At 40.5% G+C, this 57,671-nt stretch carries 56 protein-coding genes and 2 pseudogenes (1 of these 58 running past the window's edge); 46 read left to right on the forward strand and 12 right to left on the reverse strand.

From position 1 onward, the window contains the following. The 6 genes and pseudogenes from H5200_RS24455 to H5200_RS12585 all read left to right on the forward strand — a co-directional run. Positions 1-628 (forward strand): annotated as a pseudogene (locus H5200_RS24455) (transposase); the annotation flags it as partial. A gap of 343 nt (positions 629-971) precedes the next feature. Beyond that, positions 972-1,235, forward strand: coding sequence for a hypothetical protein (locus tag H5200_RS12565; protein ID WP_182719763.1), 264 nt, complete (start codon positions 972-974; stop codon positions 1,233-1,235). 109 nt (positions 1,236-1,344) lie between these two features. Next, the gene (locus H5200_RS12570; RefSeq protein WP_145241528.1) at positions 1,345-1,761 is read left to right on the forward strand and encodes a hypothetical protein; all 417 of its coding nucleotides are present in this window, start codon (positions 1,345-1,347) and stop codon (positions 1,759-1,761) included. A gap of 133 nt (positions 1,762-1,894) precedes the next feature. After that, the gene (locus H5200_RS12575; RefSeq protein ID WP_149982881.1) at positions 1,895-2,275 is read left to right on the forward strand and encodes a hypothetical protein; all 381 of its coding nucleotides are present in this window, start codon (positions 1,895-1,897) and stop codon (positions 2,273-2,275) included. Then, positions 2,235-2,795, forward strand: a complete 561-nt coding sequence (locus H5200_RS12580; RefSeq protein ID WP_246175612.1) for a hypothetical protein — start codon at positions 2,235-2,237, stop codon at positions 2,793-2,795. Before H5200_RS12575 ends, H5200_RS12580 begins: the two co-directional genes overlap by 41 nt. Before the next feature lie 365 nt (positions 2,796-3,160). Next, entirely contained in the window at positions 3,161-5,689 is a 2,529-nt protein-coding gene (locus H5200_RS12585; protein ID WP_182761627.1) for an excinuclease ABC subunit UvrA, read from the forward strand. A 34-nt stretch (positions 5,690-5,723) separates the two neighbouring features. Here the strand turns inward: H5200_RS12585 and H5200_RS12590 are convergent, their stop codons facing one another. The 3 genes from H5200_RS12590 to H5200_RS12600 all read right to left on the reverse strand — a co-directional run bounded on the left by H5200_RS12590 (position 5,724) and on the right by H5200_RS12600 (position 7,026). Beyond that, positions 5,724-5,993: a transglutaminase family protein gene (locus H5200_RS12590; protein WP_182761615.1), complete on the reverse strand. Its 270-nt coding sequence runs from the start codon at positions 5,991-5,993 to the stop codon at positions 5,724-5,726. Positions 5,994-6,247: 254 nt separating this feature from the next. Next, the gene (locus H5200_RS12595; protein ID WP_182761616.1) at positions 6,248-6,652 is read right to left on the reverse strand and encodes a hypothetical protein; all 405 of its coding nucleotides are present in this window, start codon (positions 6,650-6,652) and stop codon (positions 6,248-6,250) included. Then, entirely contained in the window at positions 6,649-7,026 is a 378-nt protein-coding gene (locus H5200_RS12600) for a hypothetical protein (RefSeq protein ID WP_182761617.1), read from the reverse strand. Before H5200_RS12600 ends, H5200_RS12595 begins: the two co-directional genes overlap by 4 nt. A gap of 2 nt (positions 7,027-7,028) precedes the next feature. Here H5200_RS12600 and H5200_RS24045 point away from each other — a divergent pair. After that, positions 7,029-7,431: pseudogene (locus tag H5200_RS24045) on the forward strand (transposase); the annotation flags it as partial. Between the two features lie 38 nt (positions 7,432-7,469). On the opposite strand, the gene H5200_RS12605 reads toward H5200_RS24045, so the two are convergent. Further along, entirely contained in the window at positions 7,470-8,363 is an 894-nt protein-coding gene (locus H5200_RS12605; protein WP_145241538.1) for a LysR family transcriptional regulator, read from the reverse strand. 117 nt (positions 8,364-8,480) lie between these two features. Between H5200_RS12605 and H5200_RS12610 the strand changes: the two genes are divergently transcribed. The 3 genes from H5200_RS12610 to H5200_RS12620 all read left to right on the forward strand — a co-directional run bounded on the left by H5200_RS12610 (position 8,481) and on the right by H5200_RS12620 (position 10,672). Continuing rightward, a complete protein-coding gene (locus tag H5200_RS12610) occupies positions 8,481-9,128 on the forward strand; it encodes a DsbA family protein (RefSeq protein WP_182740021.1) in 648 nt (215 codons plus the stop codon). 67 nt (positions 9,129-9,195) lie between these two features. Next, positions 9,196-10,077: an MBL fold metallo-hydrolase gene (locus tag H5200_RS12615; RefSeq protein WP_182761618.1), complete on the forward strand. Its 882-nt coding sequence runs from the start codon at positions 9,196-9,198 to the stop codon at positions 10,075-10,077. Beyond that, a complete protein-coding gene (locus tag H5200_RS12620; protein WP_310736243.1) occupies positions 10,040-10,672 on the forward strand; it encodes a nuclear transport factor 2 family protein in 633 nt (210 codons plus the stop codon). Before H5200_RS12615 ends, H5200_RS12620 begins: the two co-directional genes overlap by 38 nt. Before the next feature lie 126 nt (positions 10,673-10,798). Here the strand turns inward: H5200_RS12620 and bcp are convergent, their stop codons facing one another. Next, a complete protein-coding gene (bcp, locus tag H5200_RS12625; RefSeq protein WP_145241547.1) occupies positions 10,799-11,275 on the reverse strand; it encodes a thioredoxin-dependent thiol peroxidase in 477 nt (158 codons plus the stop codon). Positions 11,276-11,285: 10 nt separating this feature from the next. Continuing rightward, complete coding sequence (locus H5200_RS12630; protein WP_145241549.1) at positions 11,286-11,819, reverse strand: glycine cleavage system protein R; 534 nt, start codon at positions 11,817-11,819, stop codon at positions 11,286-11,288. Positions 11,820-12,171: 352 nt separating this feature from the next. Between H5200_RS12630 and bamC the strand changes: the two genes are divergently transcribed. Together bamC and H5200_RS12640 are read left to right on the forward strand one after the other, a co-directional pair. Then, on the forward strand, positions 12,172-13,233 hold the full coding sequence (bamC, locus tag H5200_RS12635; protein WP_182717927.1) for an outer membrane protein assembly factor BamC: 1,062 nt from the start codon (positions 12,172-12,174) through the stop codon (positions 13,231-13,233). Between the two features lie 67 nt (positions 13,234-13,300). After that, positions 13,301-14,719, forward strand: a complete 1,419-nt coding sequence (locus tag H5200_RS12640) for a YjiH family protein (protein ID WP_149982889.1) — start codon at positions 13,301-13,303, stop codon at positions 14,717-14,719. A gap of 58 nt (positions 14,720-14,777) precedes the next feature. On the opposite strand, the gene H5200_RS12645 is transcribed toward H5200_RS12640, so the two are convergent. Beyond that, on the reverse strand, positions 14,778-17,147 hold the full coding sequence (locus H5200_RS12645; protein WP_182761619.1) for an EAL domain-containing protein: 2,370 nt from the start codon (positions 17,145-17,147) through the stop codon (positions 14,778-14,780). Positions 17,148-17,396: 249 nt separating this feature from the next. Between H5200_RS12645 and pyrC the strand changes: the two genes are divergently transcribed. From pyrC to H5200_RS12690, 9 genes are all read left to right on the forward strand, one after another. Continuing rightward, positions 17,397-18,449 (forward strand): dihydroorotase, encoded by a 1,053-nt coding sequence (gene pyrC, locus H5200_RS12650; protein WP_182740019.1) that lies wholly within the window; start codon positions 17,397-17,399, stop codon positions 18,447-18,449. 322 nt (positions 18,450-18,771) lie between these two features. Next, positions 18,772-18,981 carry a cold-shock protein gene (locus H5200_RS12655; RefSeq protein ID WP_145241558.1) on the forward strand — a complete coding sequence of 70 codons (210 nt, stop codon included), beginning with the start codon at positions 18,772-18,774 and terminating at the stop codon, positions 18,979-18,981. A 912-nt stretch (positions 18,982-19,893) separates the two neighbouring features. Continuing rightward, on the forward strand, positions 19,894-20,664 hold the full coding sequence (locus H5200_RS12660) for a DUF3450 domain-containing protein (RefSeq protein ID WP_149982892.1): 771 nt from the start codon (positions 19,894-19,896) through the stop codon (positions 20,662-20,664). 6 nt (positions 20,665-20,670) lie between these two features. Next, positions 20,671-22,035: a MotA/TolQ/ExbB proton channel family protein gene (locus tag H5200_RS12665; RefSeq protein ID WP_182761620.1), complete on the forward strand. Its 1,365-nt coding sequence runs from the start codon at positions 20,671-20,673 to the stop codon at positions 22,033-22,035. Next, complete coding sequence (locus tag H5200_RS12670; protein WP_145241564.1) at positions 22,035-22,559, forward strand: MotA/TolQ/ExbB proton channel family protein; 525 nt, start codon at positions 22,035-22,037, stop codon at positions 22,557-22,559. The genes H5200_RS12665 and H5200_RS12670 overlap by 1 nt, the downstream gene beginning before the upstream one ends. 14 nt (positions 22,560-22,573) lie before the next feature. Further along, the gene (locus H5200_RS12675) at positions 22,574-22,978 is read left to right on the forward strand and encodes a biopolymer transporter ExbD (protein ID WP_054205753.1); all 405 of its coding nucleotides are present in this window, start codon (positions 22,574-22,576) and stop codon (positions 22,976-22,978) included. Next, the gene (locus tag H5200_RS12680; protein ID WP_149982894.1) at positions 22,978-23,595 is read left to right on the forward strand and encodes an energy transducer TonB; all 618 of its coding nucleotides are present in this window, start codon (positions 22,978-22,980) and stop codon (positions 23,593-23,595) included. The genes H5200_RS12675 and H5200_RS12680 overlap by 1 nt, the downstream gene beginning before the upstream one ends. An 11-nt stretch (positions 23,596-23,606) precedes the next feature. Further along, on the forward strand, positions 23,607-24,866 hold the full coding sequence (locus H5200_RS12685; protein WP_182717928.1) for a hypothetical protein: 1,260 nt from the start codon (positions 23,607-23,609) through the stop codon (positions 24,864-24,866). A gap of 66 nt (positions 24,867-24,932) precedes the next feature. Further along, positions 24,933-25,982 (forward strand): hypothetical protein, encoded by a 1,050-nt coding sequence (locus H5200_RS12690; protein ID WP_182717929.1) that lies wholly within the window; start codon positions 24,933-24,935, stop codon positions 25,980-25,982. 16 nt (positions 25,983-25,998) lie between these two features. Here H5200_RS12690 and H5200_RS12695 read toward each other — a convergent pair whose 3' ends face one another. Both H5200_RS12695 and H5200_RS12700 read right to left on the reverse strand, forming a co-directional pair. Further along, positions 25,999-26,343, reverse strand: coding sequence for a TraR/DksA C4-type zinc finger protein (locus H5200_RS12695; RefSeq protein ID WP_149982897.1), 345 nt, complete (start codon positions 26,341-26,343; stop codon positions 25,999-26,001). A 71-nt stretch (positions 26,344-26,414) separates the two neighbouring features. Continuing rightward, positions 26,415-27,371: a tRNA-dihydrouridine synthase gene (locus tag H5200_RS12700; RefSeq protein WP_149982898.1), complete on the reverse strand. Its 957-nt coding sequence runs from the start codon at positions 27,369-27,371 to the stop codon at positions 26,415-26,417. A 214-nt stretch (positions 27,372-27,585) separates the two neighbouring features. Between H5200_RS12700 and H5200_RS12705 the strand changes: the two genes are divergently transcribed. The 9 genes from H5200_RS12705 (at position 27,586) to H5200_RS12740 (ending at position 36,114) form a co-directional block, all read left to right on the forward strand. After that, complete coding sequence (locus tag H5200_RS12705; protein ID WP_182717930.1) at positions 27,586-28,101, forward strand: hypothetical protein; 516 nt, start codon at positions 27,586-27,588, stop codon at positions 28,099-28,101. Between the two features lie 117 nt (positions 28,102-28,218). Continuing rightward, positions 28,219-29,043 (forward strand): DUF692 domain-containing protein, encoded by an 825-nt coding sequence (locus H5200_RS12710; RefSeq protein WP_182717981.1) that lies wholly within the window; start codon positions 28,219-28,221, stop codon positions 29,041-29,043. 1 nt (position 29,044) lies between these two features. Next, complete coding sequence (locus H5200_RS12715) at positions 29,045-29,794, forward strand: DUF2063 domain-containing protein (protein ID WP_149982900.1); 750 nt, start codon at positions 29,045-29,047, stop codon at positions 29,792-29,794. A gap of 73 nt (positions 29,795-29,867) precedes the next feature. Next, positions 29,868-29,990 carry a hypothetical protein gene (locus H5200_RS24050; protein ID WP_257325665.1) on the forward strand — a complete coding sequence of 41 codons (123 nt, stop codon included), beginning with the start codon at positions 29,868-29,870 and terminating at the stop codon, positions 29,988-29,990. Positions 29,991-30,127: 137 nt separating this feature from the next. Beyond that, entirely contained in the window at positions 30,128-30,673 is a 546-nt protein-coding gene (gene apt / locus H5200_RS12720) for an adenine phosphoribosyltransferase (RefSeq protein WP_149982901.1), read from the forward strand. A 3-nt stretch (positions 30,674-30,676) separates the two neighbouring features. Continuing rightward, positions 30,677-33,043 carry a DNA polymerase III subunit gamma/tau gene (gene dnaX / locus H5200_RS12725; protein ID WP_182761621.1) on the forward strand — a complete coding sequence of 789 codons (2,367 nt, stop codon included), beginning with the start codon at positions 30,677-30,679 and terminating at the stop codon, positions 33,041-33,043. Positions 33,044-33,098: 55 nt separating this feature from the next. Beyond that, on the forward strand, positions 33,099-33,425 hold the full coding sequence (locus H5200_RS12730) for a YbaB/EbfC family nucleoid-associated protein (protein WP_149982903.1): 327 nt from the start codon (positions 33,099-33,101) through the stop codon (positions 33,423-33,425). Between the two features lie 8 nt (positions 33,426-33,433). Next, positions 33,434-34,042: a recombination mediator RecR gene (gene recR, locus H5200_RS12735; protein ID WP_149982904.1), complete on the forward strand. Its 609-nt coding sequence runs from the start codon at positions 33,434-33,436 to the stop codon at positions 34,040-34,042. Positions 34,043-34,212: 170 nt separating this feature from the next. Then, the gene (locus H5200_RS12740; RefSeq protein WP_182761622.1) at positions 34,213-36,114 is read left to right on the forward strand and encodes an MFS transporter; all 1,902 of its coding nucleotides are present in this window, start codon (positions 34,213-34,215) and stop codon (positions 36,112-36,114) included. Between the two features lie 92 nt (positions 36,115-36,206). On the opposite strand, the gene H5200_RS12745 is transcribed toward H5200_RS12740, so the two are convergent. After that, on the reverse strand, positions 36,207-36,824 hold the full coding sequence (locus H5200_RS12745) for a LysE family translocator (protein WP_182740013.1): 618 nt from the start codon (positions 36,822-36,824) through the stop codon (positions 36,207-36,209). A gap of 294 nt (positions 36,825-37,118) precedes the next feature. On the opposite strand from H5200_RS12745, the gene H5200_RS12750 reads away from it, so the two are divergent. The 5 genes from H5200_RS12750 (at position 37,119) to ihfA (ending at position 42,715) form a co-directional block, all read left to right on the forward strand. Next, entirely contained in the window at positions 37,119-38,174 is a 1,056-nt protein-coding gene (locus H5200_RS12750) for a DUF2066 domain-containing protein (RefSeq protein ID WP_182717933.1), read from the forward strand. Then, positions 38,174-38,884, forward strand: a complete 711-nt coding sequence (gene hda / locus H5200_RS12755) for a DnaA inactivator Hda (protein WP_179959227.1) — start codon at positions 38,174-38,176, stop codon at positions 38,882-38,884. The genes H5200_RS12750 and hda overlap by 1 nt, the downstream gene beginning before the upstream one ends. A gap of 151 nt (positions 38,885-39,035) precedes the next feature. Further along, complete coding sequence (gene pheS, locus H5200_RS12760; RefSeq protein ID WP_145241591.1) at positions 39,036-40,016, forward strand: phenylalanine--tRNA ligase subunit alpha; 981 nt, start codon at positions 39,036-39,038, stop codon at positions 40,014-40,016. Between the two features lie 15 nt (positions 40,017-40,031). Further along, positions 40,032-42,419, forward strand: coding sequence for a phenylalanine--tRNA ligase subunit beta (pheT, locus tag H5200_RS12765; RefSeq protein ID WP_182717934.1), 2,388 nt, complete (start codon positions 40,032-40,034; stop codon positions 42,417-42,419). A 2-nt stretch (positions 42,420-42,421) separates the two neighbouring features. Beyond that, complete coding sequence (ihfA, locus tag H5200_RS12770) at positions 42,422-42,715, forward strand: integration host factor subunit alpha (protein ID WP_016707763.1); 294 nt, start codon at positions 42,422-42,424, stop codon at positions 42,713-42,715. A 58-nt stretch (positions 42,716-42,773) separates the two neighbouring features. Here the strand turns inward: ihfA and H5200_RS12775 are convergent, their stop codons facing one another. Beyond that, on the reverse strand, positions 42,774-43,574 hold the full coding sequence (locus H5200_RS12775; RefSeq protein ID WP_149982909.1) for a DUF2989 domain-containing protein: 801 nt from the start codon (positions 43,572-43,574) through the stop codon (positions 42,774-42,776). Between the two features lie 176 nt (positions 43,575-43,750). Between H5200_RS12775 and H5200_RS12780 the strand changes: the two genes are divergently transcribed. From H5200_RS12780 to H5200_RS12825, 10 genes are all read left to right on the forward strand, one after another. Continuing rightward, on the forward strand, positions 43,751-45,193 hold the full coding sequence (locus H5200_RS12780) for a glyceraldehyde-3-phosphate dehydrogenase (protein ID WP_145241596.1): 1,443 nt from the start codon (positions 43,751-43,753) through the stop codon (positions 45,191-45,193). Between the two features lie 209 nt (positions 45,194-45,402). Beyond that, positions 45,403-46,533 (forward strand): carboxypeptidase family protein, encoded by a 1,131-nt coding sequence (locus H5200_RS12785; RefSeq protein WP_149982910.1) that lies wholly within the window; start codon positions 45,403-45,405, stop codon positions 46,531-46,533. Between the two features lie 369 nt (positions 46,534-46,902). After that, complete coding sequence (locus H5200_RS12790; RefSeq protein WP_182761623.1) at positions 46,903-48,408, forward strand: sodium:alanine symporter family protein; 1,506 nt, start codon at positions 46,903-46,905, stop codon at positions 48,406-48,408. Between the two features lie 181 nt (positions 48,409-48,589). Continuing rightward, entirely contained in the window at positions 48,590-48,916 is a 327-nt protein-coding gene (locus H5200_RS12795; RefSeq protein WP_149982912.1) for a hypothetical protein, read from the forward strand. Between the two features lies 1 nt (position 48,917). Next, positions 48,918-49,199 carry a YeaC family protein gene (locus tag H5200_RS12800; protein WP_016707757.1) on the forward strand — a complete coding sequence of 94 codons (282 nt, stop codon included), beginning with the start codon at positions 48,918-48,920 and terminating at the stop codon, positions 49,197-49,199. Beyond that, entirely contained in the window at positions 49,189-51,873 is a 2,685-nt protein-coding gene (locus H5200_RS12805) for a DUF349 domain-containing protein (protein ID WP_182740009.1), read from the forward strand. Before H5200_RS12800 ends, H5200_RS12805 begins: the two co-directional genes overlap by 11 nt. A gap of 95 nt (positions 51,874-51,968) precedes the next feature. Next, positions 51,969-52,523 (forward strand): DUF1439 domain-containing protein, encoded by a 555-nt coding sequence (locus H5200_RS12810; protein WP_182717938.1) that lies wholly within the window; start codon positions 51,969-51,971, stop codon positions 52,521-52,523. A gap of 253 nt (positions 52,524-52,776) precedes the next feature. After that, positions 52,777-53,547 carry a hypothetical protein gene (locus tag H5200_RS12815; RefSeq protein WP_182740008.1) on the forward strand — a complete coding sequence of 257 codons (771 nt, stop codon included), beginning with the start codon at positions 52,777-52,779 and terminating at the stop codon, positions 53,545-53,547. Positions 53,548-53,854: 307 nt separating this feature from the next. Then, positions 53,855-54,157, forward strand: coding sequence for an H-NS family nucleoid-associated regulatory protein (locus H5200_RS12820; protein WP_149982916.1), 303 nt, complete (start codon positions 53,855-53,857; stop codon positions 54,155-54,157). 82 nt (positions 54,158-54,239) lie between these two features. Beyond that, a complete protein-coding gene (locus H5200_RS12825) occupies positions 54,240-55,997 on the forward strand; it encodes a DEAD/DEAH box helicase (RefSeq protein WP_182740007.1) in 1,758 nt (585 codons plus the stop codon). 21 nt (positions 55,998-56,018) lie between these two features. Here H5200_RS12825 and H5200_RS12830 read toward each other — a convergent pair whose 3' ends face one another. After that, positions 56,019-56,354 carry a ribonuclease E inhibitor RraB gene (locus H5200_RS12830; RefSeq protein ID WP_182717941.1) on the reverse strand — a complete coding sequence of 112 codons (336 nt, stop codon included), beginning with the start codon at positions 56,352-56,354 and terminating at the stop codon, positions 56,019-56,021. Between the two features lie 174 nt (positions 56,355-56,528). On the opposite strand from H5200_RS12830, the gene H5200_RS12835 reads away from it, so the two are divergent. Next, positions 56,529-57,671, forward strand: the 5' portion of a protein-coding gene (locus tag H5200_RS12835; RefSeq protein WP_404936145.1) for an autotransporter assembly complex family protein. Its footprint extends 573 nt past the window's final position; the window shows 1,143 of its 1,716 coding nt (coding positions 1-1,143); the start codon lies at positions 56,529-56,531; its stop codon lies beyond the right edge, outside the window.

Genomic DNA, 57,671 nt, shown 5'->3' on the forward strand with positions numbered 1-57,671 from the left:
ACTAGAACGCGCGAGTAAACGTATTATCGAACGTCACCAATCACAAGATAGCCTGAGCGAAGAGTTGATAACACAGGATTTAAAGCAAAAAGAAAAGCTGGATAAAAGTGCAGATAAAATCACGGCGTTCTTAGCGACCCACGAGGAAAAAACGGGCAGCAAAGGCAAGCCCATTAAAAGTAATATTACCGACCCTGAAAAATTCATCGGGAATGAATTTTAACAGCGAAGCTGGCCTGAAGCCACAACCAAAAATACACTCGATTCTGCGGTTACTTAAAAGATTGCAAGGTATGCCCACTGCAACAGCAATGTATGCGAAAGCCACCTATAAAAACAGGACGGCAAGTTCAGTTTAAAAATAATGAATCGCGTAAAAAGCTAAGCTATATCGACAAAATGAAGGTCAAAATAGACTGCCCAATCGGGCGACGGCAGCTTTTTATTGACGGAATGGCAAACGACTTGGCTGTATAGAGCCTGCTTTCCTTTAAATAAACAGCGGAATATTACAGTTAACAAAGGCATGAATAAATTGACCTTACGCGGTCAAACGAAAGTGAATGCCCAATGGCAACTGTATTGCTTAGTTCATAATATAGAAAAGCTGCAAAACACGATGCATTAATAAAGGTAAGCTGCTACCTCTCCAAATAAGCCACTTAAACACCTGTCATACCTTCCAAAACGCCCATTAAAGAAACAGTAAATCCTCTTTTTATATTTCACGTAAAATCGAAGTAACCGATTGAATCAAAATAGGAACTCAGCTATGGTTAATGCATCAATAAAAATAAATTAAAAACGAGTTATTCTACAGCCTCGTTAGGTACCTAATCGTGGTCGAAGATTTCAAATCTATGCCTCTAATATTGAAATTCATAACAGCACACGGATTATTTTGCTTTTTGTTTTTCCTGTCGGCTGTAATACCTGGCTTTGATGTGAATTTTTCCTACAAAGGTCAGTCAATGGGTTTTGATGAAATTTGGCAAAATGATTTGGGTATTCACTTAATTTTAATAGGTTTGTTTTTTCCTACTAGCGCTATTTTACTTATTAAAAAATGGCAATATTGCCGCCAGTTTTATGCTTTTGTTATTTTAGCAACTTTTGTCATTCCAAACGCTAATGGCGATAGTTTTATCTATTTACCTTTTGCTTTAATAGTTCCATGCTTGCTTATTGCTTATCTATTCAAGTACGATAAAGCTAAGGTGTACTTCGGTACCTAACAAGAGAATAAATAGTGATTCTCTTTAGTTTGTCATTTTTAGTTGCAAACAGCGCAATAAAACTGCCAAACTAGCTCACACATTATTCAGGCGTTTAGTCTAAAAAAATATGAGTGCTATCGAATATACAAATGATGGATTCAGGCTGTCTCTTGAGCCACTAGAGATTGAGGGGCGAACTAGTTCTATTGCATTTTCTATTGAAATAGAACTTAAAACCAAACCGGATGACAACCCTCTTTCCCAAAGCATGAAATTTAACTATCCTCATGTCTGGATTGAAACGGATGAACTTGATCGGTTTGAGAAAGAATTAAGTCAGATTCAAGAAGCAACACTTAGAGATATGAGTGATTATGTCTTATTTGCAGTACGTGGGTCGGATGCATCCACAGAATTAGAAATAAATCCTAGAGATGAGCGCATGTCGTCAAGCGCAGCAAATATCAACTCCATATTGTTGTTGGCTCCACGGGTCAAGAAGGGGCTGGCTAATACATTTAAAGAGTATCCCAAATGGTGGTGAAAGCACTTATCAAAAGGCTGCACCTGACATTTTTTGCTACGCTCAATTGTGTATGTCGCGTAGCTCAATTTTACACAATTGCTCAACGCTAAAACTGCAGGTGAGCTTGGCGTTAGCACTCAAGGATAGAACTGTGAATTTTTTAAGCTTGGATTCCATTATTGATACCTCACTCAACGATGATTTGTATCTACGAGATGGTTCCTGGAAAATTGTTAAAGGCTTAAATTCAGAAACTGAACAATGGTTAGATTTAGCTGCATTTACAAAAGTATTTACTGACACTCCTGAATTTAAAAATGCTGAATCAGTTTGGGCTTTCGAGATTTTCGAGCGGATTTATCATAAGTTAGGAGAACCCAAGCGTTTGAGTGATTCTTTCCAATTCACTATTGAGTCATTTTTTGAATTTCAGAAATCTACAGAAATACTAGAGTTGTATCTTGTCCCTCAAAATTTAACTTGGGTTTTTTATGCCAATAGAGATAATTGGAAATATGCAATTAAGTGCTAACAAAAATATCATGGTGGGAATTTTACTCGCTGAAAAAGCGCTCCTAAAATCCCCATATGTTAAACGTTATGTGCCTAGGTTGAGTATGAGAGTATTTATAGTTGTTTTTGCTGCGATGATATCCAGTTTTGCTCACTCAAACTCTGAGTTAGATGCCGAAAATGAGGGAGAGGCAGTTGGAATAATATATGGCTACTTTAAAAAAGTAGATGTTATAAAGTTCATGTGCGAACGGAAAGCACCTGAAAAAGGAGCGCTACTTTCAGAAGCTATTGATAAATGGAAGACTCGAAATAGTTCTGTGGTTGCTAATTTAACTGACGGGCTAGATAGAACTCCAATAGATATGCGTGAACAGCTATTTGAAATGGCAAAGCAAGTTTCAAGAAATAAGATCATTCTATTTAATAAAATGAGTCAGTCCGAAAAAGAAAATACTTGTGCCTCATTAGCTGAACATTTGAATTCTGATTCTTACAAAAATGAGTACCCAATTGCCTATAAGCTCATGAGTGAATAGGTACATAACAAGCTCCTTAAACATCGCGGCCTGCGGCCGCTGGACTCGCAATAAGTTGCTCGCCGTTTAGGCGTGCGTTCAGGCTGTAGAATTACTCATTTAGGAACTGGTTCTACACAATTAACTTGATTGTTTTTTAACCTTTAATTGAGTTGGTTACTGTGATCTGATAGATATTATTCACCCACGGTAAATTGTTATGGCTCTTTCGTTGGGTAAGGAGTCAAGCCTGACTTATCCTGCCAAAATAAATTCATTCCAATCAATTATGCTGAATAATTTTAGCCTTGCTAATTTATCATCAACCTCCATATCTATAAAATCGTAAGGTGGTTTTTTTATGCCAACACGCTACAAAAAAGGAGATAACAATCGTTCGACAAAAAAACAAACCTAGTCGTATTGAGCCTGATGAATGTATCCAAGTTAGAGGTGCACGGGTTCACAACTTAAAAAACATCGATGTTGATTTGCCCCGTAATGCCTTGGTGGTTTTTACTGGTATTTCTGGCTCAGGAAAGTCGTCATTGGCCTTTGGCACTTTGTTTGCTGAATCTCAGCGTCGTTACCTAGATTCTGTTTCGCCTTATGCCCGTCGCTTGATTGATCAAGTAGAGGAGCCAGATGTTGATTCAATCGAAGGGTTACCGCCAGCAGTAGCACTGCAACAGCAGCGAGGAACTCCATCGGTGCGTTCATCTGTTGGTAGTGTTACCACGATTTCTAATGGCTTGCGCATGCTTTATTCCCGTGCAGGGCAATATCCAACAGGTCAAAATATACTTTACGCTGACGGCTTCTCGCCAAATACCCCAGAGGGCGCTTGTGAGCGATGCCATGGCATAGGTCGTGTATTTGAAGTGACAGAGAAGTCGTTGGTACCAGATGACAGCAAGACTATTAGGGAACGCGCTATCGCGGCATGGCCGCCAGCATGGCAAGGGCAAAATTTATTGCGTATTTTGATTGCATTGGGCTATGAAGTTGATACTCCTTGGAAAAAATTGCCACAAAAAACGCGGGATTGGATCTTGTTTACCGATGAAACCCCTGAAGTGCCGGTTTATCGAGACTACAATATTAGCCAAATACGAGAAGCAATTGATAAAGGGGAAAAGCCCAATTACATGGGGACCTATACAAGCGCCAAGCGTTTTATTTTGCAGTCATTTGCTACTACGCAAAGCCCGCGCACCAAAAAGCGGGTATCGCAGTTTATGCAGATTTCTCAATGCCCCGAATGTCAGGGTAAAAAACTCAAACAAGCGTCACTGTCGGTTAAATTTGCTGGACTTGATATTGGTGAATTGTCGCAATTGACGCTGACTGAGTTGGCGTTGCGGTTAAAGGATACAGCTAATAACAAACCCGCTGATAACACCGCTAATCGAGAAAAAGCCATCGTCGCACAGCGTATTGCCAGCGATATTCTTACTCGTGTTGAAGCGCTTACTCGACTTGGTTTGGGTTATTTGTCGCTTGAACGTGGTACGCCCACGTTATCTCCGGGCGAACTACAGCGCCTGCGCCTTGCAACGCAGATCCGCTCTCAATTATTTGGTGTCGTTTACGTATTAGACGAACCCTCAGCCGGTCTGCATCCCGCTGATACTCAAGCATTGCTAGGTGCCTTAGATGAATTAATCGCAGCGGGTAATTCAGTATTTGTGGTAGAGCATGATGTTAGCGTTATTCGCCATGCAGATTGGATTGTTGATGTAGGTCCCAATGCTGGAACCCATGGCGGAGAAATTATTTACAGTGGTCCGCTTGAGGGCTTGCGCGAGGTAACCGAGTCTCACACTGGTCGATTTGTGTTTAATAAAGATGACAGTGCAGCACATAGGCCAAGACAGCCGAATGCTTGGCTCAAATTAGTTCAGGTTAAGCGAAACAACCTGAAGAATATCGACATTGAGTTTCCGCTAGGGCTTATGACTAGCGTTACCGGTGTATCGGGTTCAGGAAAATCGAGTTTAGTCAGTCAGGCGCTGGTGGAGCTTGTGTCTGATGCCCTTGGTCAGCAAAATACCGTCGAGGCACCCAATGATGAGACTGATTTACTTGAGGAAGAATTAGAAATCGCCACCAGCGGTAAAATTGTTGATGGCATACAGCACATCCGACGTTTAGTGACCGTGGATCAGAAAGCTATTGGCCGCACACCACGCTCAAACCTTGCCACTTACACCGGTTTGTTTGACCACGTACGTAAGCTATTCGCCGCCACACCCAAAGCAAAAGCGAGGCGCTACGACGCAGGGCGCTTTTCGTTTAATGTAGCTAAGGGGCGTTGTTCGAATTGTGAAGGCGTAGGATTTGTGAGTGTCGAATTGTTGTTTTTGCCTAGTGTTTATTCGCCTTGTCAGGTATGTCAAGGGCAGCGTTACAATGACGAAACGCTCGATATTACTTATCGAGATAAAAATATCGCTGAAGTGCTTGATTTAACCGTCGAAACAGCTCGTGAATTTTTTATGGATGAGCCTTTAATAGCACGCGCTTTGGATGCCTTGTTGCAAGTGGGGCTCGGCTACTTAAGGCTTGGTCAGCCTGCTACCGAATTATCGGGCGGTGAAGCGCAACGGATAAAATTAGCTACTGAGTTGCAACGAACGCAACGCGGTGACACCTTGTATATTCTCGATGAACCAACTAATGGCCTTCATCCCGCAGATGTCGCTATGTTGATGTTGCAATTAAATGGTCTGGTAGACGCAGGTAACACCGTAATCATGGTTGAACACGATATGCAGGTCGCGAGCCATAGCGACTGGGTCATTGATATTGGTCCTGGTGCGGGCGATGAAGGTGGGAATATTGTTGCTCAAGGACCACCGGCCAATGTCGCTAAGTCAAAGGCCAGCCAAACAGCACCCTTTTTGTCGCCTTAGCATTAGTCTGACTTTAGGTTATCGACGTTTTTTTTTACTTAAGTTGGTGATTAATTGCGATGTTGCGCTGCCCCGTATACCACCATAAATAGGCATGGTGTTTTCGGGCGGCGCTGGACGCGACATCAAAGTGGGTATTATCAGTCAAAATACCATGGTTGGGGTTAAAACCTAACCAACCTGTACCAGGTAAAAAACCTCTGCCAAGCGTGCAGTTCATCGAAGGGGTTTCCATATCAAAATAGAAATAGCCGCTGACAAAACGCACGGCAATGCCAAAATGGCGCAGCAGATTAATTTGCATCTAAGACAATTCACTACAAGATCCTTTGTTAATTTTAAAGGTTTCATTAGCGGGTAATGGTGGGCTATCTTCGCGATATTCAATACTAAAATCTTGGTGTATCTAGGTGATATAGAGCTTGAACGTCTCACTAAAAATCAGTGATATCTACTCAAAAAAGCTTCTGTACTAGTACAAAAGCTTTTCTGATTAAGATAAATTGAATCGACCTAAGCTGAAAATTCGATAAAGGTTTATCAAGCAAGATTTAATCATTATGGGGTGAGTTGGTCACAGATTTCAAATGTGTGCTCAACAACATCATTTGAGTTAGCACGTAAATCTAATTGCCATTCTTCCTTATGATCATAATCTCCTTTTTCGGTGTTTTTTATCCAAATAACAGGATAATCATCTGGTTCTACACGATATAAAAAAGGTGCAAGTATTGAAAAATCTTTGGTTTTGCCAATAGTGATTGTTTGATTGTCAGAAACGGACTGATCTAATTCTCCCCCTTCTAACGTGAAATCTAATGAGTTAAATTTAAGCTTAAGCTCAGTAGGGCCGCTATAACCTTCACAAGCTGTCAAACCAATACGGACATTTTGCTTAATAAGTGCTGTTTTTGTACCTAAATCAATGGTGAAGTGGTTGGTAGTTACCTGCTGCTCTCTCACAACGGTAGCAGATGTAAATGGAGAGCTAAACCCATAATGTTAAATTTCTTCTCTGCTCCTACGCCTATTACTGCTTGATAATAGCCATTATCATCCGTAGAGAAATATAAACTGTCTATTATTGCTTCACTTGAAAACAGATCGACATTAGCAAGGCCGCGCCCTAAAGCATCAACCAGACGACCGCTAACACTACCAAGCCAGCTAACATCATGCATAGAAACAGCAATTAAAATCTGTTTTACAACCGTATTACCTGCATAGTCCGTTACACTAACCGAAGCAGTATAAGTACCAAAGGTTAGTGGCGTAAATGAGGTTATCGCTTCAGTGGTATTCGCTAGAGTTGAATTACTAAGTCTTGGTTTACTCAACAATAAGCAAGACAATAAGCAAGACACTCAGCCTAAAATTTGGTCATTGTATTTCCCTGTGTGTACGCCGTACTGTTTTATGCGGTGAAGACCGTTTTACAGGTCAGTCCTACGAGCACCGCAGAGGCTGGGTAGAAGATAAACTACTCAAATTGGCTAAGTAAGGTAGTTGCATTGATGTGTGTGCGTATGCAGTGATGAGTAATCACACGCATTTAGCACTTAAGTTGATGATAAAAAGCAAATAGACTTAATGACAAAGCTATAATTCTACGCTGGCATAAGCTGTGTAAAGCTACGTTATTGACGAAAAAGTATTTGCAAGATGTAAAATTGAGTAAAACAGAGCTCACCTTTTTGAATCAAACGATTGAGCAATACCACGAGCGTTTAAGTAGCATTAGCTGATTTATGCGCTTATTAATTTTAAGTTATTTATATTTTTAAGTGTCTGTTTTTTCAAAATGCGCAATTAGGCGCTCGAGTAACTTTCTAATCGCGATAGATTGATGTTTGCGAGAACGGTATATGGCGTAAATACCTAAGGACGCTGGCTCATAGTTGGGGAGCACATGAACCAGCTTTTTATCATTGATCAACTGTTGTACGGCATGTTTAGGTTGTAAAGATATACCGCGTCCTTTGAGTGCTGATTGAAGTAAGAGCATTGATTCATTCGCACTGAAGTTGCCAGCGACTGAAGTAACAACCGCGAGTTCTTCTTTGCTGAAATGCCACAAACTTTTTCCAAAATTAGAATAAATTAAGCAATTATGTTTGGCCAAATCATCAGGGTAAACAGGGTAACCAAAACGATTTAGGTAATCTTCGGTGGCGCATAACACTGAGCGGCAACGACCCAGCGGGCGTGCAATGATATTGGGGTCTAAGTCGTTGGTAATACGTATTGCTAGATCGATTCTATCTTCAACTAAATTAGTTACTTGGTTACTGATATGAATATCTATATGTACTTTGGGATACTCATCTAAAAACTGATCAATTACTGCTGGCAATAAATTAGCGGCGACAAATTGAGAGCAAGAAATACGGATCGACCCTTCAGGTTGTGCGACATGATCTTGCTCTAAAGGGATAGACACTTGTTTGGCTAAATCTAATAACGACAGACAATTTACAAAAGCTTTTTCACCTGCGGCGGTGAGCGTGAGTTTACGCGTAGAGCGATGTAATAACTGACTATTCGCCCAACTTTCCATTTCGCTTAAGTACCTAGTTACCATCGAGCGCGACATATCTAACGAATGCGCTGCGCTGACCATACTACCTTGCTCGACAATTCTAACAAAGACTTGAGCTGCGGTGATCCTGTCCATTTTATTTCCTATATGTTCGATATATGCAATTAACTATTGCCTGTTGTGATGTTTATTGCAACATATTTGCAATTTATACTTGTTTCATAAATTTAATACTGCTGACAGGAAAATAAAATGAAGACCTTGCATTTCATTATGGACCCGCAGTGTGGTTGGTGTTATGCCGTCGCACCGCTGATTGATGAACTCACTCAATTAACAACAATAGATATTAAGCTGTATGGCGGCGGCTTATTTTCAGGGGCTAATAAACGTCAGTTATCAGCTGATTTTCATCAGCAAATAATCGCCATGGATAACAGGATCACGAGTTTAACGGGGCAAGTATTTAGTCCAACTTATTATGAAACGCTATTAGATGATAAGCAGCGAATTTTAGATTCAGATACGCCGATCACGGCGCTACTAGCTGGTGGATCTTTAGGTCTTAATACTGTTGCCATGCTGCATAGAATGCAAGTTGATCAATTTGTACTTGGCCGTTCTCAGTCTGATATAGCTAATTTAGCTAACATAGCCACTCAACTTGGTGCTAGCTCTAGGGCTTTTTTAAATGCGTTTGACCTTTTTAGTGGCGAAAAAACGCAGCAGCAAATAATTAAAGCGCGGCAGATGTTGAATTTAGTTGGCGGTAGTGGGTTTCCAACACTTGCGTTTGAGCACGGCGATGGCGCATTTACTAAATTAGACCACTCGCGTTATTACGGTCAGCCACAGCAGTGGTTAGCTTATGTAAAACAATTAATTAGTACGATTGATTAACCAATAATTTTACACGTTTAAAAACACCCAATTTACTCGCTAAATGAGCGACATTTTAGAGGCTACTATGACATTTTTATCTAAATTAATTCAGGCAAGCACGCTTGCTACAATGATGGCAGTATCTGCCAATGCAGTTAGTGCAACACTTGAAACCAGTGTGTTTAATCCACAACAAAAAAGCACGTTCCCAGTTAGTTCGGTGTTGATCAGCGGTCCAACCGAAGCGATTTTAGTTGATGCGCAATTTCAGCGCAATGATGCACAATCAGTGGTTGAGTTGATTAAAAAATCAGGTAAAAAATTAACCACTATTTATATTAGTCATGGTGATCCTGACTATTATTTTGGCTTAGACGTGATCACCGAGACCTATCCTGATGCTAAGGTATTATCAACTGCTAAAACCCGAGATTATATTAAAGCGTCAATGGCGCCTAAAAAGGCTTATTGGGGGCCAATTCTTAAAGAAAACGCACCGCAAAAACTAGTTTTGCCAGAAGTATTGCAAGGCGACACCTTATTGGTTGATGGTGAAAAAGTGAATATTGTTGGTCTTGACGGTCATGATCCAAAACATACTTTTGTATGGATCCCTTCGACTAAAACTATGTTGGGTGGTGTTGTGGTATTTAACAACATGCATGTTTTTTTAGCAGATACGCAAACACCTGAATCACGTCAAAGTTGGTATAAAACCCTTGATGTTATTGAGCAGCTGCATCCTAAAACTGTGATCTCTGGTCATATGTTAGGTGATAAGCCATTGACTATTGAAGCGGTGCACTTTACTCGCAAATACATTCAAGACTTTGAAGCTGCAGCCAAGTCTTCAGCTAATTCAAGTGAATTGATGAGTAAAATGAAAGCAAGCTATCCAAATATTGGCGGCGATAGCGTATTGGCGTTAAGTGCCAAAGTTATTATGGGCGAGATGCCTTGGGGCTAATTACTACAGCTTAAATTTATTTATGGCTTTTCAAGCTGCTTGCAGTTTGAAAGGTCTGTTCAACTCTTTGTACAGGCTTCATTTCATGGGGGGAATTCAGCGAGTAATCACGATAGTAATGGCTTTGGCTATGCTTCAAGCATGCAGTACCACTGCCAAAATATCGTCATTAGAACATTACAATAGTTTTAATCTGGAGACTAAATCGATGACCAATCTTGATATTGTAAAAAGTACTTATGAAGGTAAGACCTCAGAAGAAAACGGTAAAAACCTCAAGCGTTATATAACAAACGAAACACAATGGACGGAAGCCGCTGGTTTTCCATATGCCGGAACCTACCAAGGCTTTGATGAAATTGAAAAAAATGTATTTGTACGGTTAGGCAGTGAATGGAATGGTTATAATTTTGCGGTAGAAGACTATGTTGCTGCTGGCGACAAGGTGTTTGCTTATGGTAGCTATAGCGGAACCAATAAAGCCACAGGCAAATTTTTTAAGGCCAGAGTCGCCCATTTATGGATACTCAAAGAGGGTAAGATCATCAGTTTTGAACAATTTGTTGATAGTAAAACCGTTAGCGATGTCATGTAAAAAAGTAGTTTTTTAATAACAACTACAAGTATGTTGTAGGTGCGCTTTTATTTCGTACTCTCGTGCATAAAAAAAGCGTTGCCAATCGGCAACGCTTAAGTTCAACTCTGTAGCACCTAGCACCGATTATTTAGTCAAATAATCCAGCACCACTTGATGATGGTCTTTGGTTTTAAATTTATCGAAAAAGTGCTTTATTGTTCCGTCTTGGCCGATCAAGAAGCTTAAACGGTGAATGCCGTCGTACTCTTTACCCATAAACTTTTTGTAGCCCCATACGCCGAATGCTTCTGCAATCGCGTGATCTTCGTCTGAAAGTAGGTCAAAGTTTAATTCTTTTTTGGTTTCAAAGTTCTTTAATTTTTTTACCGGATCAGGGCTGATACCAACCACGCGGGTATTTAGCTGTGCTAACACAGCTTTTTCATCACGTAAGTTTTCAGCTTGCACGGTGCAACCAGGTGTTGATGCTTTTGGATAAAAGTACACTAATACTTGCTGCTCTTTTAATAGCTCTGCAAGGACGATTGTTTCATCATCTTGGTTTTGTAAGCTAAAAGCGGGGGCTTTGTCGCCGGCTTGTAATGGATTAATTGTGTTCATGCTTTGCTCCTTAGCGAATGCGTCGAAATATGTAATCTACGTTTAGAGTACGCGACAGATCTTCAAATTGGACTTTAAACGTATCAATGTCAACCTCAACAGGAATGTTAAACTCCAGTTCACAGCGCATTTTTGTATCTTTTTCTTCGTCATAGGTATCTGACTTTAAAGAACAAATACTAATGTGGTTGTCGGCAAAAAAGCGGGTAACTTTACTTAACGTGCCAGGTGTATCGATACCTGTATATTCGAGGGTGTAGCCAGCACAAAATTCACTTTGAGTATGACTGGCTGTCCGCTTCATCATAGTGAGTAAGCCCAGCTCCATGCCTTTGAGGGGCAGGGTGTGTTCAATGCGGCTGATTGCCGACATATCACCTGATAACAGCATAATAAATGTAAATTCATTGCCTAAGATGGCAATGCGACTATCAATAATATTACAGTGACAGTCACTGACTAATTGGGTTAATTCACTGACAATACCAGGGCGATCATCGCCAATGGCAGTTAAAACGATCTGATGATTTGAAAAAGCAGTCATGAATTCAAGTACCTAGGTTATATTATTAATAACAATCAGAGTAAGCTAAGCCGGCAATTACCACCACACGGCGGCGAAGTTTAACACAAAACAATCGCTAAACTACAGGCCGAGATAATTAAGCTGTTATTAAAGCACAGTGTTTCTTGTTTTTAGTGGCATGGGAAAGTACCATAGTTAAAATTTTGCATATTGACAGGCTGACACTTACGTTTAGCCGTACCCCAAAGTAACGGGTTTTGCATAAAAACAAGATACGTAAAGTTAATATTGACTTTACACTGAACCAAATCGGCATAACCCACTCATATATTTGTTAAAACAATTAAGGGTATGCTAAGGAGAATTATCTGTGCAGTATTGGATCCCAAAAGCGCTTGCTGTAAGCGTATTGGTTAGCTTGTCAGGATGTGGTGTGTTCACTGACGAAGCGCATCAAAAACGTAATTACCGTGCCAGTGAGCCGGTACAAGTGCCAGGACAATTGGCTCAGCCAGCTTTAGACCCCATTTATAAAATGGATGTGGCGGAATATGACAATAATCCGGATTCAACAAACTATCGTCCCCCAGCACAAGTATTAACTGTGGCAAAAGGCAGTTGGGTTGAAGAAGGTGATAAACAAGCACGCGTTTATTTTGATAAAAACGATGGTATTGTCGATTTAGATGAGTTTATTTGGGATTCTGTGCACGCTGTGTTAGCGGAACACCAAACAAAGGCAATCAAACAAGATAAGTTATTAGGTTCAATAGAAACTGACTGGTATGCCATAATTAAACCTGAAGAAGGTTGGTTATGGGATAGCGATACTGCGGTATCTGAGCAACGTTTTATTTTTACTATTGAAGAAAAGTCACATCAACGCACAGCTTCATTAAGCGCTAAGTTAGCTGAGTATAAAAGTAAAGATGTGCCATTGACACCAGTTTTACAACAGCAGCTAGAAGTGCGTGCACTGAACCAAGTAGTGGCTGAGTTTGATTATCGCTATCGTCAACTTGAAGTTGAAATACGTAAACAACAAGGCATTATTTCGCTGGAAATGGGTTTTGATAATAAAGGCAATGCGGCACTGGTAACTGAACAGGATTACTTTGTAATATTTGATCGTTTCTCAGGATTTCTTGAGCGCCTATCGTTTACGATAGTTGAAATTGATCAAGAACGTGGTTTGATCACGGCTGATTACAACAAACCTGAATCAAGTGTTTGGGATTCAATTTGGGGTGAAGAACTTGCTGAATTGCCGATTGAAAACGGCCAATATCAAATCTTAGTCAGTCGCACCAAAGAAGGTGGTACTAGCTTAACGTGGATGGACGATGAAGGCACAACGTTAGAGCCTGGTACGATGAATGACTTACAACAAGCGTTAGAAAGTGCTCTGCGCCAACGCGGTATTAAAATTTAATAATAAATAATAATAACACCACAAAAAGAGCTTTTGCTCTTTTTGTGGTTTCTACAGGTTGAAAATAATGTCTAATCTAGCTTCCTCTCACCCGCAGTTTGACTTTAAGGTATGGTTTAATTTTTTAGTTCCTTCATTGATTGGCGTCCTCTTATTCATGACTCCAGTGCCAATGGACGGGGCAATGACTATTCCTATCGCTGTTATGGCAAAAGCGGTGCAAGCACATATTACATCGTATGCCGATACGTTGATCACTCTAATTATTTGTACTACAGGTGTTTTATCATTGATTTTCAAGGCTTTTAAGCCTGCGGTATTAATGAAATCTACTATTTTAAAGCATCTTTTTGATGTGCATTGGCTTTGGCTAGTGATCCGCTTATTTGGTATGGCGTTTATTATCTTAACGGTTTTAAGTATTAATAATCCGGATTTTAAATCGACGTTACCAGAGTTTTTAATTCCACTTTTCGATGGTATTACATCAGGAAATACCGGTGGCTTAGTGCTAAAAGATTTATTGCCGGTGTTATTTTCGGTATTTATTTTAGCGGGTTTATTACTGCCTTTATTGTTGAATTTTGGCTTGCTTGAGTTAGTAGGCACGTTATTAACTAGAGTAATGCGCCCGTTATTTGGCGTTCCAGGGCGAAGTGCTGTTGATTGTGCAACTTCGTGGCTAGGTGATGGCAGTGTGGGTATTTTAATGACCGCGCGCCAATATGAAGAAAAGCATTATACTCAGCGTGAAGCGGCGATTATCGGTACTACGTTCTCCGCGGTATCAATTACTTTTTGTTTGGTGGTATTAGGCCAAGTAGGGCTGGAAAAATTATTTGCCCCGTTTTATTTAACCGTTTGTTTAGCTGGGGTTGTTGCTGCGCTGATCGTGCCACGTATACCGCCATTGAGCTTTAAAAAAGATATATATATTGATGGAAGTCAGCCCGATAAGCATAAAGAACGCGTGCCACATGGCAAAAATGTGTTCAAACATGCGCTACATGTAGCGCTGCACAAAGCTAAAAACTCACCGGGCTTTGCTGGTACCATAAAAGAAGGTATTCACAACGCATTAGATATGGTGTTTGCAGTATTACCTGTGGTTATGGCTGTGGGCACGTTCGCATTAGTTATTGCTGAATATACGCCGATATTTGCTTATTTAGGCAAACCGTTCATCCCATTTTTAGAGTTATTACAAATCCCAGAAGCAGAAACTGCTGCGCAAACGATCATGGTTGGCTTTGCGGATATGTTTATTCCGTCAATATTAGCTGCTGGCACTATCGAAAGTGATGTTACTCGTTTTATTATTGCGGCAATGAGTGTAACCCAGTTGATTTACATGTCAGAAGTGGGCGCGCTTTTATTGGGTAGTAAAATCCCAGTCAATATATTTGAATTATTTGTAATATTTATTCTCAGAACCTTGATCACGTTACCCGTTATTGCCCTGATGGCACATTGGTTGGTTGGCTGATCCTGCCAGTTGTTAATTTATAAAAAGCCTTGATTAATCAAGGCTTTTTTTATGGTTGTTAAAGTGGTTTATCAATCAATAAAATTGCTTGATCGGCGGGCAGGGGTTTAGCTTTTAAGAAGCCTTGGCCAAAATCACATTGAGTTTTTTGTAATATGGCGAGTTGCTCTTGAGTTTCAATTCCTTCGGCTACAACATCTAACTTAAGTGATGATGCCAATGACAAAATGGCGTCAACCAATGGCGTGGCGGTGTCTTTAAGGCGGTCAATAAAGCTCTTATCAATTTTTAGCACATGAATTGGCAGTTGGTGTAAGTAACCCAAAGAAGAGTACCCCGTGCCAAAATCATCTAAACATAACTTTACTTTTAATGGCGCTAACCCTTCAATTATCTTAGTTGCTAATTCTAAGTTTTCGATCAAACCTGATTCGGTGATCTCTAAACATAAGGAGCCTAATGCTAGCTCATATTTATTATAAATAGCATGAATTTGTGAGATAAAGTCTATGCTTGCAAAATGTCGTGAGGAAACATTCACTGTCACACGTAAGAAACGTTTACCTTGTTGTTGCCACGCAGCTATTTGTTTTCCTGCCAGATCTAATAAATGCAGGTCGAGATTAATTATTTGCCCGGTGTGTTCTGCTATTGAAATAAAATCATTAGGTGAGACAAAGCCTTTGCGTGGGTGATGCCAACGTACGAGTGCTTCAAAACCGACCACGTTACATTGTTGTATAGCAAAGATCGGCTGATAATATAACTCAAACTCATTATGCTCAATGCCATGCTGTAAATCATTTTCTATATCAGCGTGGCTTTTGAGCTTTTTACGCATGGTGTTATTAAAAAATCTTACTTGGCCACGGCCTGTTGATTTAGCTTCGTACATTGCAGCATCGGCATGCTGTAATAACTGATAGGCTTTGTCGTTTTCGTTTTCACAAAATGCAACGCCAATACTGGTCGAAGCTTGCAGTAAATGGCCATCAATATTAAGTGGCTCCGCGAGGACTTTTTTAATCCGTTTTAGTGCGTCGTTAACTTGGTTTTTGCGACTGATATTTTCCATAAAAATAGCAAACTCATCACCACCTAGTCGTGCGAATGTATCGGTATTTCGTATTGTGCCTTTAATTAACTTACAAATGGCGATTAAAAAGTGATCGCCCACTTCATGTCCTAATGAATCATTGATGCTTTTGAAGCGGTCGAAATCTAGATACAGCAACGCATGATATCGCCCTTTGGGTGTTCGAGTAAGCCGTAAAATGCCGTGCTTAATGCGGTCAATTAGTAAAGAGCGATTAGCAAGCCCAGTTAATTCATCATGCAAAGCGCGATGTTCCAGTGCTTGGCGAGATAGTTGTCTGTCGATGGCCATACTAATTTGGCGGCTGACATACGTCAGTAGGGTGCGGTCATGATCATTATAATGGTGAGTTTTATCGTAACTTTGTACCACGATCACACCGCTTATATGATCGCTTACTTTAAATGGTACACCAAGCCAAGATTCTGACTGGCGACCCACCATTTTAAAGTGGCCATCATTTATATGTTGTTGATATTCTTTTTTATTTAATAGTAAAGGCTGTTCGGAATTTAAAAGATAATAGGATGCAGTATGTTTTAGTTGCTCTTTTGATATCTTTTTATGGGCATTTGAACGTACTCCTTCCTCGACAATGTAAACAATATCGAGAATATCGATATTTTTGTTGTATAGCCCTACCAAAAAGTTATCAGCGCGCAGCAAGTTGGTCATAATGCCATGCAATGCTTCTAAAAAAGTATCCAAATCATTGGCTTGATAGGTTAAATTTGCTATTTGTAAAAGCGTTCCTTCTAGCTTTTGTGCTGCATTTAATTTGCTTACCGTTTGTTGCAAGTTTTCAACGGTGTTGACCTGATTTATTTTAGCACTGAGCAAATGCGCTACGGTGGTTAAAATTTCAAGATGGGCATCACTAAAATAGTTACGTACCGGATGCTCGCAGTCTATAACTCCTAAAACCTGCTGCTTATAAACTAATGGTACGCATAGTTCAGACATTGCAGGGCGTACATCTGCGATATAACGGCTATCAGTACTGACATCACCAATAATGACTGCGCTGCCTGTTGAAGCAACATAACCAGTAATGCCTTGATTAAATGCGATGGTTTTTCGTTCTATGGCATAGTTACTATTAGTAGGAGACACTCCCATTGATGCGACTTCATGCAAGGTTGTAGCACTTTCATCGGCAATATAAATAACACAATCAACAAAACCTAGCCGTTTAACTACTTCAGTGGTGACATAGTTGAATAGCTCATCGAGTTTATCTAACTGTAATAAGCTTGATGAAAACTGATTAATAATACTCAGTTGCTCGGTTTTAGCATCAAGCGCTGAAGATAACTCTACTTTATTCTGCATATGCCACGCGTGAATATACCGTCTTGTGTCATTAATGAATCTATAGATTAACGGAATGTTAACGTTTAGACAAAGAATAAATAAAACTAGCAAGATATGTACGTAAAGGAAAACGCACGCCAAACTATTGATGATTCAGTGCTTTCATTCTATCCGTTGATAAAAAGCATCAGTAAAAACCGCAATAAAATCTTTACTCAGATAGGGCATATGCATATGATCAACTAAATTCAGCCGAGGAAACAAGTAATGACAAAGCAAGCCTTCGACACTCAGTCAATGTTAACTATCACTCGCCCAGATGATTGGCATGTTCATTTACGTGATGGGGATCAATTAAAAGATACAGTGCGTGATATTAGCCGTTATATGGGACGCGCTATTATTATGCCAAACTTAGTTCCTCCGGCAACCTGTACTGAAACGGCTTTAGCGTATCGCGACCGTATTATGGCGGCTGGACCACAAGGAAATTTTGAGCCTCTGATGGTGCTTTATCTAACTGATAACACGAGCGCGGATGAAATCAAAAAAGCGCATGCCACTGGTAAAATCGTTGCCGGTAAAGTGTATCCAGCAGGTGCGACAACAAATTCTGATTCTGGTGTAACATCAATTAAAAAGATTTACCCAGCATTAAAAGCCATGCAAGAAGTTGGTATGTTATTGCTGATCCATGGTGAAGTGACAGATTCATCGATTGATATATTCGATCGTGAAAAAGTATTTCTAGAGACAATTTTAATTGATGTGGTACAAGACTTCCCAGATTTAAAAATTGTGCTTGAACATATCACCACGAAAGATGCCGTTGATTTTGTAAATAATGCCTCTGATAATGTGGCTGCAACCATTACGGCACATCATTTATTGTATAACCGCAATCATATGCTAGCGGGGGGGATCCGCCCACATTATTACTGTTTACCAATATTAAAACGTAATACACACCAACAAGCACTTATTAGTGCTGCGACCAGTGGCAGTGCTAAGTTCTTTTTAGGTACTGATTCCGCGCCGCATTATAAAGATAAAAAAGAAGCCGCATGTGGGTGTGCCGGAGCATACACCGCTCATGCTGCACTTGAGTTATACGCGGAAGCATTTGAAGAAGCCGGTGCGCTTGATAAGCTAGAAGGCTTTGCAAGTCATTTTGGTCCAGACTTTTATGGTTTAGCACGTAATACAGATACAGTTACACTTCTAAAGCAACCATGGACAGTGCCAGCAAGTTACCCATTAGGAAATGATCACGTGGTGCCAATTAAAGCCGAAAGCACAATTGATTGGCTGATTAAATAACCATAAAGTCAGTAAAGCACAGCTAAGAAAGGTGTGCTTTTTGTATTAAAATTAATCACTTGAACAGTTTTATTGAGTTGATGTTAAAAGCATTAAAATAATTCTCAATTAATAGAGCTAAAACAATTATATTGTGTTAACCTTAACTTGCTTTGAGTTTTTGCGTATTGAATTTTTTGGTTAATGTGCGGCGTGTAAGGTTTCCGGTTAATGGTTATTACTTCTTCCTGTACTTTATCCCAGCGATTTATTGGGCATTCACTCAGGGAGGATATAGCCAATCTGGCTGAATTTTAATTATTGACTTACAGGAAAATTTGGTATGTCAAACACGGTTACTGGTAAAGTTAAGTTCTTCAACGAAGCTAAAGGCTTCGGTTTTATTGAACAAGAAAATGGTCCTGACGTATTCGTACATTTCAGCGCTATTACAGGCTCAGGTTTTCGCACTCTAAGCGAAGGCCAACAAGTGTCTTTCGGCATCAAGCAAGGCCAAAAAGGCCCTGAAGCTGAGAACGTAGAACTAGCATAATTTTTATTATGTGAACCTAGGTTCAACTTGGTGAAACAGGACTCTGTTTCACCATAATTCCTCTCATCAAATTCTTTTTTAAAATAAACCTTTTACCGCTACTTTTTTAAATTCAATAAATATACACTAAATTCTGAATGCTATTTCACTAGACCAAATGCTGCTCAATACAAGCGGTGTACATATTTGCGTCCCTCAATAAACTTTTTATACCAACTGTATATAGTTAGTCAGCTACTCAACACCAATAAAGATGATGTTTTTAATTAAATTAGTATTTAATTAGATAGTGCTATTTTGCCTCTGATTGCTCATACATAAGTTCGGCACGTTAGTAATCGGTATAAATAGGAACAGGGGATATCGCCTCAACATGTTTAATGTGATTATTTCTAATATCTTGATAACACTGGCAGTGACTCTTTGAGTCTTACAGAGAAAACGGGTATTACTTTAGGCCTTAATCATACGCCACGCTTTCCTTTAAAAGGTCCAGTTGCTAATTTTTATATGCGATATATCCTAGGTTTGGCTGCATAAAAAGGCTTTTTTACTGAATGATTACGCTTATTCGAAATAATTATGAACTTTTTTTAACCCTCTTAGATTACACATAAAATGTTACATTTATGTTTTGTATTTCATGGCTGACGGTAGAACTGTTGTTAGGTAGCGGCTTTCATCCCAGCTGAAAACTCAGTGGTGTTGCATTTATGTTAATCCTTTGTTTTTTGTGTTTTAGTTTGCAATGATTGAATTAATTTATTTCGATCTAATTCCAAACATCAAGTTGACAGCATGCATTGCATTTAGCATTATTGGAGGGTTGATATCTATTAAAAGATATCAGGGTTGTCTCCTTCGGGAGGTAATTAAATTATAAAAGTAACATTACTTAATTGGTTGGGAACTATGTCTGTTAAAATCAGAAAGAGTCTTGTAGCAACTGCGTTGGTTGGCGCTTTTGCATTCGCAAGCAGCAATGTGATTGCAGATCCTTTGAATGACGTGCAAAAAGCAGGTCTACAAATTCAAACGGCTGCGGTTAAGTCTCAAACTAAAATTGACAATGTATATGGTCAAACTCAAGAGCTATTAGCTGAGTACCGTAGCGTTGTTGATGAATCTGAGCTATTGAAAGTATACAACGATCACGTTGCACGTTTGGTCGCTGACCAAAATGCACAAATTGAATCGTTTGACCGTCAAATTGCTACGATCGACAACACAAAACAAAACGTTGTGCCTTTGATGTATCGCATGATCGATACGCTCGAGCAATTCATCAAAGCGGACGTTCCGTTTAACAGTGACAATCGTTTGGCGCGTGTTGAAAGATTACGTGAAACAATGGTTTCTTCTTCTGTAACGACTTCAGAGAAGTTCCGTCAAGTATTAGAAGCATACACAATTGAAGCTGCATACAGCTCTTTAGTTGCTGCTTCACAAGGTACTTTAGAAGTTGATGGCAAGAGCATTAACGTTGATTTCGGCCAACTTGGTCGTATCACATACGTTGCTCAATCGTTTGACTTAAAACACGCATGGGTATGGGATAACAACACTAAACAGTGGAAAGAATTAGGTGATGAATACCTAAAACCTGTTAAAGAAGTTATTCGTATGGCGCGTAAGCAAGCGACATTAGAACTTGTTAAACTACCAATCTTTGGCGCGGAGTAATCAATAATGAAGAAACTATTTAAAGGTTTTGCTGTTGCAGCAGTACTATCTGTTTCTGCAGGTACCGCGCTTAATGCACATGCAAATACTTCTGCTTTAGATAAAATTCTTGAGCAAGTAAAGCAAGAGCGTATCTCTGAAGGCAAAATCAATAAGCAACGTGAACAAGAGTTCTTATCAGATCGTGCTGATAAGCAAGCGTTACTTAATAAAGCAAAAAGCCAATTAGCGGCTGAAAAGTCACGTGGTGATAGCTTAACAAAGCAATATGCACAAAACGAAACTACCTTAGCTGAGAAAGAGGCTGCTCTTCAAAGTGCACAAGGTACGTTAGGTGAAATGTTTGGTGTTGTACGTCGTGCTGCGCAAGATGCAATCGGTTCAATCGAAGCATCTCTTGTTTCTGCTGAAAAGCCAGGCCGTGCTGAAATCTTACGTTCATTAGCTGCTGCTAAAGAGTTACCAACAGTTCGTGAACTTGAAGAGCTTTGGATAGCGCTACAAACTGAAATGACTGAGTCAGCTAAAGTTTCTACTTTTGAAACTGAAGTTGCAGGTCTTGACGGTAACGCAACAGTTAAGAAAGTAACCCGTATCGGTAACTTCAACTTAGTAACAGACGATGGCTACTTAATCTATTCGCCTGAAACTAAATCGATTCAGCCTTTAGGTAAACAACCTGATGGTTATATCCTTGCTGGTATTAAAGACTTAGAAAATACGTCTGCTGATAACTATGCTGGTGTATATGTGGATCCGACTCGTGGTGCTATCTTACGTATCAATACACAAAAAGCGACACTTGATGAATACTTCCACCAAGGTGGCGTAGTTGGTTACATCATCACTGCGTTATTAGGTTTAGGTATCTTAATCACACTAGTACGCTTTATTGACCTTACTCTTACTCGTAGTAAGATTAATAGTCAGCTTAAAAACGTGTCTACACCGAATACAAATAACCCATTGGGTCGTATTCTTAAAGTGTACCATGACAACAAAACGCAAGATGTTGAAAACCTTGAGCTTAAACTTGATGAAGCGATTCTTCGTGAAACGCCACGCATTGAAGCTGGTATCAATATCATTAAAATCCTTGCTGCAATCGCGCCGTTACTTGGTCTACTAGGTACGGTAATCGGTATGATCTTAACGTTCCAAACAATCACATTGTTCGGTACAGGTGATCCGAAGATCATGGCAGGTAACATCTCTCTAGCACTTGTAACTACTGCGCTAGGTCTAATAGCTGCATTACCACTTATTCTTCTTCACGCTGTTGTTGCGGGTCGTAGTAAGTCGGTATTACACATCCTCGATGAGCAAAGCGCAGGTATTATTGCTACTCACGCGGAGAAGGAGAAAGCCTAATGCTAGTCCTGATGGAGATCTGGGAATCTATCAGGGATTTTGTTGGCACAGGCGGCCAGGTTTTATACGTGGTCGCGATAGCACTCTTTCTTATGTGGGTTTTAATGATTGAGCGCTATTGGTTCCTACTTGCAGAATTTCCTCGTTTATCGTCGGAAATTGTAGCAAAGTGGGATGCCCGCCAAGACACTACGTCTTGGTACGCACACAGAATCCGTGAAGCATGGATTTCTGAAGCGTCTGAAAAATTAGATCAGCGTATGTTGTTGATTAAAACATTAGTAGCTGTTTGTCCTTTAATTGGCTTACTTGGTACAGTAACAGGCATGATCGCGGTTTTTGAAACCATGGCAAGCCAAGGTACAGGTAATGCACGTTTAATGGCATCAGGTATTTCAATGGCAACAATCCCAACAATGGCTGGAATGGTTGCGGCATTATCTGGAGTATTCTTTAGCTCACGCCTTGAGGCAAGAGCGAGAATGGTGAAAGCCAAGCTTGTTGATAGTATGCCTCATCACTAGAGAGAGAATTAAATATGGCACGTAAACAACGTTTTCGTGAAGAAGAAGATGCAACGGTAGATATGACACCGATGCTTGACATCGTATTTATCATGCTTATTTTCTTTATCGTAACTACATCGTTCGTTAAAGAGGCTGGTATCGAGGTCAATAAACCAAAAGCGGCCCAAGCTACGAAGCAAAAAAATGCTAACATTTTTATTGCAATTCGTGACAACGGCGAAATCTGGATTGATAAACAGCAAGTTGATGTTGAACGTGTTTCAGCAAAAATCGAAAGTTTATTAGCAGAACAACCTACTGAAGTTGTAATTTTGCAAGCTGATAAAGATGCAAAACACGGCGTAGTGGTTAAAGTTATGGACCAGATCAAAGCGACGGGCGACAACCTGAGAATTTCAATAGCTGGAGATCAGTAATGATTCGTTTTCTGTTTTCACTGATTGCAGGTGGGGCAGTTACTTTCGGCTTGTTCTACTTCATGGCCTTCCTCATCTCTGGTGGGGCTGACCGTAATACGGAACAAAAAGAGCAGATCATAGTCGAAATTATGACGAATCCGCCTGAATCTAAGGTGCAGGAACGGAAGCGAGTACCGCCTCCGCCGCCTCCACCGCCAAAGCAGCCGCCTAAACCGCAGCCGCCACAGCCGGAAAATAACAACCCAAATCCAGGTGCTATGTCATTTAACATGCCAAGCATTGATGTGGGAAGTTCGGCAGGTGGTCTAAGTGGTCCAGGGGCATTCGGACGAGACGGTGATGCGACACCAATCGTTCGTATTGAACCAAAATATCCAACACAAGCAGCACGTGATGGCAAAGAAGGTTGGGTACAACTTTCATTCTCAATCGATGAATTGGGTGGGGTTACTGATGTTGAAGTAATTGACGCAGACCCTAAACGTATTTTCGATAGAGAAGCTAAACGCGCCTTGAGCAAGTGGAAATACCGTCCTAAAATTATTGACGGTAAGCCACAAAAGCAAGTTGGTTTACAAGTTCAGCTAGACTTTAAAATTAACCAAGGCAATTAAGGAGGCAAGTAATGAGAAATTTATCTAAAGTAACAGCACTTGCGGTACTTATGTCTTTCTCGGGTGCAGTATTTACTGCACCGGTTCTAGCAGCGCCAGATCCCGCGAAAATTGAAGCGCGGAAGAAAGCAAAAACTAGGATCATGGGTGAGCGCACTGGTAAAAAAGTTATAAAAGCGTTTGACTTGTATAACGAAGAAAAGCTTGATGAAGCTATCGCCATGTTGAAAGAAATCGATGCTTCTGATGATTTCGACAAAGCAACAGTTAACCGCTATTTAGGTAGCATGTATGGCCAGAAAGAGCAGTACAAAACTGCGATTGGTTACTTAAAATTAGCTGTTGCCCCTGATGTGTTAAACTTTGCCGATCAAGAACAAAGTTTAAAAACATTAGGCGATATGTATGCTGGTACTGAGCAGTATGAAAAAGCCAAAGATGCTTATGTTGCATGGATGGACTTTACTGGTGAAGAAGATGCAACGGTTTATACTCGTATAGCCCAAGCTAACTATCAGTTAGGTAAATTCCGTGATGTTTTTACACCAGCTGAGAAAGCAATTAAACTTCAAAAAGAGCCTAACAAAGGCCCTTACCAATTAAAATTAGGTTCTTACTTTGAGCTTAAAGACTATAAAAATATGGTCAAAGTTGGTGAAGAAATTGTTCGTATCTGGCCAGATGATAAAAAAGCATGGGTAAGCTTAGGTAAATACTACCTTCAGACGGAAGACTATAAAACTGGTCTTGCAACGATGGAAGTAGCTTACAAAAATGGTTATTTTGAAACTGAAGTTGATTATAAAGTTTTGTCTAACTTTTATTCATTGAATGAAATTCCTTATAAAGCCGCTAAGGTTTTAGAGAAGTCTATCAATGATAAAATTGTTAAGCGTAATAAACAAAATATCAGCGCAGTAGCCAGTAACTATCATCGCTCAAAAGATATTGAAAAAGCAGCTAAGTACTATGAAGAAGCGGCTAAATTTGATGACGATGCTGAGCTTTATCGCAAAGCAGGTTCATTACTTTTACAATCGCAAAATTATAGTGCTGCCGTTGTTCGTTTGAACAAGGCGCTTGAATTAGGTTCTGATAAGACAGGAACTATTTATTCAGATTTAGCGGAAGCTTATTACTATCAAGAAAAGTATAAGCAAGCTTATGCTGCAATTACTAAAGCAATGGATGACCCTCGCACGCGTAAGTTTGCAAAAGGTTGGTCTGTATTTATTAAAGATAAAGCCGCTCGCAACGGTGTTAAGATTTAACTTTAATTCGCTATAGCAATTTATAAAAAGCCCCTATGGGGCTTTTTTTATTGGATTTAACTCATTATGAAACACCTAATATGGATATGCTTCTCAGCGCTTTTCTTGAGCGCATGTGGTGATACGAATAATCAGTATCAAAGTAAAGAGCAAGCTCAGCAAGCATTGCAAACACTAAATCAATTTTTAAGACCAACAGGTGAAATTAAACAAGTTAACGAGCAACAGTTTCCATTTAGTGATGCATATTTGAAAGAGCGTCACAGCATATATCAAGCCATGCAAACCTTAGACTTCACTCCTGTCGCGCAGAGTTCATTGGATTATCTTATTATTGCAGAGCGTTTTCCGGAGCGCTATTTTACATGGCCGGTGTATATTCCTGTGCTTGATAATATGCTTGCCTATAACCAACAACACGACATTACTGCAAACATAAACAATTGGCTCAGTTTTACTCAGCAGCAGTTGGTGCTTGCTAAAGAGAGTAAACTTAGACTCAACTCAATTGAGCTTAATGCGTTACAAACGCAGGTAACTAAGAATCTTACTCGCGTTGATCTTCCAGAAAACCTTAAACACACTCTCAACGAGTTTAATGAGTATTTAGCGCTCTATACACCCCGTGGAAGTGTTGGTTTACATGGCTTATCAAATGGTGGGTCTTGGTATCAAAGTAAGTTAAATTACTTCTCAGGCACTACTAAAGCACCAATAAATTGGCTAGTTGCAGTGCAATCTCAGTTGAAGGAAATGCAGCAAGGTGCATACTCTATGCGTTTTGCAGTTGATCATCAGCACTCAGTCCTTGAGCAGCGTTTTGCATTGTCTAAAGATAAGCAAGTTGGCTTTGATTGGGCGCAAAATTACTTGAGCTTAAGGGGTTATGCAGGGCAAGCTGCAACACAGATAAGTAATCAAGAGCGTACTTTCTGGTTAGCTATGATGGAAACCGATCTTGGCATCCATTACCATGCTTGGACTGTGCAACAAGCGAAAGTTAATTTACTGAAACGATTAAAAATGACGCCACAACAAGTCGATTATTTAGTGGCTGATATCATTTTTTATCCGGCGCAAAGTTTTGCGTTCGCAACACTTTTAACAACTTCGTAAGCTCGCTTGCTGATTTTTATGACCTTGGCTCGCAGTTGCCGCAGCGCTGCGCTGTTGGATCGGCATTTAGCCGTTGCGAGTCAATTTTTTCTTCACAGTCACAGCAATAACCATATTGGCCGATATCGATTTGGCAGACTGCCGCTTCAAGTTGTTCTAAGCGTACTATGATATCTTTATATTCAGTGCCAAGTTGCTTCTGCGTAAGCTCTAACCATTGTTCAGGGTTATTTTTGCGTAAGGTTTCAGCTAGCGAGTGATGCAGTAGGTTACATGAACTTGATAGTGTCGTAAGCAAGCACAGCCTTACTTGCTCTAACTCTGTATTAAGTTGTTGAAGGTGATATTGAGCATTGATCATTGTCATTGTCCTCGTTGAGCAATGCTGCAGTATTCATTAATTTAAAAAAGCCGACTATGATGTGTGTCAAATTAAGGTGCGATAGCGTATTTTTTCAAAACATCGGCAACATCTTCTTTTGTTTTAAGGCGTCTGATCTCATCGAACAAAATATCGGCCTGGCTATATTGGCGTTTTAAATAGCCCAGCCACTGCTTAGTACGAGAAGCAAAATATTTTTCATCTTTCGCGGGGTCATGATGTATGGCTGAATGGATCAGATGATAGAGAATATGCTCCCACTTTAAGCCAACATAGTGCTCATCATTAAAGTGTGCTTTTATTTTGCGTGCTAAATCAGGATGCGACAGTGCACCGCGACCAAGCATTAAGTCTTTACAACTACTACGTTGCTGGCAAAGTAGTGCATCTTCTACTTGCCAAATTTCACCATTTGCGACTACGGCGATGTTTTTATCTTTGATCAGTGGTGGAATTTTCTCCCAATAAGCGGGCGGGTTATAACCGTCTCGCTTTGTACGGGCATGTATAGCAATACTATTGGCACCGGCACTAACAACGGCATCAACAATTTCTTGACTGTTACTGTCATCATCAAAACCTAAACGAATTTTAGCGCTTACTTGATGCTCGCTTGGCACGGCATCACGGACTGCTTTAATGATTTCATACATGTGTTCAGGGTCTTTTAACAGCACAGCGCCACCTTTACTGCGGTTGACTGTTTTCGCAGGGCAACCAAAATTAAGATCAACGCCGTGAGAGCCAAGCTCAATTACCCTGACAGCGTTTTCAGCTAATGCGTGTGCGACTTGGCCAAGTAATTGGATACGCACAGGAGTGCCAGAACGCGTTAAACCGTTATTATTTAGCTCTGGGCAATAGCGATGAAATACTTTATCAGGCAAGCAGGCATCGATAACACGTACAAATTCAGTGACGCATAAATCAAAACCACCAATTTCGGTGAGTAGTTGGCGCATTTTAAAATCGACAACCCCTTCCATAGGCGCTAAAACTAATTTCATGATAGGGGCACTTTGACTTGGTAAAAGGAGACGTAGTTTACCTGTAAATATAACATTGATAAATGCCAATTTTACTCCCATAGTTAACTTCAATTGTTCACTCTTTTGTAGCGTTATTGTAACTAACAAATAAAAAGTTGCGATTAAGTGAAATATTATTTTTGTAGCAAGGTCTACTTAGTACACCCCTTACATGTTTAGAGAGAGTCATAAAATGAATACACTTAAAAAAAATTCAATTGCGTTAACATTAGGCGCGGTAGTTGTAGGCAGCACAAGTTTTATTTCTGCAGATGTTCAAGCGAATCCATTTGAATTTCAACAAATGGTAACGGGCTACCAAGTCGATGCTACAGAAGGTAAATGTGGCGAAGGTAAATGCGGTGGAGATGCTAAAACTAAAGACGACAAAGCTAAAAAAGAAGGTAAGTGCGGCGAAGGCAAATGTGGTGGCGATGCCAAACACGACAAAGCTAAAAAAGAAGGTAAGTGCGGCGAAGGCAAATGCGGTGGCGATGCTAAACATGACAAAGCTAACAAAGAAGGCAAGTGCGGCGGCGATGCTAAACACGATAAAGCTAAAAAAGAAGGCAAGTGCGGCGAAGGCAAATGCGGTGGCGATGCTAAACACGATAAAGCTAAAAAAGAAGGTAAGTGCGGCGAAGGCAAGTGTGGTGGCGACGCTAAAAACGACAAAGCTAACAAAGAAGGCAAATGCGGTAGCCATTAATTAGATAAGTTATGTAACCTGCACTTTAGTTAAGTAGTTTGTTTATAAAAGGGCCGCATTGTGGCCCTTTTAAATGAAGGAGTGGATATGACTGTATCTAGTAACAGTGAATTTGGCATGGTAGGGCTTGGGCTGCGCAGAGAAATGCTCGATGAATTATTCACGCAGATACCAAAGCAAATTGATTTTATGGAAGTGGCGCCTGAGAACTGGTTAAAACTCGGTGGTCGCTTTGCTAAGCAGTTTAAGTCACTGACCGATACAAATAATTTTGTTTGTCATGGCTTGTCATTGTCGATCGGCTCACCTGAACCGTTAGATATTGAATTTGTTAAATCCTTAAAAGTCTTTTTCAAAGCACATAACGTTAAGCTTTTTAGTGAGCACCTTAGTTATTGTTCCGGCAACGGCCACATGTATGATCTGATGCCGATCCCATTTACTGAAGCTGCGATTGCCCATGTTGTTGGGCGGATAAAACAGGTGCAAGATATTCTCGAACAGCAAATAGCTATCGAAAATGTGTCTTATTATGCCGCACCTGGTCAGCAAATGAGCGAGTTAGAATTTACCACTGAAATATTACAGCAAGCTGATTGTAAGTTATTACTCGATGTAAATAATATTTATGTGAATTCGATAAATCATGGTTATGATGCAGAGCATTTTTTAGCTAGCTTGCCATCGCAACGTATAGCGTATGGTCATGTCGCAGGGCATTTCAACGAGGCGGATGATTTACTTATTGATACTCACGGTGCTGACGTGATTGACCCTGTTTGGCAATTACTTGACCGTGCTTATCAACATCATGGGGTGTTTGCGACTTTATTGGAACGTGATTTTAATATTCCAGCTATCGCTGAGCTTACCAAAGAGCTGGATATAATTCATCAACTACAAGCCAAGCACGCAATAATACAGCGAAAAGAAAGTGCCTGATATGAATTTTATTGAAACCCAACAAGCGTTTATGGCGCATATTCGAGCGCCAGATACACAACCAAAGCCCGATGACATTGAAGAACGTCGTATGGCGATCTACCGTGATTTATTTTTCAATAATATCAATGGCTTTATTTCCTCAGCATTTCCGGTTCTGAAAACACTCTACAGCGATAACAATTGGTTAAGATTAGTTCGCCAATTTTTTGCTGAACACGATTGTCAATCACCTTATTTTTTGGATATTGCTGGTGAGTTTATTGCGTATTTAAGTAGTGATTACCAATTGCAAGAAATTGATCCCCCCTTTATGCTTGAGCTTGCTCATTATGAATGGATTGAGCTTGATGTCTCGGTTGCGCATGCGGATCCAACTGATTGCATCATTAATGCACCGCTGAGTAATGTGCCTCTTTATATGGGTAGTTGCGCGCGAAATTTAAGTTATCAGTTTGCTGTACAGCATATTAGTGTTGATTTTCAACCACAGCAGCCTAGTGAACAGCCTCATTATTTTGTGGTGTATCGCGATACCGACGACGAAGTACAATTTCTTGCTACCAATGCAATGACCGCATTATTACTGGCGATTATAGATACAACACCGAGTATCAAATTAGCTTCGTTGGTGGAGCAAGTTGCTTTACAAGCGCCGCAATTTACTACAGAACAGCTTGTGCAAGGTGCTACAGCAACATTACATGCAATGGCAGAGCGTGGCGTTATCGTGACAAAAAATCACCCTTAAAGTCTTTATTGATTATTTTACATCGTCTATTATGTGCGCCTTAATTCGTCGCGCTTAATAAAAGGTAGTACCTATGTCAGAAGATAAAGATTTTAAAGATCCGTTTAATGCAATGTATTTTCTTGCATTCTTAGCTGTGTTTGCAGGAATTGGCTGTTTAAATGCAATCCTAGGCTGGATCACCACAGTCTCTTAATTTAGCACTGCTAAATTATAATAAGGCTGTATATAGTGCAGTCTTATTACTTAATTATTTAACTTCTTACCGACAACTCATTTTTGTGATGTTATAATTGTCTGCTTTGTAATATTACAGATAAAACAGTTTAAATTATGACTCAAGTAACTCCATCTATCATTAAAGATAGCATAACTACTATTGCAGATTACCCTAAAGCAGGCATTATGTTCCGTGATGTAACTACGCTAATGGCTAATCCCGCTGCATTTCAAGCAACAATTAATGCATTTATTTCAGCTTATAAAGATCAAGGTTTTACCAAGATTATAGGTACTGAATCACGTGGTTTTATCTTCGGTGCACCGCTTTCATATGCATTAGGTATTCCTTTTATTCCAGTGCGTAAACCGGGTAAACTGCCACGTGCAGTGATCTCTCAAGATTACCAGCTAGAATATGGTGAAGATGTATTAGAGCTGCATACAGATGCCATTGTCCCAGGTGACAAAGTGCTTTTAGTAGATGACTTGTTGGCAACCGGCGGTACCATTGAAGCGACCGCTAAATTAGTCAATAAGTTGGGTGGTCATGCGACAGATGCAGCATTTGTAGTCTCTTTACCAGAACTAGGTGGCGAGCAACGCATTGCAAAAATGGGGATTAAAATCCTGAAATTGGTTGAATTCGAAGGCGAATAATTAATGAGTTATCAAGTCCTAGCGAGAAAATGGCGTCCACAGACCTTTCACGAATTGGTCGGTCAGTCCCATGTGAAACAAGCGCTTATTAATGCTTTAACACAAAACAGACTGCATCACGCTTATTTGTTCACTGGGACTCGCGGGGTGGGTAAAACCACCATCGCACGTATTTTTGCAAAAAGCTTAAATTGTGATGAAGGCATTTCGGCGCAACCTTGTGGCAAGTGTAGCAGCTGTATAGATATCGAAACTGGTCGTTATATTGACTTACTTGAGATAGATGCCGCATCGCGCACTAAAGTTGAAGATACCCGTGAGATATTGGATAACGTGCAGTACGCGCCAACTCGCGGTCGCTACAAAGTGTACCTGATCGATGAAGTACACATGCTTTCAAAGCATAGTTTTAATGCATTATTAAAAACCTTGGAAGAGCCGCCTGAGCACGTTAAGTTTTTATTAGCGACGACGGATCCACAGAAACTGCCTGTCACCATTTTATCGCGTTGTTTGCAGTTTAATCTTAATGCGTTATCGCAACCTGAAATACTCCAACAACTTGAATATGTGTTAGGCGAAGAAAAATTAAGTTTTGAAACTCAAGCCCTGCAAATTATCGCCAAAGCTGCTGATGGCAGTATGCGTGATGCATTGAGTTTAACTGATCAAGCGATTGCTCAAACGAATGGTGATATTAAGCATCAAGCGGTGCAAGCAATGCTAGGGTTGATGGACAACCATTATAGCCAGCACTTGCTGGTTGCATTATTAGCCCAAGACGGCCATGCATTGATGGCGCAAATAGAGCAAGTTGCCACCCAAAACCCAAATTATATTGCTTTGTTAGATGATCTAATTGGCCTTACACATTTAGCACAATTAACCCAATTAGTGCCCGATGCCGCCAAGTTAGATGAATATAATCGCGAGTTTATAAGTGAAGTAGCAAAGAGCTGCGATTCACAACAAATCCAAATTTATTATCAATTACTGCTTAATGGCAAAAAAGACTTACAATGGGCGCCAGAGCCTCGTTTAGGTTTTGAAATGGTTATGCTGCGCTTACTGGCATTTCAACCAGTTGATAGCCAAATGCTTGCAAGTACTGCGGCGCAGGCACCAGCGGCCGATAACAACCGGTCTCGCTCAGCAGCATTGAGAGATATTCTCAATAAAAATAAGCCTGCAACACCACAGCCTGTTGATAACCAAGTATCATTGCCTCAAGCTGCACCGCTAAAAACGGCCGTGAGTGCGCCTGAACAAGTCGTTGCAACAACTGAACACTCTGTAACCGGTGAGCAAACAGCACATGTCGATACGCAGCCAACTGTTACCACTGCACCACATACAAATTCGGGAATTATGCACGAAGCCGCGCATGGTAATGAGCATGATTCAGATGCTGAGCTTGAGCAACAATTAGTATCCCAATATGATGAGGTAATGAATAACGCAGTGGAGCAGGGCTTTCATAGTGGCTTTGAGCATGCGCCAGGACAATCTTTGCCTGAGCATCAATATAGCGCAGAGCAAACCGCTCCAGCACAAAATAACAGCTCATTCTCAGACTATTCAGATACCACAGATATTAGCCAAAAAGAAGCACAAGCGCAGTCTGCAATTGCACGTATTTTACGAGATAGAAATATTTCCGGTGCAGGTACGCTCTCTGGTGGTAAAACACCTGTGGCGCCATCAACGAATAAACCAGCTGCGATTGAGCGCGGTACTGCGGTAAAAAAGTCACAGCCCCAGATAACGGGGGCAAGTAGTCAGCCTGAGACTGATGGTTACACGCCGAATATCGCCGCAAATAAGCGTGTGAAACCTGACTTTAAAGAAAAACATCAGACTATTACTGAGAATTTAGCACCGGAATTGCTAGAGCAAATTAATCCACAAAAAGTAGTTGCTGCACCTGAGCCTGAAATAAACATTCAAATACCGGATGATTTTCATAGCCCGATCAGCGATATTCGTTTTGCACATCAACAAGATGAGTGGGCATACTTAATTAAGCGGATGGGACTTGGCGGGCGGATGCGTCAATTTGCTTTGCATTCAATTTATTCAAAGCAACAACAACAGCTGCACTTAGAAGTGGATGAATCGCAAAAACATCTCGATACCCCGATGTTAAGGCAAAAGCTTAGTGCAGCGCTGGCCAGTATTTACGGGCATAATGTTGAGCTGACAATCAATTTTGCCCCTGGGGTGATAGATTCGCCTTACTTAATTCAGCAAAAGATCGATGCAGGGCGCCATCAGCAAGCAATCGATGTGATCAACGGTGATGAAAATATCGTACAGTTACAGCAGCTATTTTCTGCAATTATCGATGAAAACAGTATTCAGGCATTGTAATTCATTGCAATAGCCCTTATCTTCATGGCAATTAGAAATAGAAAGAGAGAAAGTTATGTTTAAAGGTGGAATGGGTAACATGATGAAGCAAGCGCAGCAAATGCAAGAGCGCATGCAAAAAGCCCAAGACGAAATTGCTCACTTAGAAGTGGTTGGTGAAGCCGGTGCTGGTTTAGTTAAAGTAACCATGCTTGGTAACCACAATGTTCGCCGTGTTGAACTTGACGAAAGTTTGATGGAAGACGAAAAAGACCTTATTGAAGACTTACTTGCCGCTGCGTGTAATGACGCAGTACGCCGTGTAGCAGAAGAAACACAAGAGCGTATGGGTAAAGTAACTGGCGGTATGCAATTACCACCAGGTATGAAAATGCCGTTTTAAGATAAAACATGCAACTTTCAGAGAGTTTAAACCAGCTGATCGAAGCACTACGCTGTCAGCCCGGCATAGGCCCAAAGTCAGCGCAGCGCATCGCGTTTCATCTGCTTGAGCGCGACCGTAAAGGGGGCACTCAACTTGGTAATGCACTTATCAAGGCGATGACTGCAATAGGACACTGTCAATCGTGTCGTACTTTTGCAGAGCAGCCGCAGTGTGAAATCTGTTTAAGCCCCAAACGCCAAGATAGCGGAATTTTATGTGTGGTTGAATCACCTACCGATGTGTTGGCGATTGAACAAACTGGCCAGTATAAAGGTTTGTACTTTGTATTGATGGGACATTTATCACCTATCGATGGTATTGGTCCAAATGAAATTGGCCTTGATATTCTTGAAAGTAAGTTGCAACAAGGTGGGATAAACGAGGTTATATTAGCGACCAACCCTACAGTTGAAGGGGAAACTACAGCGCATTATATTGCCCAGCTTTGTCACCGTTATAAAGTTGATGCATCGCGGATAGCCCATGGTATTCCGGTCGGTGGCGAACTTGATTTGCTCGATGGCATGACATTAATGCATGCATTTAGTGGCCGACGAGTGGTTAGTCAAAATTAGCTCTTAGAAGCGCATTAATTTAAAACCTGCATTAACGTCTGTTATGCAGGTTTTTTGTTTTTATACCTTGGTGGTAAAAGTTTGATCGTAATTTATCCAATAACTGGGTAATCTATTTTTAGTAGCTGGAGTCTCTTTTTCACCAGTTTGGTTAATTTGTAAGGATCACAATGCAAGATAATAAAAAACATCAGCGTGCTTTACTAAAGAGTAAGCGCTTTCTACCGCTTTTTGTCACCCAGTTTTTCTCTGCGTTAAATGATAATATTTATAAACAAGCGGTGCTACTGTTATTGATTTTTCAAACGGCAAATGTTGCCGATGGCGCTTTTTATGCTAACTTAGCGGCAGGCTTATTTATTCTACCGTTCTTTTTATTTTCAGGGATGGCGGGACAAATTGCTGAAAAAAAGGAAAAGTCAAAATTAATTCGCACCGTAAAACTTGCCGAAATTCCGATTATGCTAGTAGGCGCTGTGGCCATTTCAACGCAATCTGTTTGGTTGATGTTAACCACGGTATTCTTAACAGGGTTACAAAGCACCTTTTTTGGCCCGCTAAAATATTCAATTTTACCGCAACACGTGGCAGCAGATGAATTAACCAAAGCCAATGGCCTTGTTGAATCTGCGACATTTGTGGCTATATTGATTGGCACAACGTTTGGCACGTATTACATTACCCAAACAGTGGGGCCAACGGTCATCTGTGTGGCAATTATAAGCCTGGCGATTATTGGTTATTTGAGTAGTCGCTCTATTCCAATCAGTGCCGCGAATGATCCTAATTTAGTGTTTACTTTTAATATTTTCTCATCCACCAAAAGCCTATTTAGGGTACTTAATTCACAAACTGAGTCGGTCGGAAAGTCGGTACTTGGTATCAGTTGGTTTTGGTTTATAGGGGCGATTATTTTAACGGCGCTACCAAATTATGTGAAATATGTCATGGTTGGCGATGAGCTGGTCGTCACCAGCGCTTTGGTGGTATTTTCATTGAGCATCGCAATAGGCTCGCTGTTGTGTGAAAAGTTGTCTCGCTCGCGGATAGAATTAGGTATTGTGCCATTTGGCGCGTTGTTGATCACATTATTTTTGTACTTACTGAGCCAAGAGCCTGCAATGAGCTTTTACCAGCTACCAAGCGAAGAATTATTTACACTTTCACAAATACTGCATACTGGTGACATGTATTGGCATTTTATTTGGATGGCCGGCATTGGCATTGCCTCTGGTTTTTATACTGTGCCATTGTACGCTTTGATCCAACAACGCACCGTCGAATCAAGCCGTTCACGCATCATCGCCGCTAATAATGTGTTAAATGCGTTGTTTATGGTCGCCAGTGCGGTGTTAAGTATTGTAACGCTATCTATATTTGCATGGACGATCCCACAGTTATTCTTGTTACTGGCAGGATTGAATTTACTGATCTCTGTGTATATTTATACCAAGGTGCCAGAGTTCTTCTTACGCTTTGTTGTTTATTTATTGACCATTTGTATGTATAGAGTGCGTACCAAAGGGGATCATAATATTCCTAGTGAAGGCGCAGCAGTATTGGTGAGTAATCACGTCAGCTTTGTTGATTGGATGTTTATTTTAGCGGCATCACCAAGGCCTATTCGATTTATGGTATTTGCCCCCATTTATTATTCTCCCGCGTTGCATTGGTTATTTAAAATGGCCAAAGCTATCCCAATTGACAGTGAAAAATCTAATCCGCAGGCGTTTCAAGAAGCATTTGATGAGGTTGCTAAAGCATTAGATAACGGTGAGTTAGTGGGTATTTTCCCTGAAGGGAGGCTAACTGGCGATGGTTCGATTGATATTTTCCGCCGTGGTATTGAACGTATTATACAGCGTTCACCGGTGGCCGTTATACCTGTCCATCTAGGCGGGTTATGGGGCAGCATGTTTAGTCGTAAAGCAAAATGGCGACTTCCACGACTGAAATGGTCGCTGGTCGCTGTGACTGCTGGCGAGCCTATTGCTGCTAATGCAGTCACTGCAGATGAATTGCGTGAGCGAGTGGTTGCCTTAAAAGAGCAGTATGAAAAAGGTGCTGTTTAATAGCGATTAAACGCTGATGTAAAAGAGATATAAATTTAGCGCGCAATATTCAGTCGTGAATATTGCGCGTGAGTCTTGTGCTTAGTTGGCCGCTAACTAACTGCTAACCAAATACCAACCGCGACCATCAAACTACCAGCGATGCGGTTCATCCACTTGATATTGTCACCTTGGTTTAAAAACAGCCGTAAACTTTTACCGCCAGTGGCATAGAGCATCATGCAAGTGAATTCGCTGAGCATAATGATGGCGACTAACATACTCAATTGTGGCGCAATCGCGTAGTCAATATTTATAAACGGCGGTAGCAGGGAAATCATAAACGCCCAGCCTTTAGGGTTGGCAATCGCGGTGATAAAGCCTTGTGAGAATAGCGCTTGGCGAGATACTTTTAATTTACTGTCTGCGCCTAATTTGATGGTTGCTTTTGCTCGCCACATTGAAATGCCAATGTAGACTAAATAACCTGCACCGAGCCATTTTAATACGTTAAATAGTGTCGGGTAGTTGAGCATAATACTTGCCACCCCTGCGACTGCTGCAACAGCCACAATAGCAACGCCAAGTAATTCGCCAATCATCATCCACATAGTTCTGCGCACGCCAATACTCATTCCTAAGGTCATGGCTAAAGTCATACACATCCCAGGTGTAATAGAGACAAAAAAGAAGGTGGGTATAAATACCCCCAGCACTGCGAAGTCGAGCATGTAAGCATCCGTTAGTTGCTGCAATAGAATGCGCAATAGTAATGGTTTTCGAAAGCGTTAGAAACCAATTTGGGATAGTTAAGCGCAATTATGAGATTGTTAGCACCCGCGATAAAGCTCCGGTTTATCGCTTATTCGTAAGCTAATTACGATCCCTATAGAGGATGCCGCTGTGATCTTCTGTGTATTGATTACAAACACTTATTTGTAATTGGGTTTTAACAAATATATTTTTGCTTTGTTGGGTGCTTTGAATTAGGATCAAATCAGTTTAAAACCAAGAACTAATGCCCTGTGTCTAGATTATTTATTGCTATTACCACCATTTTCCTAAGTTTCACTGCAACTGCGGTTGAAGTTACTGATCTATATCAGGACGTATTAAAAGTATCTGACAAATCTCGCGATGCTCGACTCAGCGCCAGCCGCGAAGCGTTGCTAAATGTACTGGTTAAGGTCAGTGGCGATCCAAATGCTGACAAAAACCCAACGGCTCAGCGACGTAGTAAAGATATATCAGATTACATGCTCAAATTTGAATACGACGAAAAAGCCAATGGTCAGCTTAACCTCGTGGTTAAATTTGAAGCAAACAAAATCAACGCACTCGTCAAAGAACTTAATTTACCATTGTGGGGGACGCGTCGTCCGCTGGTGGCTATTTGGCTTGCCATTGAAGATAACTGGCGTCGCGAACTTGTTACCCAAGAAAGCTATCCGCAGTTAGAGCAACTAATTTATAGCACCGCAGCGCGACGTGGTTTGCCTGTCGTGGTGCCATTACTTGATTTACAAGACCGTGCATTAGTGGGAATACCTGAAGTGTGGGGAAATTTCTCTACGCCAGTCGAGCAGGCATCAAGCCGCTATAGTGCAGAGCGCAGTATTACCGCGCGTTTATACAAACAACCTGACAGTGAGGTTTGGCTGTTGGATTGGCGTTTTACTAACGATGAGCTGTTTGAAGCAAACAGAGTAACCGGTGATAAACAACAAGCCATAGCCTTAATGATTGACAGTTTAGCGGCAGGCTTAGCCAATGAATATGCGGTTGATCCAAATTCTACAACGCAGCTTGCCCAAGCGGTGTTTAAATTAAAAGGCACCACTAACTTTGTCGATATAGAGCTTGCTAAACGTCAGCTACAGAGCTTAAGCGTGGTTACCCAAGTGACAATTCGTTCTCGTACCGCTGATATGGTTAGTTTTGCGATAAATCATACTGGCAGTATGCATGATTTACAAAAAGCCTTAGAGCTCGACCGCGCTTTTCAACCCTTTGTTGACCCTCGTGCGTTTTATCCTGTGACAGCGCAAGACGATTTAGAATATCAATGGGTTGGTTTGTAATGCCGGCAATGGAGCCGGTGCAAATGGCATTGCCGGTGACGTTACCGGATGATGAAACGTTTGCCTCTTATTTTGGTGGTGAAAATTCACTGGAAGTGAGTCATTTAAAAAATGCCTTTAAAAGTTTAGCAACCACTTTTCAATATACTTATTTGTGTGGTTTAGGGGATTCAGGTAAATCGCATTTACTGTATGCAACCTGTATTCATGCTCAAGAGCATGGTTTATCAACTATGCTGCTATCAATGCGCGAAGTGATTGATTTTGGTCCTATGGTGCTCGATGGCTTAGATGCCCTTGATGTGCTGTGTATTGATGACGTGCATTTAGTAGCAGGTAACGATGCGTGGGAAAAAGCGTTGTTTAATTTTTTTAACCGTTTTAACGAACCGGGTAAGTGCTTGGTAGTGACAGCGGATCTGTTACCAGACATGCTAAATATTAGCCTGCCGGATCTTGAGTCACGATTAAAATGGGGTACGACATTTCAAATCCGTTCTATGAGTGATGATGACAAAGCCGAAGCCTTAGTAAAGCGTGCCAATATGCGCGGCTTAGAGCTCAGTGATGAATGTGCGCGCTTTTTATTAACGCGTTTGAGTCGTGATATGCGTGCGCTACTTGATGTGCTTGATAAACTTGACCATGCATCGATGGCTGCACAACGTAAATTGACAATTCCTTTCATAAAATCCACTCTAAAACTCTAGTTTTCTCTACAAAATCGTCTAACTTCCCATTTTACTTAACCAGAATGGGAAAGAATTCAATAAGATTGGTATAAGGTCTGGAATCTAGCCATTGCTTTCAGTTATCATTAGCTATTACTTAAATCACCTTCTGTGACAGATCAGGTATCGAATGAACTTAGAAAATATATTAGCGCAAGCACTTGAGGCGGTCGCCAGTGCCAGTGAAATCGCGCAGCTTGAAGATATCAGGGTTAACTACCTTGGTAAAAAAGGCGAAATCACGAATCTATTAAAAACCCTTGGTAAAATTGCCCCTGAAGAACGCAAAGAAGCAGGCCAAGTAATTAACCAAGCTAAGCAAGATGTACAAGTTGCGATTAACGACAAGCGCGAATTATTAGCAAGCAAAGCCCTTGAAGAGAAATTAGCCGCTGAAACAATCGATGTAACATTACCCGGTCGTGTTATGCCAACAGGTGGTTTACACCCAGTGACGCGTACCATTGAGCGGATTGAGAGCTTTTTTGGCGAATTAGGTTTTGCGGTTAAATCTGGCCCAGAAGTAGAAGATGATTTTCATAACTTCGACGCGCTAAATATTCCTGAGCATCACCCAGCGCGTGCTGATCACGATACCTTTTACTTTAATCCAAAACTGGTGTTGCGTACGCAAACCAGTGGTGTGCAAATTCGCACCATGGAAGCTGAGCAACCGCCGCTGCGTATTATTTCTCCAGGGCGTGTATACCGTAACGATTACGACCAAACACATACGCCGATGTTCCATCAGGTTGAAGGGTTGATGGTTGATACTGATGTAAGCTTTACTGAGCTTAAAGGTATTTTGCACGATTTCTTGCGTAACTTTTTTGAAGAAGATATGGAAATTCGTTTCCGTCCTTCATTTTTCCCATTTACAGAGCCTTCAGCGGAAGTTGATGTGATGGGTAAAGACGGAAAATGGTTAGAAGTATTAGGTTGCGGAATGGTGCACCCTAACGTGCTTAAATCAGTGGGAATTGATCCAGAAAAATACACTGGTTTTGCCTTTGGTATGGGTGTAGAGCGTTTAACCATGCTGCGTTATGGTGTAAATGACTTACGTGCGTTTTTCGAAAACGATTTGAAATTCCTTAATCAGTTCCGTTAAGAGTGAAGAAATAACATGAAATTTAGTGAAAAGTGGTTAAGAGAGTGGGTTAATCCTGCAATTGACACGCAGGCTCTTTCGGAACAGTTATCGATGGCCGGCCTTGAGGTAGATGGTGTAGAGCCCGCTGCTGCAGAATTCTCTGGCGTTGTTGTCGGTGAAGTAGTTGAATGTGGTCAGCATCCTGATGCAGATAAACTACGTGTAACTAAAATCAATGTCGGTGGCGATGAGCTATTAGATATTGTATGTGGTGCGCCAAATTGCCGTTTAGGTATCAAAGTTGCAGTAGCTATGGTTGGCGCTGTATTACCGGGCGATTTTAAAATTAAAAAAGCCAAACTACGTGGTCAACCGTCTCACGGCATGCTGTGTGCATTCGTGGAGCTGGGTATTAGCGAAGAAGGCGACGGTATCATGGAGTTGCCACTTGATGCACCAGTGGGCACAGACTTACGTGAATACTTAAGCCTTGATGACAACATTATTGATGTTGATTTAACCCCGAATCGTGGTGACTGTTTAGGTATTAAAGGCATCGCTCGTGAAGTGGGCGTACTTAACAGTATTGATGTTAAAGCCCTAGAGATACCAGCGGTTGCAGCAACTATTGATGATAAAGTATCAATTGAACTAGTAAACGATGAAGCCTGCCCACGTTATTTAGGGCGTGTGATCAAAGGCATCAACCTTGACGCCACAACACCACTTTGGATGGTTGAGAAGCTTCGTCGTAGTGGCGTGCGCGCAATTGACCCTGTGGTTGATGTAACTAACTATGTGTTACTTGAACTTGGCCATCCAATGCATGCTTTTGATTTAAATGCGATTGAAGGCGGTATCAAAGTACGTAGCGCCCATGCTGGTGAAGAGCTGGTATTACTAGATGGTAATACTGCTAAGTTGAATGAATCTACCTTAGTAATAGCCGACCATAACAAAGCGCTGGCGATTGCCGGTATCTTTGGCGGTGAGCAATCAGGCGTTACCGAGCAAACAACGGATATTCTATTAGAAAGTGCGTTTTTTAATCCAGTTGCTATCGCAGGGCAAGCCCGTAGCTATGGTTTACACACAGATGCATCGCATCGTTATGAACGTGGTGTGGATTTTGCGCTGCAACATGATGCAATAGAACGTGCAACTGCGTTGTTACTTGAGATTGTAGGCGGTCAAGCAGGCCCTGTAGTTGAAGCTGTTGCAAAAGATAAGCTTCCTAAGGTCACTGAAGTGCGTCTTCGTCGTGCGCGTTTAGACCGTGTTATTGGTCATCATATTGAAGATGCGAAAGTAACCGACATTTTAACCCGTTTAGGGCTTGATGTGAAAATTGTCGATGGTGTGTGGAGTGCAGATGTACCAAGCTACCGTTTTGATATTCGTATCGAAGAAGATCTAATTGAAGAAGTTGCTCGCGTATATGGTTACAACAGTATTCCAAACGTAGCTCCGACTGCTAAATTAAAAATGACCACTCATAACGAAGCCAATATTGCAGTGAGCAAATTTCGCAATACGTTAGTGACTCGTGGTTATCAAGAAGCGATCACTTACAGCTTTGTTGATCCTAAAGCACAGGCTATTTTACACCCAGACAGTGACGCGCTTATTTTGCCACATCCAATTTCGATTGAAATGTCGGCAATGCGTGTGAGCCTTATGCCAGGTTTACTTGCATCAGTAATGTATAACCAAAACCGCCAGCAGCCACGTATTCGTTTATTTGAGCATGGCCTTAAATTTCTACGTGATGAAAACGCAGAGAATGGCGTAAACCAAGTTGCAGTTATCGGTGGTGCTATTACTGGTCTGGCACATGGTGAACATTGGGTTGAAGAAAAGCGCACCGTTGATTTTTATGACTTAAAAGGTGACGTTGAAGCATTACTTTCATTAACCAATGATATAACGCGTTTTGAAATCAAAGCAGAGCAATCAGATGGCTTACATCCGGGCCAATCTGCGGTGATTTATGTTGAAGGTAAAAAGGTCGGTTTCTTTGGTGCTATTCATCCTCAAGTACAAAAATCGTTAGATATCAATAATGCGACTTACGTGTTTGAAATTGAAATGACAGCCATTGAAAAAAGAAATTTACCAGAGGCTGTAGGGGTTTCGAAGTTCCCTTCAAACCGCCGCGACATCGCTATTTTAGTGGAAGATCAGGTGAAATCTGGCGACATTTTATCAGTGATAGAAAAAGTTGGCGGAAATCAATTGGTTGACCTAAACTTATTCGATGTGTATAAGGGCAAAGGTATTGAGCCAAATTATAAGAGTTTGGCGATTGCTCTAACACTGCAAGCGGTTGATAGAACACTCGAAGAGAAAGATATCAATCTAGTAGTTGATAACGTGGTGGCCGCACTGGCCGAACAGTTTAATGCATCGTTGAGGGACTAGATATGGCGCTTACTAAAGCCGACATAGCTGAACACCTATTTGAAAAATTGGGGATCAATAAAAAGGATGCCAAAGATTTAGTTGAAGCGTTTTTTGAAGAAATCCGCTCAGCGCTTGAAAAAGGCGAGCAGGTTAAGCTCTCTGGATTTGGTAACTTTGATCTTCGTGACAAGAAAGAAAGGCCTGGCCGTAACCCGAAAACTGGGGAAGATATCCCTATTTCGGCACGACGCGTCGTCACCTTTCGACCTGGTCAAAAGCTCAAAACTCGTGTTGAAGTTGGTACGAGCAAATAAATTAAAAAAGGCAGCGTCAGCTGCCTTTTTCTTTTCTATAAACTAAGTTTGAACGCGATTAAAAATCCCGTGGTGAAACAAACTGCCCAGCTTGAATACTGTCGTAGGTTTGCTGTGCGAGGGTATCTAATCCGCTGAGACTTTTTCCTGTTGCTGTTAGCTGCTGTTCAATTGGGAATATTTCAACATTGGTTATCCCAGAAAGCTGCGCAATTTTTGCAAAAGTATAGGCATGCTTATATTTTTCCTGCTTATAAAACAAACTGGTCAATGTGGTGAATATTTCGGGGTTTGGAGTTTGCTCAGCTTTGTTTAGCTCTAACGTTTTATACAGTAAGTCTATGGTCTTATCTTCATCAAACTTAATATAGTAGCTGGCTAAGAAAAACTGGATTTCAGCGTCCTCAGTGACACTAGGATCGTTTTCAAGCGCAAGTAATTTAGTCAGGGCTGATTGGTCATTATTGCGTGACCAGTGATAATACAACAACCCAGGGTGGTTAGTATTTTTGGTATCTTGAAATAACCGTGTCATTTCCTTGATACTGGTTAAATGCGCTTCAACGCGGGAGGTGGTTTTTTCTTTTAACTTGATATGCTCAATTTTTGCCGCCAGCGATACGCATCTATCGTATTTTTCAAAACCCTTTAATAATAAATATTTGTTATCGTCAGTCGGTTGTTTGTATTCATGGTAACGCGCCATGATCACATCAGCACGCTGTGCTTTACAGTGACTATCGGTATTTAAATCATTACATAAACCTGGGGTTTCTTTACACACCTTTGCAAGTGTCAACGGTTCTTCACACCCAGTTAATGCCAACAAACTCAGTAAAACACTTGCTCTTAGTAACATCCCTTAACCTCACCTTAATAATTACCTTGTTATTCTAGCGTAATGAATTGATCTCTAACAGTGGAGAATAAAGTTAGTTTAAATTAGAATAGCGAAGCCCACTGAGGCGTGTTGCTCTCAAAATTCAATACGTCTTATGGCTATCCGTTCAAAAATTGTTTAATTAGGTAAATAAAATGACCTCATCTCACGAGTTAGAATACACAAATAGTTGGCAAGAACGCCAAGATTACGCAGAAAGCATGCAACCTATCATTGGTAAGCTTTATCGTAATCGTGGTATTGAAATCGCGGTATATGGCCGTCCTCTCGTCAATGCCAGTACAATTGATATCATCAAATCTCACAAAACAGTGGCACAGTTTGAAGGTACTAAACTACGTTTACGCGAAAGCTTTCCGTTTTTAGAAGCTATTAGCAAAATGGATTTAAACTCTGCCCGTATCGATATTGGTAAACTGGCTTATGGTTATTTATTTAACGATGTTGCAAATGGTCGTTCTATCGAAGAGTATTTAAACGACGAGTTAGCTGAAATTGTAAACTCACAAGCCAAAGAGCCACGCGATGTAGTGTTATATGGTTTTGGTCGTATCGGTCGTTTACTAGCGCGTTTGTTAATTGAAAAATCAGGTCCTTATGCGGATTTACGCTTACGTGCAATCGTTGTTCGTGGTGGTAAAGACGGCGACCTTGAAAAGCGTGCTAGCCTATTACGTCGTGATTCAATTCATGGTCCTTTCAATGGTTCAATCACCATTGATAAAGAACGTAATGCAATAAAAGCCAATGGTAGCTACATTCAGGTGATCTATGCTAACTCTCCAGATGAAATTGACTACACAGCATATGGTATTGAAAACGCATTGATCGTCGATAATACGGGGATCTGGAAAGACGAAGCTGGCCTTGGCTTACATTTAAAATCAAAAGGCGCTGCAAAAGTACTATTAACAGCACCGGCGAAAGGCAATATCAAAAACATCGTATATGGTGTTAATAACCACGATATCAAACCGGAAGATAAAATTGTTTGTGCAGCAAGCTGTACTACCAACGCAATCACACCAACATTAAAAGCACTTAATGATAAGTTTGGTATTAACAATGGTCACGTTGAAACAGTTCACTCGTACACTAATGACCAAAATTTGATTGATAACTACCACAAAGCAGATCGTCGTGGCCGTGCCGCAGCACTTAATATGGTGATCACTGAGACTGGCGCAGCTAAAGCTGTTTCAAAAGCATTACCAGAACTTGAAGGCAAATTAACGGGTAACGCAATCCGTGTACCTACACCGAATGTGTCTCTGGCTATTTTGAACTTAAACCTTGCGACCAGCACCACGGTTGAGGAGTTAAACTCGTTCTTACGCCATGCTGCTCTGCATTCAGAGTTACGCGACCAAATTGATTACACGGCCTCTACTGAGATTGTGTCTACCGATTTAGTCGGCAGTCGTTATGCGGGTGTAGTTGATTCAACCGCCACTATCGTTGATGACAACCGTATTGTACTTTATGTTTGGTACGATAATGAGTTTGGTTACAGCTGCCAAGTTGTGCGTTGTATGCGCGATATGGCCGAGGTTTCATTCCCAAGCTTGCCACGTTAATTGGTAATAGCTTAAAAATCTTTACAAAAAGCCAGCATTCGCTGGCTTTTTTAGTCATGAATGTTTTTTCAAAACCCAAGCCATGTGGTAGGCTGTATCCAGTTTGCTACATTTTAATAACAATGCGTCCATTATAGTGAGGCGTTATTTAATTTCTAACTAACAAGCGATGAGTTAGCGATTAATTTTTCATATATAGGTTTAATAAAATGAAAATCACCAGTAATTTTGACAGTGGCAATATCAAGGTCATTGCCGCGACCGATCCACTTAATATTCAGCTTGAGATCAATAAAGATCATTTATCTGATTTTTTTCAGTGGTTCCATTTCCGTTTAGAAACAACACCTTTTCAAAGCCATAAATTACATATCAATAACCTTGAAAATTCAGCTTATCCTGACGGCTGGGAAGGTTATCAGGCAGTTGCATCATATGATCGCCAAACCTGGTTTCGTGTTCCTTCAAACTATGCTGATGGCACGTTATCATTTGAGATTGAGCCAGAATGTGGCTGTGTTTATTTTGCTTACTTTGCACCATATAGCTACGAGCGTCACTTAGATCTAATCACATGGGCACAAAGCCAAGAAGCCTGTCAGCTTGAAACCTTAGGTGAAACACTTGATGGCCGTGATATGAGCGTACTGCGCATTGGTGGCGAAAGTGATGAAAATAAGAAAACTATTTGGATAACAGCCCGTCAACATCCTGGCGAAACGATGGCCGAATGGTTTGTTGAAGGTGTATTACATAAGTTATTAGATGATGAAGATCCACATGCAGCTGCATTGTTATCAAAAGCGGTATTTTACATCGTACCGAACATGAACCCTGATGGCAGCGCTCGCGGGCATTTACGTACTAACGCAAAAGGAGTTAACTTAAATCGTGAATGGCAAACTCCAAGCATGGAAAATAGCCCAGAAGTATATTTAGTGCTAAATAAAATGCGTGAGACCGGTGTTGATATGCACCTTGATATTCACGGAGATGAAGCGATTCCATATAACTTTGTAGCCGGTAGTGAAGGTATCCCAAGCTATGATGCACGCTTAAAAGACTTAGAAGACAGTTTTAAAGCGGCATTGCACATAGTGACTCCTGAGTTTCAAGATGTCCACGGTTACCCGAAAGATGAGCCAGGTCAAGCCAATCTAACGGTGGGGTCATCAGCTGTTGCAGAAGAATTTAAAGCGCTTGCTTATACGGTTGAAATGCCATTTAAGGATAACGATGGTTTACCAGATCCTGATTATGGCTGGTCAGATCGCCGTTCATATCAATTTGGCCAAGACACCTTGGCTGCGATTGTTAACGTAGTAGATAAATTAAGATAAAGCGTTTGTACTAAGGGCATCATTTATATCGATGCCCTTAGTTTTTTTAATCGCGATGAATGGCATTAGCGACGCTAATAAAGCGATGATATTTGTTTAATGTGTTACTTAAATCTTTTCCAAGCTCTGTTCGAGCCGTATATTTAAGTTACCTGCATAAAACCACGTAGGGTTAATTAAGTTTTACAAGTAGTTGTTTTGAAAATTAAGTGTTAACAAACTTAGATCGTTTAAGTTAATATTCAAAAAGTTGCAGGGGAGGTAGTAATGTTGTTACCTTATTTCCCATAGCCATATGTCGCGCATTCTGATTAGCTACAGCAGAGTATCGTAACTAGAAAATAATAAATATAACTATAGAGGATATCCATGGAAGCTTTTGTAAGCGCTGTTAATGATGTTGTTTGGAGTAATGCACTCATCTATTTATGCCTAGGCGCAGGCTTGTTCTATTCTGTATTAACCCGATTTGCTCAAGTTAGACATTTTAAAGAAATGTGCAAATTACTATTTAGCCCTAACACCTCAGATAAAGGGATCTCATCTTTTCAAGCATTGGCTGTGTCGTTATCTGGACGAGTAGGGGTTGGTAATATAGCCGGTGTAGCGGCAGCAATTGGCTTTGGTGGCCCTGGTGCTATTTTTTGGATGTGGATAGTGGCTTTTCTAGGGGCAAGTACCGCGTACGCCGAATCTACATTAGGGCAAATTTATAAAACAGAAGAAGATGGCCAATATCGCGGCGGCCCAGCATATTATTTTGATCGCTGTTTAGAACAAAAATGGCTGGCGATTTTATTTGCCGTGTCGGCAATTATTGCATGTGGTGTTTTTCTGCCGGGCGTGCAAGCCAATGCAGTTGGCAACGCGTTTACCCAAGTGTTTGGTGATGGCACTATGGTTTCAACGAGTTTTGGTGAAGTTGGTAGCTTTAAATTGGTTGCTTTGGCAATTATTCTTATTGTTTTAGCGTTTATTATCTTCGGTGGTATTAAGCGTATTGCTAACTTTACTCAAATTGTGGTGCCATTTATGGCGTTAGGCTACATAGTATTAGCTTTAATCGTGGTATTTTTAAATATCGATAAAGTACCTGATATCTTCTCTTTAATCATAACAGATGCGTTTACCGCACAGGCCGGTTTTGGTGCCGCTATTGGTTGGGGTGTAAAACGTGGTATTTATTCTAACGAAGCTGGTCAAGGTACCGGACCGCATGCAGCTGCAGCGGCTGAAGTTGATCACCCAGCCCAACAAGGTTTAGTGCAAGCTTTTTCTGTTTATGTTGATACTATTTTTGTTTGTACTGCGACAGCATTAATGATTTTAATTACCCAGCAATACAATGTAGTGGGTGAATTACCTGCAGGGCAATTTATTGTACAAAACGTTGATGCTGCAACTGAAGTTGGTTCAGCTGCTTTCACGCAAATGGCTTTATTCAGCGTGTTTGGTGGTTTTGGTGAAGCATTTGTTGGAATTGCATTGTTCTTCTTCGCTTTTACTACAATACTTGCTTATTATTATATTGCTGAAACCAATATCGCATATTTAAATCGTTATTTTAAAGGTACTATTCCGCTTGTGATGGTGAAATTTGTGATTATGTTTATGGTGTCATATGGCATGGTAAACAGCTCTGGTTATATCTGGAGTATTGGTGACATTGGTGTAGGTTTAATGGCTTGGATAAATATATTGGGCATTTTATCAATATTCTTTGTGGCTAGACCTGCGCTATTATGTTTGCGCGATTACGAAGATCAGAAGAAAAAAGGCGGGGATATCACATTTGACCCTGTTAAGTTAGGGATCAAAAACGCTACTTTTTGGGAAAAGCGTCTCGCAAAACAATCAAAAGACTCTCACTTATAGGATTGAGTGGTGTAATCAGAGATGTTTTGGTTATTGTAAAAATTAGATACTCGTTGTTTTTCGGATCTCAGCTATTGGCTGCAATTGAAAAAAGACAACGACAAATAAAACACGTACAATAAAGGGCGCCGCAAGGCGCCTTTTTTATGCGTAGATTTTTATGCGAAGTATGGAGAAAGATATGGCAATTGTTCGTTGTCCTAGTTGTAATAAGTCAATATCCGATAAACACCAACAGTGCCCTCACTGTGAGAATAATGTAGCGCAGCTTGATGATGAACAACGTCAACAGCTAGCGCGCGAAAAACGCATTCAAAAACAACAAATGTTTATGAATCATTCTTTTTTTGCTTTACTGATATTTTTAGGTGGATTCTTTAGTTTATACTTTTTACATCCAGAACCTGAAACTCCATCGTGGTACGCATGCTCCGCAGCCATTGCAATCGGTTGTATTTGGTATTTAATAAACCGCGTTATTTTAGTGACTTTAAAAAAGAAAAAATGACATGAACATCGATAATCTCGTAAAAACAATTACCCCAGAATTATTCGAACGCCTCCAGTATGGTGCCGCAACAGGTAAGTGGCCTGATGGCACGGTACTCAGTGACGAGCAAAAGCAGCAGACAGTGCAATTAGTCATGCTTTACCAAGCAAAAGTAGCGCAAACAAATGAGCAATTCACCATCGGTTCTAATGGTGAAATGGTGCAAAAAACCAAAGCACAATTGCAAAAAGAATTTACCGCAGACAACGAAATAGCAAGGTTTAGTGAACATGATCTTTAAACACCTTTTTACCCCGAAGTGGAAGCACCCGAAGCAACAAGTACGTTTAGAGGCAATTGAAAAGCTAGATGTAGAGCGTGATGCGACGATTTTAAATGCATTAGCTCTGGAAGATAGTTCAGCAGAGATCCGTAAAAAAGCGCTTAATAAAGTCAATGATTTAGTGCTGTGGTGGCAGGCGTATAAACAAGATCAAAGTTTAAAAGAATTAGCAGAACAGCATATATCAAATGCCGTACTGAGTGATGAAAGTAACTTATCTAGCCACATTAAAAACGAATACATAGAGCGTTTTGCTCCGGTAAAAACGCTTGAAAAACTTGCATTTGCAGAAAAAGAACTGCAAGTAAGAGCGAAGCTATTAAAACGTTTGGCTAATCCTAAGTTAGTTGAAAAGGCGTTCAAAGAAGGTTCAAGCGAACTACAAGTGCACCTTGTTGAGCAAGTGATCACCCATCAATTAGTGAAAAGCTTAGTTAAGCATGCACATGATGAGGCAAAATTAACCCTTGAGACGCATATAGAAAATGAGCGTTTAGCAATTGAAATGCCATTAAAAGTACAAAATGATACTCGTGTTATTTTGGCAAAACTTAATGCATTACGTGAAAAACAAGACTATGCGCTTGTTACTCAACAATATGGTGAGTTAACCCAGCAATGGCAGGCACTTGATCTAACCTGGTTAAATCCAGAACAACGCGAGACGGTTGCAAATAAATACATCGTACTAACCGAAAAATTAAATGAGTTAGTTAGTCAATTACAAGCTGTTCATGAGCAACAACAACAACGGTTAGCTCAGCAGCAACGACAATTATTGGCGTTGGCAAATTTAGAAGCGTTAAGTGATGAAATTGAAAATGCGCTACAAGTTGGCTTAGAAACACCAGAGCAAATACAACAAGATTGGTTGGAAGCTAAAGTTGCACAAGCACAGGAAACACTGACACAAAGCGAACTGCAAGACGGCGGGCAAAAAAACCAAGTGACTGGCAGATTAACAAGTTTGTTTAAGCAAGTAGCTAAATTACCAGAGCTTAGTGAAGCGATCAGGGTTTTTAAAACTTCATTAAAAGAATTGAGCAGTATCAACACTGACGATATTGACCAAGCAAATTATGATGAGGCTAATCGCCAATTTAAGCAGACGTATAAAGCGGCGAATGCATCTTTAGCTCAGTTACCTAAGCCGTTACAAGGGCCTTTTAAAGCACAATTAAATGAGCAACAACAACGCTGGAATAAAGCTGTTGCACCTATTAGTGATACATTAACAAAAAATCAGCAACAAGCTACTCGCAAAGGACGCGATGTTCAGCGCCTTATTGAACAAGGCCGTTTTAATGTTGCATTTGGTGTGTTTAAAGGCTTTATTGAGCTGTATGAAACGTTAACTCCAGTTAGTCAGCAAAGTCTTGAAAAAGTCAAAGCAGATCTTGAGCAGCAGTTAGAAAATGCTCGTGATTGGCAAAAGTATGCGTCTGCCCCTAAGCGTGAAGAGCTACTAACTGAAATTACCAGTTTGCTCAATCAACCTTGCACAGATGCCAAGGCGCGTGCAAACGAAGTGAAAACATTACGCCGTCGTTGGAATGAGCTTGGACGTTTAGATACCGAGCAAGAGCAGGCGCAAGGTAAAGAGTTTGATGACAAGATAGAGCTATTATTTGCACCATGTCGTGAACATTTTGCGCAACTTGAACAACAGCGCGAAACGACGAAACTTGAACGCGAAGCGATTATCACTCAGATGAAATCATTGGCTGATACTGATACGACGAGCGATGAGTTTGATTGGAAAGAGTTTGAAAGCCAATACAATCGTATCAATAAAGTATGGCGTAATGCGGGTAATGTAGAGCCAAAAGTATACCGTGCTTTGCAAACACAATATAAAGCGCAGCAACAGCAAGTATTCAATGCGTTGAATGCGTTTCATAAAAGCAACGCGGCAGCAAAAAATGCACTCGTTGAACAAGCACAGCAATTATCAGTAAGTGAAGACTTAGCTGATGCTTGTCAGCAGCTCAAAGAGCTGCAACAGCAGTGGCAGGGAATAGGCTTTGCGGGTGTAAAAGCTGAAAATGCATTATGGCAAAAATTCCGTCAATACAACGATGTGACATTTGCTAAACGCAGTGAGGAGTTTGCTCAGCATAAACAGCAACAAGCCGCCGACAACGCAGTTATCGCAGCACAACTGAGTGAACTTGAAGACGCATTACCAGCGGTTAATCAAAAAGCGCAATTACTAGATTTACGCACTAAGCTAATTGTGCTTGAAGGGAGCAAAGAATTAAATAACCGCATGCAAAAGCTATTAGCTAACATTGATGGTAAATTAGCCGTGCTGACAGAACAAGCAGCACAGGCTGATTTTAGCGCTTTATTTAGTGCGCTTGAAAACCAGCAAGCAATACCTGCACAATGGCAAGGGTGTGCTGATACGCATTTAACCATTACGCAACTGATGTTAAGAATGGAAATTCTAGCTAATGTTGCCAGTCCTGAGGGAGCACCTCGTATGGCTGAGCAGGTTGCAATGCTTGACGATAAGCATCGCGGTGAACAAGCTGATCTACATTATTACTTAAAACAGTTATTGGCTCTGGCTCAAGGTTCAGTTGATGCTGACACACTAGGACGTTTAAAAGCGGTATTTAGCATTTAAATAATCTAGGGCGCCGCAGATTAAATAAAGCCGCCGTTGTGCGGCTTTTGTTTTTATTTGGTTTTTGACGATAATATTATAGTAAAGGAAAAACAATGAAGTATATTTTATTAATTAGCTGTTTATTACTCTCTGCTTGTAACACCACGAACGGCGTATCTGTTTATTCATTTACTAGCAGCGAAATTGAAACAGCACTTAACCAGCAATTACCAAAACTTAGTGAAGAAGTCAGCTTGATGGGGTTACCTGTACAGTTTAATGTGAATGATTTAAGCGTGAATGTCGGCCCTGATAATCGTGATGTAATCGTATTAGGTGCAGATTCGAGTGCTGTTATAAATGCTTTCGCACTTAAATACCCAGTGCGTCTGAAGCTGCAAATAGAAGGTGCGCCATTTTATGATAGTGAGAAAAAAGCGGTATTTCTACGGAATGTAAAATTGCTTGATTCAACTATCGACGCGGGCGGTTTTAAGGGAAACCTAGCGGTGCTTGATGATGAAGCAATGAAAGTTATTAACGGATTTTTAGCTGTAAACCCAGTCTATAGATTAAATATGAATGATCCTAAGGTTGCGCTATTAAGTAAATTACCTTTAGATATGAAAGTAGAGCAGGGCGCAATTAAATTAGTACCTAGCATTTAAACTAATATTATTCAGATGGTTGAAGCCCTGCACGTACAGGGCTTTTTTGTATCTGTTTAAATATAAGTAAGGTGGTTGTTGCTTAATTTAAAAGGGGAGGTACACGCTATAAGGGCTGCTATTTATAACCGTCATCGAGATATAAATTAAAAGAATAATTTTATTATATAGGTACAAGTTGTGTGTTTAATCGACTATACTGATTGTTAGTTAAACACCCTTAATTGCCTTCTTTATGGATAAAGAGCCTATTATGAAAAAATGTAACGTGATATTCAGTGCAACGATGATAGCTGTATTCTCGGTTGTAGCTTTTGCTAATGAGCCCGATTTAAATTCTAATCCTTTTCTTGCAGAACATGCAGCGCAACAGCAGGGCGCTCAGGTGTTTTCTTTTACAGAAACGCCAATTGAACTGCACGAACATGATAAAGTTAATGCAGCTCAAGATACAGACTATATACGGCTCGCTGTAGAGACGAAAACGAATGGGTTTGCGTTAGTCGACACATCTCAGATCAAAGATATTGATAAAGTCATTGCAGAGCAAAAATATGGCCATGAACTATTTCTGCACAGCTTGAAACCTGAAATCATGGCTGCGCAATCAACCGCAGACCAAACTAATTTGTCTGAGCAATTTGCAGGAGACACAGTTGCTTTAGATAATATATTGTTGCAACAAGAATTTACTGTTATGAGTAAAACCGTTGGCGGAAATTTTATTGCCGGTAGCGGTTGGGATCAGTTAACTCAGATTGTCAAGAATGATACGTTTGGTACTGTGATTATAAAAATGTTTAGTTTTAGTCAAAGCAGTGGCGTATATATTGATGCGGACGCGGTGAATTATTATGTAAATAGCAACCCTGGGGTCCTTTATGTACTTAAAGACAATAGCGATAATGTGTACACGAGTTTATCTTGGGCTGACCAAAAGCAATCCTATTCTATTGGTCTTGAAAAAAACATTAATGATATTGGTTTAGCGGGGCGGTTTAAAACGCTAATAACGTCGATGTAGTTGTATTATAAAGTGATCAAATGAATTTATGTAATTGCGAAAATATTGAGATGAACGTTCGTTTTAAAATAAAGCGATTACATACTATTTATGTTAATTAAGCATGTTAAGTATATTTTTCAGCGCTGATAAAGTGAATAATAAACCACTTAACTTTAATAAATGACTATACTAATCTTATTGATTAATCTTAGTTTAAATAAAATCCTTAAAAACTGCTTAATCAGCTTGGCCTATTTTAAAGAATAGGCTTATAATTTAGTTGAATCATATCTAATTTATAACTTTACAACTTAGTGAGTAAAAAATGAAAGAAGTTAAAGCTTTTATTAAATCAGCGAGTCTATCAGACTTAGAAAAAGCACAGGCATTACTTGGCGATGCGATTGCAAAATATACGCAGCAGCAGCAAGCGAAACAAGAAGTACTTGATCTGTTAAAAGCAAAAGGTCTTACTCTTGATGATCTTCAAGACGGTGCCAACGATAAACGCACAAAAGTAATGCCTAAATACCGTATTGAGTTTGAGGGTGAAATTGTTGAATGGACTGGCCGTGGTAAACGCCCTAAAGCATTCCAAGGTGTTGAACTTACCGACCACTTAGCTTAATACTGTAGGGGGTGTATACCCCCTCTTTATTTATAAAATAGTTATTCCCCCATTATTTGTTGACCCCTTCGAAGTTGCCACTATGACGTATGTACTACGACCCTATCAACAAGAAGCGGTTGATCGCACTGTCGCTCATTTTCGTAAAACCTCAGATCCTGCTTTAATTGTATTACCTACGGGTGCAGGTAAAAGCTTGGTGATCGCTGAGTTAGCGCGAATTGCCAGAAAGAAAATTTTAGTACTTGCCCATGTCAAAGAGCTTGTTGAGCAAAATGCTGAAAAATATAAAAGCTTTGGCCTTCAGGCGAGTATTTTTTCTGCGGGTTTAAAACAAAAGTCATTGCTACATCAAGTAACGTTTGCCAGTATCCAATCGCTGTCACGCAATCTTGAGCAACTTAACGAACATTATTCGTTAGTGATCATAGATGAATGTCACCGTGTCAGTGGTGAGCAAGATAGCCAGTACCAAAAAGTGATCGTTGCGCTAAAAGCATATAATCCGCAGTTAAAAGTACTTGGGCTTACCGCTACGCCTTATCGTATGGGAATGGGCTGGGTTTATTATCGCCATTATCATGGTTTTGTTCGAGGCGATAAAGCGAGTCCATTTCGAGAATGTATTTTTGAACTACCCCTGCGTTATATGATCAAGCATCATTATTTGACTGCGCCAAAGGAAGTGGATGCGGCGATCAGTCATTATGATTTTTCTTCTTTACAAAGTGATTCCTTCGGACGCTATACAGCCGATGATATGAACCAGTTGCTAGAAAAGCATAGCAGAGCAACCAAAGCTATTATGCAGCAAGTTATTCAGTACAGCGAGCAACGCCAAGGGATCATGATTTTTGCTGCGACCGTATTGCATGCAAAAGAAGTCTATGGTTATTTGCCTGAACAACAAACGGCTTTGATCACCGGGGATACTCCTAACGCTGAACGTGACCGTATTATTTTGGAATTTAAGCAGCGCCGACTAAAGTATTTAGTCAATGTATCGGTGCTCACCACCGGGTTTGATGCGCCTCATGTTGATTTTATTGCTATTTTACGCCCGACAGAGTCGGTTAGTTTATACCAACAAATTGTTGGTCGAGGCCTGCGTTTAAGCGAAGGGAAAACCGAGTGTTTGGTAATTGATTATGCAGGTAATGGCTTTGACTTATTTTACCCCGAAGTAGGAAGTAAAAAAGGCGATAGTGATAACGAGCCTGTACAAGTACTTTGCCCGGGTTGTGGTTTTGCCAATATATTTTGGGGAAAAACCGATACACAAGGTAAAGTGATTGAGCATTTTGGCCGTCGCTGCCAAGGTTTACTCGAAGATGATGATGGCTCAAAAGAGCAATGTGATTACCGTTTTCGCTTTAAAGAATGTGAAGCGTGTGGTGCGCAAAATGATATTGCCGCACGTCAGTGCCAGTCTTGCCATGAGGTAATGGCTGATCCTGATGATAAACTACGTGCTGCATTAAATTTAAAAGATGCATTGGTATTACGTTGCAGTGGTTTAAGTGTTGTTAGCCTTGCAAATAACGAACATATTATTAAAGTTACTTATTATGATGAAGATGGTGCTAGTTGCGATGAAATTTATGATTTCTCAAAGTCCGGCGCCCGTTATGCGTTTAATAAACAATTTGCTCAGCGTACTGCTAATGGTCAAACACCCACAGAATATAAGTCAGCTGGACAAGTTATTGCTGGACAGATGCAGCTTGTTGCACCGGATTTTGTTATTGCTAGAAAGAGTAAAAAATATGGCTGGAAGGTTGCCGATAAACTATTTGATTATCAAGGTAACTTCAGAAAGGCAAATCAGCTAAGCTATTAATAAGCTTAACTGATTTTAGACTTAGGCGTCGTCGCCATCCATTAATCCCCAGCCATCACCATAACCGTTATAGCCATTTGCAATACTTTCTAAATATTGCTCTGTTTGGCCAAGTAAAGTGTGATCTGGCACCATCTCGACCTGAGTTACCACTTCCCAAATACCGGTGTCTGTGCATTGCACTAATTCGGTGGCAGGGGAGAGTTCATCTTTGGCTATCGCGGTGGCAAACTTTTCGGCATCTACTTTTTGCTCAAATAAAATATAGAAATCAATTTTGTGCATTTGGGCCAAATCTATACCCGCAGCGGCGATTTCAGCTAAAAGTTGGCCATTGTCATCATCAGGAAAGTGCATTTAAAAACTCAATAAAATTATTTCAAATTAGTATCGACTATTGTAACCAAAATAAAGCACATAAGCGTACTAATTTTCACATTTGAGTTACTGCGTGAAGTGACTTCAATATGGTACTATTTCAATAATTATCGGTAAATTGTTTTTAAGTAAGGAAATTACTTGCCTAGTTGGATATTAACTCGCTTTGCGGTTGGTTTATTTTTATTTTTTTCGTTTCATGTATTTGCAGCTGCGCAAGTGGTAACTAGTTATGAAATTAATGGTATTAAGGGCGATCTTGAAAAAAACGTTGCGCTGTACTTAAAACAATTAGAAGGTGACAATGCAACCAGTACTTTGTTAAGTCATGCAAAAAAACAAGTGGCGAGTAGTTTAAAAGCACTTGGTTATTATAAACCGACCATTAAGTTAAATTATAATAATGAAACACAAACCTTAGTGGCCACTATTGAGCGCGGACCTGTAACACGAATTGCAGACGTACGTATTACTGTCCAAGGTGATGGTAAAGATGACCCTCTACTCAAGCATAGCATCAACACTATTAATTTAAATCAAGGGGATATTTTAAATCACAGTAACTATGATGCGGCGCGTAAAAAAATTGAAGGGCAATTGCTTGAGTTAGGATATTTTGATGTTAAATGGCTAGCACACCAACTCGCAATTTCATTAAAGAATAACAGTGCTGAAGTGATCCTAACGATCGACACCGGTGTTCGTTATCAATTTGGTGAGTTAGTTTTAGGTGAAGAAACTCGAGCTGAAAAATACATCCGTTCTATTGCAAAATTTCAGCAAGGTGAAGCTTATAAAGCAACCTTGGTATCTGAGTATAACTTAGCGCTTTCAACCACTCCTTATTTTGCCAGCGTACGTGTTTACGCTGATATTTCTAATCGTGCAAATAAGCAAGTGCCTATTAGGGTTGACGTGCTACACAAACCTGCCAATAGTTATGAAATAGGCGGCGGCTACAGTACAGATCTGGGGCCCAAAGTGCGTTTTAAATGGTCTAAGCCTTGGATCACTGAAAATGGCCACTACCTTGAAAGTAACTTAAATGTGTCACAGCGTCAGCAAGATATTTCACTTGGTTACACTGTCCCTGTTGATGATCCAAATGATGACTTATGGCGTTTTTCTGTTGGTTACAAGTTAGAAGATGAGTTAACTAACGACGTATACAGTAAAATTCTCACAGGGCAACTACAACGGCAATGGTTGACCAATGATAACTGGGTTCGTACCGCTTTTTTACGCCGCGATCGTGAAACATACCGAATTGGCGATACAGAGCAAAGCTCAAAAATG

The sequence above is a fragment of the Pseudoalteromonas sp. SG43-7 genome (assembly GCF_014164295.1).
GTDB lineage: Bacteria > Pseudomonadota > Gammaproteobacteria > Enterobacterales > Alteromonadaceae > Pseudoalteromonas > Pseudoalteromonas rhizosphaerae.

Coding starts and splice junctions, on each gene's coding strand:
- H5200_RS12800 (WP_016707757.1), top strand. CDS start 48,918: ATGAACATCGATAATCTCGTAAAAACAATTACCCCAGAATTATTCGAA.
- H5200_RS12715 (WP_149982900.1), top strand. CDS start 29,045: ATGAATTTTATTGAAACCCAACAAGCGTTTATGGCGCATATTCGAGCG.
- H5200_RS12670 (WP_145241564.1), top strand. CDS start 22,035: ATGCTAGTCCTGATGGAGATCTGGGAATCTATCAGGGATTTTGTTGGC.
- H5200_RS12740 (WP_182761622.1), top strand. CDS start 34,213: ATGCAAGATAATAAAAAACATCAGCGTGCTTTACTAAAGAGTAAGCGC.
- H5200_RS12580 (WP_246175612.1), top strand. CDS start 2,235: ATGCCAATAGAGATAATTGGAAATATGCAATTAAGTGCTAACAAAAAT.
- H5200_RS12775 (WP_149982909.1), bottom strand. CDS start 43,574: ATGTTACTAAGAGCAAGTGTTTTACTGAGTTTGTTGGCATTAACTGGG.
- pyrC (WP_182740019.1), top strand. CDS start 17,397: ATGACAAAGCAAGCCTTCGACACTCAGTCAATGTTAACTATCACTCGC.
- H5200_RS12825 (WP_182740007.1), top strand. CDS start 54,240: ATGACGTATGTACTACGACCCTATCAACAAGAAGCGGTTGATCGCACT.
- H5200_RS12785 (WP_149982910.1), top strand. CDS start 45,403: ATGAAAATCACCAGTAATTTTGACAGTGGCAATATCAAGGTCATTGCC.
- pheS (WP_145241591.1), top strand. CDS start 39,036: ATGAACTTAGAAAATATATTAGCGCAAGCACTTGAGGCGGTCGCCAGT.
- H5200_RS12645 (WP_182761619.1), bottom strand. CDS start 17,147: ATGCAGAATAAAGTAGAGTTATCTTCAGCGCTTGATGCTAAAACCGAG.
- H5200_RS12780 (WP_145241596.1), top strand. CDS start 43,751: ATGACCTCATCTCACGAGTTAGAATACACAAATAGTTGGCAAGAACGC.
- H5200_RS12790 (WP_182761623.1), top strand. CDS start 46,903: ATGGAAGCTTTTGTAAGCGCTGTTAATGATGTTGTTTGGAGTAATGCA.
- H5200_RS12605 (WP_145241538.1), bottom strand. CDS start 8,363: ATGGACAGGATCACCGCAGCTCAAGTCTTTGTTAGAATTGTCGAGCAA.
- H5200_RS12570 (WP_145241528.1), top strand. CDS start 1,345: ATGAGTGCTATCGAATATACAAATGATGGATTCAGGCTGTCTCTTGAG.
- H5200_RS12705 (WP_182717930.1), top strand. CDS start 27,586: ATGAATACACTTAAAAAAAATTCAATTGCGTTAACATTAGGCGCGGTA.
- H5200_RS12660 (WP_149982892.1), top strand. CDS start 19,894: ATGTCTGTTAAAATCAGAAAGAGTCTTGTAGCAACTGCGTTGGTTGGC.
- H5200_RS12630 (WP_145241549.1), bottom strand. CDS start 11,819: ATGACTGCTTTTTCAAATCATCAGATCGTTTTAACTGCCATTGGCGAT.
- H5200_RS12830 (WP_182717941.1), bottom strand. CDS start 56,354: ATGCACTTTCCTGATGATGACAATGGCCAACTTTTAGCTGAAATCGCC.
- H5200_RS12590 (WP_182761615.1), bottom strand. CDS start 5,993: ATGCAAATTAATCTGCTGCGCCATTTTGGCATTGCCGTGCGTTTTGTC.
- H5200_RS12745 (WP_182740013.1), bottom strand. CDS start 36,824: ATGCTCGACTTCGCAGTGCTGGGGGTATTTATACCCACCTTCTTTTTT.
- H5200_RS12795 (WP_149982912.1), top strand. CDS start 48,590: ATGGCAATTGTTCGTTGTCCTAGTTGTAATAAGTCAATATCCGATAAA.
- ihfA (WP_016707763.1), top strand. CDS start 42,422: ATGGCGCTTACTAAAGCCGACATAGCTGAACACCTATTTGAAAAATTG.
- H5200_RS12610 (WP_182740021.1), top strand. CDS start 8,481: ATGAAGACCTTGCATTTCATTATGGACCCGCAGTGTGGTTGGTGTTAT.
- H5200_RS12695 (WP_149982897.1), bottom strand. CDS start 26,343: ATGATCAATGCTCAATATCACCTTCAACAACTTAATACAGAGTTAGAG.
- H5200_RS12665 (WP_182761620.1), top strand. CDS start 20,671: ATGAAGAAACTATTTAAAGGTTTTGCTGTTGCAGCAGTACTATCTGTT.
- H5200_RS24050 (WP_257325665.1), top strand. CDS start 29,868: ATGTCAGAAGATAAAGATTTTAAAGATCCGTTTAATGCAATGTATTTT.
- hda (WP_179959227.1), top strand. CDS start 38,174: ATGCCGGCAATGGAGCCGGTGCAAATGGCATTGCCGGTGACGTTACCG.
- H5200_RS12655 (WP_145241558.1), top strand. CDS start 18,772: ATGTCAAACACGGTTACTGGTAAAGTTAAGTTCTTCAACGAAGCTAAA.
- H5200_RS12690 (WP_182717929.1), top strand. CDS start 24,933: ATGAAACACCTAATATGGATATGCTTCTCAGCGCTTTTCTTGAGCGCA.
- H5200_RS12805 (WP_182740009.1), top strand. CDS start 49,189: ATGATCTTTAAACACCTTTTTACCCCGAAGTGGAAGCACCCGAAGCAA.
- H5200_RS12810 (WP_182717938.1), top strand. CDS start 51,969: ATGAAGTATATTTTATTAATTAGCTGTTTATTACTCTCTGCTTGTAAC.
- H5200_RS12730 (WP_149982903.1), top strand. CDS start 33,099: ATGTTTAAAGGTGGAATGGGTAACATGATGAAGCAAGCGCAGCAAATG.
- H5200_RS12640 (WP_149982889.1), top strand. CDS start 13,301: ATGTCTAATCTAGCTTCCTCTCACCCGCAGTTTGACTTTAAGGTATGG.
- dnaX (WP_182761621.1), top strand. CDS start 30,677: ATGAGTTATCAAGTCCTAGCGAGAAAATGGCGTCCACAGACCTTTCAC.
- H5200_RS12815 (WP_182740008.1), top strand. CDS start 52,777: ATGAAAAAATGTAACGTGATATTCAGTGCAACGATGATAGCTGTATTC.
- H5200_RS12820 (WP_149982916.1), top strand. CDS start 53,855: ATGAAAGAAGTTAAAGCTTTTATTAAATCAGCGAGTCTATCAGACTTA.
- pheT (WP_182717934.1), top strand. CDS start 40,032: ATGAAATTTAGTGAAAAGTGGTTAAGAGAGTGGGTTAATCCTGCAATT.
- apt (WP_149982901.1), top strand. CDS start 30,128: ATGACTCAAGTAACTCCATCTATCATTAAAGATAGCATAACTACTATT.
- H5200_RS12710 (WP_182717981.1), top strand. CDS start 28,219: ATGGTAGGGCTTGGGCTGCGCAGAGAAATGCTCGATGAATTATTCACG.
- bcp (WP_145241547.1), bottom strand. CDS start 11,275: ATGAACACAATTAATCCATTACAAGCCGGCGACAAAGCCCCCGCTTTT.
- H5200_RS12565 (WP_182719763.1), top strand. CDS start 972: ATGGGTTTTGATGAAATTTGGCAAAATGATTTGGGTATTCACTTAATT.
- H5200_RS12615 (WP_182761618.1), top strand. CDS start 9,196: ATGACATTTTTATCTAAATTAATTCAGGCAAGCACGCTTGCTACAATG.
- H5200_RS12680 (WP_149982894.1), top strand. CDS start 22,978: ATGATTCGTTTTCTGTTTTCACTGATTGCAGGTGGGGCAGTTACTTTC.
- recR (WP_149982904.1), top strand. CDS start 33,434: ATGCAACTTTCAGAGAGTTTAAACCAGCTGATCGAAGCACTACGCTGT.
- H5200_RS12700 (WP_149982898.1), bottom strand. CDS start 27,371: ATGAAATTAGTTTTAGCGCCTATGGAAGGGGTTGTCGATTTTAAAATG.
- H5200_RS12685 (WP_182717928.1), top strand. CDS start 23,607: ATGAGAAATTTATCTAAAGTAACAGCACTTGCGGTACTTATGTCTTTC.
- H5200_RS12675 (WP_054205753.1), top strand. CDS start 22,574: ATGGCACGTAAACAACGTTTTCGTGAAGAAGAAGATGCAACGGTAGAT.